Origin of the sequence: Rhizobium sp. ARZ01 (assembly GCF_014851675.1) — a bacterium.
Lineage (GTDB): Bacteria > Pseudomonadota > Alphaproteobacteria > Rhizobiales > Rhizobiaceae > Mycoplana.
In genome coordinates this window covers 2,746,567-2,802,289 of the sequence record NZ_JACVAE010000001.1, presented here as the reverse complement: position 1 = coordinate 2,802,289, position 55,723 = coordinate 2,746,567, and the positions used below count along the sequence as shown (strand labels likewise).

The window sequence follows — 55,723 nt, the reverse complement described above, 5'->3', positions numbered from 1 at the left end:
CACGCGTTCGCTGCCAGTATCGCAACCAGCTGTGTCTCAACATCTGAAGGCGCTGCGAGACGCCAATCTCGTCCGGGCCGAAGCGCGTGGGGCGAGCAACGTATACCACATCGATCCGAACGGGCTTGGAGAGATGCGGGCATGGCTCGACAGCATTTGGACAGATGCGCTTGGTTCGTTTCGAGAGGCAATCAACGAGAGTGTGGAGGCCAGAGAATGACCGCAATAGGCAGCATAAAGCCGCAACCCGTCATAAAATCGGTCACTGTTGAAGCGTCGGTTGAACGGGCATTCGACGTTTTTACGAGTGGGTTTGGAAGCTGGTGGCCGGCGACTCATTCGATTGGCGCGTCCGCACTGCGGGAAGCTGTCATTGAACCGAGGGCGGGCGGCCGCTGGTACGAGATCGGAGAAGACGGCAGCGAATGCGAGTGGGGAGAAGTCCTCGCGTGGGAGAGGCCCACAAGACTGGTGCTTGCATGGCGTATCGGCGCGGACTGGCGCTACGACCCGCATCTGCTGACGGAGGTCGAGATCACCTTCACGCAGGTGGGTACGACTGCAACGCGCGTCGAACTGGAGCATCGGCTGCTGGAAAACATGGGCGACAAGGAAGCGGCAGCCCGCGAAGCCTTCAACTCGCCAGGCGGGTGGCCCGGTCTGTTGGCAGCGTACGCGAGCATGGTGGGATAGCCTGTCGCTATTTGGTGATCAGTCTAGGTCGCCGCTGTTGCTATGGCGCAAAACGGGGACGATTTTCTGGTCTCACCGGAAAGCTTGCTCTCGGCAATTGTGTCAAGGCACTGATTTGATAAGCCAAATTCGTCGATGATAGCCACCTCCGCCGCTTCCTTCATTCCCGCATCCCTGTTTCGTGGCTACACTCTTTCCGTTCCGTCGCGGATACACTGCGAGGCGTTGCGGCGAGGCGGAACCGGCGCCTTGTGCGAGGGAAGGACGCGTGCCTTCGCACAAGGGGTCTGCAGAAAGGCCCCCCTCTGGAGACGGCGGAGATTTCTCCGAGTTTCGCTCCGGACGCGCCCGGGTGGCGCACATGACCGTCGAATTCGGCGGGAGCAGAGGGGCGAAGTTGCGGGCACAAACCGCCGAACGGGGCGCTGAAAGGTGCCACATACCTACATTCGATGAGGCAGCTTCCAGCGCCCCGTCCGAAACGTGAACGGTGCTGAACCACGGCGGCGTTGCCGCGCGTGGGCGTTGTCGTTTGGTGCCAGAGGCAATTCGGTTGACAAATGGCCAAACCCGACTACTGCAACGTTGCAGCGGATGTGATCTCTTCAAGTGTCCTCACGCAACCCTGATCGGAATTTCGAATGATCGATCCCAAGATCCTCGCCGCGCGTTTTCCCGGCGATTTCGTCTTCGGCGTGGCGACGGCCGCTTTCCAGATCGAGGGCGCCTCGAAGGCGGATGGCCGCAAGCCGTCGATCTGGGACGCCTTCTCCAACATGCCCGGCCGGGTTTTCGGCCGGCACAACGGGGATGTCGCCTGCGATCACTATAACCGCCTTGAGGAGGATCTCGACCTGATCAAGGCGCTCGGCGTCGAAGCCTATCGCTTCTCGATCGCATGGCCGCGCATCATCCCGGAAGGGACCGGGCCGGTCAACGAGAAGGGGCTCGATTTCTACGATCGCCTTGTCGATGGGCTGAAGGCGCGCGGCATCAAGGCGTTTGCCACGCTCTACCACTGGGACCTGCCGCTGGCGTTGATGGGTGACGGTGGCTGGACTTCACGGGCGACGGCCTATGCCTTCCAGCGCTACGCCCAAACCGTGATCGCTCGTCTCGGCGACCGGCTCGATGCGGTGGCGACCTTCAACGAACCCTGGTGCTCGGTCTGGCTCAGCCATCTCTATGGCGTCCATGCGCCGGGCGAGCGCAACATGGATGCTGCGCTTCATGCGCTGCACGTCACCAACCTCGCCCACGGGCTCGGTGTCGCGGCGGTGCGCGCCGAGCGGCCGAACCTGCCGGTCGGACTGGTGCTGAACGCCCACCAGACCTATGCCGCTTCGAATGGGCCGGAAGACGTGGCGGCGGAAAAGCGCGCGTTCGACTTTCACAACGGGGTCTTCTTCGGGCCGGTCTTTGCCGGCGCCTATCCGCGAGGCTTCATGAGCGCGCTCGGTCACCGTATGCCGGAAATCGAGCCGGGCGACATGGAGACGATCCACCTGCCGCTCGATTGGTGGGGGCTGAACTATTACACGCCGATGCGCGTGCAGGCTGATGAGGCGCCCGGTGCGGAGTACCCGGCGACACTACCAGCGCCCGCCGTCAATGGCACGAAGACGGACATCGGTTGGGAGGTCTGCGCTCCCGCGCTCGGCGATCTCGTGCGCCGGCTCAATGACGCTTATCGTCTACCCGACTGCTACATCACCGAGAACGGCGCCTGCTACAACATGGGCGTGGAGAATGGTGAGGTGAACGACCAGCCGCGGCTCGATTACATCGCCGAGCACCTGTCCGTTACCGCCGACCTGATCTCGGAGGGCTTTTCCGTGCGCGGCTATTTCGCCTGGAGCCTGATGGACAATTTCGAGTGGGCGGAGGGCTACAGGATGCGCTTCGGCATCGTGCATGTGGACTACGCCACCCAGGTCCGCACCATCAAGAAGAGCGGGTACTGGTACAGCGTGCTCGCCCGGCAGTTCCCGAAGGGTAATCACAGTGGGCGGTGAGCGTAAGGGGAGGGCAGGCCGGGGTCGCCGCGCTTTCGCCCGGCCGTTGGCGTCAGCTGCCGAGGTGCCGCTCGCCGCGCTTCTTCGCCAGATCCATTTGCTTCTGCCGCTGACGGAAGCGCAGGCGGTCGTCCTCGCTGCGGGTCTCGAAGCAATGGGGGCAGGATACGCCGGCTTCGAACGTGGCGGCCGTGACCTCCTCGGCTGTCAGCGGGTGGCGGCAGGCGCGGCAGAGCGAATGTTCGCCCTCTTCGAGGCCATGGGTGACCGAGACGCGTTCGTCGAAAACGAAGCAGGCGCCTTCCCACAGGCTCACTTCTGCCGGCACGTCCTCAAGATATTTCAGGATGCCGCCCTTGAGGTGGTAGACCTCGTCAAAGCCCTGCTCCTTCATGAAGGCGGTTGCCTTCTCGCAGCGAATGCCGCCGGTGCAGTACATGGCGATCTTCGGCTTGTTATGCAGGCCGGTGTGGTTGCGCACCCAGTCCGGGAACTCGCGGAAGGTCTTCGTGTTCGGATCGACCGCGCCCTTGAAGATGCCGATGGCCGTCTCGTAATCGTTGCGCGTGTCGATGAGGATCGTGCCGGGATCGGAGATCAGCGCATTCCAGTCCTTCGGTGCGACATAGGTGCCCACCACCTTGTTCGGGTCGATGTCCTCGACCCCCATGGTGACGATCTCCTTTTTCAGCCGCACCTTCATGCGCAGGAACGGCATTTCGGAGGCGCGGCTTTCCTTGTGCTCGAGCCCGGCGAACTCCGGCTGCGCACGCAAAAATGCGAGGACCGTGCGGATGCCGGCGTCCGGTCCGGCGATCGTGCCGTTGATGCCCTCATGGGCGAGCAACAGCGTTCCGCGCACGCCGTTCTCCTCGCACAGCGCCTGCAGCGGCGCGCGCAGATCGGCGAACCGCGGCACGGACACGAAGTGATAGAGGGCGGCCACGAGGAACGACGCCTCGTTCGACTGGGGGATTGTGGAAGAGATCGCTGTCATGGCGGCTGGAATACAGCTTTGTTGGCGACTGCGCAATCAGACGATCTGCCCAGGTTTTCCGCTCAGGCGGCGTGCCGCCACAGAAGCGTGATGCGTGCCGCGTCTTGCCTGACGTCGCGCGGGAACAGGCGTTTGGCCAATGGCAAAGCCTCGGCGCGCAGCCGGCGTTCTTCCGCGATCATCACGGCGATCAGATGCGCCAGATCTTGCGGCGGGCCAATTTCCTCCGGGTGCGCATCGGCGAAGCCCGTCAGAAGGGCGATGTCCTGCTTTTCGCCGAGAAGCGTCACCAACTGCCTTGCCTGCTTGCGCATGCTAAGCAGCGCGCCGGGCCAGGCTTCTACAAGGAAACGACAATGGACCCATCGATCCTGGGTCCGCTTGCGCAGCGAATGGAAACGATCGGCCTCGCCGGTCTCTTTCACCTGGCGAAGGGCAGTCACGGCCTTCTTTCCCGTCGTCCGCCACCCGTCGCCAAGTATTTCGGCGGCTCGGCTTTGCCCCACATCGAGCCGGAATCGCGCGACCGCCTCCAAGGCCTCGTCGCAAGTGGTGAGGGCGTCCGCGATCAACTCCTCCGTCGCCGCGGTGCTGGCAATGGCGTCGCGCCGCACGATCAGCCGCTGGTGAATTCGGTTCACCGCCATGTGCTCGTCGGTGGTCGAAGCGGCATCGGCAAGCCGTCGGGCGGTTTCCACGAGCGACGTCGCATCCCGGCTCTCCCTGAGATGGCGGCCGAGCGCACCGATCCGCTCGTTTTCCGTTTTCTGGAATGCCGGGTCTGCGGTTGCTACCAGCCGGTAGAGGCTCCTGATGCGCTTGAACTGTTTGCGGGCGGTATGGATGGCCTCGTGCGGGCCTTCGGGCTGTTCGTTCAGCACGGTCTTCGCCCGCACTAGGTAGCCGGATGTTATGCGCTGTACTTCCTTGTCGAGCGGCCTGTCCGCCTTGAGACTAAGACGCATTCAATGTCTCGACTGCTTCGACGGACAGGGCCATTACCTGGTTGGAGTAGCGGTCTTCGCCCGTCACCTCGCGTCCCACCCAGTCCGGGATTTCCGGCCGATCAGTCTCGCTGTCGAGTTCCACTTCGGCTACGACGAGACCGCTGTAACGTCCGCCGTACACGTCGATTTCCCACGTGAAGCCCTTGTGCTCCACTTCGTAGCGAACCTTCTCCAGAACCGTGCCGACAGCCTGCGTCAGCATGTCGTTCGCGACCTCGGGATCGATCTCGAACTCGTATTCGTCGCGGGAAAGTGCCGCCCGGCCGATCTTCACTGTGAGGCAGGCGCGGCCGTCGCCATAGGTGCGCACGCGCAACGACCGGTCGTCCATGGTGACGATGTAGCCTTGCTTGATGGAGACGCCTGGATCCGCGACCAGTCGCCATCGTTTGCCGGAAACCAGGAATTTTCTCTCGATCTCTTTGGCCATGCCACTCGCTTTCGCATTGTGGATAGTCGGGCAACAAAACTCTACACGATGGCGAGCCCATGGCAAGGAACGAAAGGACGCAGTTGCAGAGGCAGTGGCCGAGATAGGTCCTTTTCGCTCGACACGCGTTGCCGGAGAGAGTATTTCAGCGACGAATTCAATCGTTTTAAGGGATGGCGCCATGTCCGGCAAAACCGAAAAACTCCTGTCCGTGCTCAAGTTGCAACCGGTTGTTCCGGTCCTCGTCATCGACGATGCGGCAAGCGCGGTTCCACTGGCGCGCGCGCTTGTCGCAGGCGGCCTGAAGGCGATCGAAATCACGCTGCGCACTCCGGCTGCGCTCGAAGCGATCAGGCGTGTGGCAAACGAAGTTGAGGGCGCCGTCGCCGGTGCGGGCACCATTCTGAACGCCGCCCAGTTCGACCTGGCCGTCGAAGCGGGCTCGCAGTTCATCGTCAGCCCAGGCACCACGCAGGAACTGCTTGATGTTGCTGCCGATTCGCCGGTGCCGCTGCTTCCCGGTGCTGCGACGGCCAGCGAGGTCATGGAGCTGCGCGAGGAAGGCTATGGGGTGCTGAAGTTCTTCCCGGCCGAGCAGGCGGGCGGTGCGGCCTATCTGAAGGCACTCTCGTCACCTCTTGCCGGCACGCTGTTCTGCCCGACTGGCGGCATCTCGCTTGCTAATGCGAGAGACTATCTGTCGCTGCCGAACATTGTCTGCGTCGGCGGTTCCTGGGTCGCACCGAAGGAACTGGTTGTGAAGGGCGATTGGGCCGGGATCACCAAACTCGCCGCAGAGGCGGCAGCGCTGAATAGGTAAGCCGGCTAAGTAGTTCGCGCCCCGCCGCCGGATTTGCTGGCGGCGTTTGCATTCTACAAGTCGTGTTTGTATTCTCCGCTTCGCGTTCCTATGTCTCCATCCGGTTACAACATGGCCGGCTTCGACACGGCAAGGGAGAGAACGCGATGTTTGATGCGAAGAAGTTGCTGGACCAGTTTCTTGGCTCACAGATCCCGGGCGCGGGCGGTACGGTGCGTGACCGCGCAGGCCAGGTGGGACAGTTGGCGAAGGACAACCCACTCGCCGCCGGTGCCATTGCAGGAATTCTGCTCGGAACGAAGGGTGGCCGCGAAGTTGCGGGCACGGCACTGAAACTTGGCGGTCTTGCCGCAATTGCCGGTCTTGGCTACCAGGCCTACCAGAACTACAAGAATGGACAGTCGCCGCAAGCGGCCCACCCGGCGCCCGACAAACAGCCCGAACTTCTTCCCCCACCAGCCAATTCCGGTTTCGAGACGGAAGCCGTCAGTGCCGATTTTGCACTCACACTGGTGCGCGCCATGATCGCCGCCTCGCGCGCCGACGGCCACATCGATGATGCCGAGCGTGCGCACATCATGGACAAACTGAAGGTTTCCGGCATCGGCGGTGATGCGGCGGCATTCCTGGAGCAGGAGCTCGCCAATCCGATCGACCTCGACGGCATCGTCGCATCCGCAAAAACGGAGGAACAGCGCGTCGAGCTCTATACCGCCTCGCGGTTGACGATCGAGCCGAACAGCCGCGCCGAACGCGGCTATCTCGATCTGCTTGCCGGCCGTCTCGGACTGGATGACGCGCTGGTCGATCACATCGAGGCGACGGTATCCACGGCGAAGGCACCAGCCGGCCCCTGGGCGTGATCAGACCCATCACGAGTTTGCATTTGTGTCGCCGCAGGCTCTGGCCTATGGCTGGGACAAAAGCCGCTCGACAACCCAAGGGGACATGATGCGCGACCTGAAGAATTGGACGGCCCGTCCGGCGCCGCAACCCGTGACGCTGGAGGGACGCTTCGTCCGCATCGAGCCCTATGAGCGGTCCCGGCATTTGCAAGCCCTTTGGGATGCCTTCGGCGGAATGGAAATCAACCCGTTGCTGAAGTATTTCACGCAGGACGAATTTTCCGGCATCGAGGATTTCGATGCATGGTCCGAGGCAGCCATCAAGTCCGGCTGGGTTCGCGAAGTGATCTTCGACAAGGCGAACGGAAAGGCTGTGGGCATGGCACACTACATGCGGCCCGATGCAGCCAATGGTGTCGTCGAGATTGGCGGCATCGCGCATGGCCCGGCGATGTCGCGTTCGCCGATTTCAACCGAGGCGCAGTACCTGCTCGCCAAGCACGTCTTCGAAAATCTCGGCTACCGGCGCTACGAATGGAAGTGCCACAATGAGAATGAAGCAAGCAAGCGCACGGCGCAGCGTCTCGGCTTCACCTTCGAGGGCGTCTTCCGGCAGCACATGCTGTCGAAACGCGCGAACCGTGACACAGCCTGGTTCTCGATCATTGACAGTGAATGGCCGGTGATCGCGCAGGCCTTCGAGCGTTGGCTCTCGGCTGACAACTTCGATGCGGACGGTAGGCAGAAGCAGCGGCTCGAGGATATCCGTGTGGAATTGAAGGAGTTAGTATCGTAATGAGCAACAATCCGCAGACGAGCGGCCGGTCTGCCGCTATCGCTGCAGCCGTCATCATGCTCGTGACTGGACTAGCCTTTTTTGTCCTGCCGGATGTAATGATCTGGCTCGGAGAGATTTCGCCCTGGCTTGCCGGAGCTGCGGGTGCTGCGCTCGTGCTTGCCTTCTTCCTGCTGTTCTGGCTCAGGGCGCGCTATCAGCGCGGCAAGGAATAGGCCTTACGTTCCTCGTCACCCCGGACAGGTTCCGGGGCTAGCAGCGCCGCATCTGCGGCGCGAGAGTCTATAGCGCAGAGCGCGGCTGACTGCCGGATCAATGCTGGCAGACGGTTCAGAGCCAGAGCAATATGACCGCGCCGCTACTCTGCAATCATCCTTGCAAAGATGCGCCCAACAGCACCAGCCCGAGCACCAGCACCAGCAGCGCTCCAAGGATCTCGATGGCATTTCCGACGCGCAAGGCGGCGCTATTGCCCCCGGCAAGGCGCATGGCGGCACCCTTGGCCGTGACGGCAAGCGTCGCCAGAACCGAGACGGTTATCGCTGTGCCGATCGACATGGCGACGACCGACAGTATGCCGCCGAGATAAAGCCCGTTCAGGAGCGCGAACGAAAGCACGATCAACGCGCCGGAGCAGGGACGAAGACCCACGGCAATGATGGCTGACCAAGCCTCGCGTAGCGCGAACCGATCACCCTTCAGAAGCGCCGGATCAGGCGCATGGGCATGGCCGCAACTGGGGCAGACTTCCCCTGAGACATGCACATGGTCCAGCGCTGCGGGCCTGGCGTGGGCGTGGTGCGTGTGCGCATGACGGTGGCCGAGCCCGGCGGAGTCGGACTGGGCCATTGCAAAGACCTCGACCGGTGCCGGGCGGCGATTGATGCCCCAGAGTTTGCGGTAGAGCAGCCACGCACCGAAGGCGGCTATCAGGCCGTAGCTGGCGGTCTCCAGGGTCCTTGTCGCATCGGTCATCGAAATCGACGTTCCGCGCAGGAGAAGATAGGCCGCACCGACCAGCAGGATCGCTACGCCCCCCTGCATCAGGGATGAGAGGAAGGAGAGCAGCACCCCGCGCTTCAGCTCAATTTCGTTTGCCAACATGTAGGAGGAGATGACGGCCTTGCCATGACCGGGGCCTGCTGCATGAAAGACGCCGTATGCGAACGAAAGACCAACCAGCGTCGAGGCTGCCCAGGGATTGTCGCGCATGTTCTTCAGGGCGCCGGTCAGCATGCGGTAGAACGCCTGCTGCTCGCTGTTGATCCAGGCAAAGACACTGCCGAAAAAGCCCGTGGTCTTGAAGGCGGGCTCGGCCGTTCCGATTCCGAGCGGTGATTGGGCGTGTGCGACGGTCAGCCCTGCCAGAAGGAGGAGCGCGGCGGCGGCCGCAACGCGCTGGGCGGTGCGGCGCTTCAGCATGTGACCTCCAGCCGCGTGGCGAAGAGCTTGGTCATGTCGGTCCCGGCCGGGTCGTTCCAGAACGCCTCGGTCAGCGTGCCCTGGTTCTGGGCAAGGACCTCGTCGGGATCCGGGCGCACCACCTGGTGCTTGCAGGCCGCGAACTTGTCACCCACGAGGACCAGATCCCCATCGGTGGCAAAATCCATCGCCGCGTACATCGTCGGATCATAGACGCCGAAAGTCAGCTTGCCCTTCAGCGGCAGACTTTCGCCGGGCTTCACCTTGAAGAACATCAGGAGCTGGCCGTCCTGATAATCGACGTTGATCGCATCCGGTTTGGCGACCTTGATGGTCTTCCCGTCCCCGGTGATGGATGTGTAGTAGCTGTATTCCTCCAGCGACTCGAGCACCGTCTGGCCGACCTCGGCCAGTTCGTCGGCATCGAGCTTGAGATTGGAATTGTTGTCGAAATCGAGCACGACGCTGGACGAGAACATCTCGTCGAAGCGCCAGACGTTTCGCAATTCGACAATCGTGCCGTCATCGCCGGCGACCACTTCAAGGCGCGCCTCTGCAAAGATGTGCGGGTGCGCAAAGGCTGCAGCCGGCATAAGCCAGATGGTGCCTGCATACAGAAGGGAAGCGGTCTTCATGCGCGAGGTTTTCCTATCGTCTCTGGCTTTGCGGATTCGCAGACGAGTGTATGGAAATTAAGCCAGATTTGGGACGATGCCGAGGCGCGAATTGTCGCGTCTATCGGGCTCAGTTCCGAACCTCGGCGCCGTTGCCGTTCTTCTTGAACCAGTTGTGCAGGAAGTCGACAAAGGTGCGCACCTTCGCCGGCAGATAACGGCGGTGCGGATAGATCGCGTAGATGCCCCGGTCGGCCGGAAGATAGTCGTCGAGGATCGAAATGACCTTACCGGAATCGAGGCTGGCGCGGGCAATGAACTCCGGTACCTGCGCGATGCCGAGGCCGCTTGCGGCAGCCCTGATGGCGGATGCGGGGCTGTTGACCTCGATATGCCCGCTCACCGGAACGCTGAAATTGGTGCCTTTTCCATCGATAAAGCGCCAATTGCTGTGCGACTTGCCGTTCGTGTCGATAACGCAGGGCAGGCGCGACAACTCGGAGGGGTGAGCGATTGGTCCGGTTCGCTCGAGAAAATCCGGGGAAGCGCAGATCTTGAGATAGAAGTCTCCAAGCTTGCGGGCGATCAGGGTGGAGTCCTCGAGCCGTGTGATGCGGACCGCCACGTCGAAACCCTCCTCGACCAGGTCGACGAAACGGTCGTCGGAAACGATCTCCAGCGACAGTTCCGGATGCTCGCGGCCGAAATCGATGAGCGATTGACCGATCTCCGCATCGACGAAGGTCCGCGGTGCCGAGATCTTCAGCTTTCCCTTCAGGTCGGTGTTGTTCTCGCGAACCAGATCGGCGAGATTGTCGATCTCCTTCAGAATTTCCGAGGCAGTCCGGTAGTAGGTGTGGCCGGCTTCGGTCATGGAGAACTGTCGGGTCGTGCGGTTCAACAGCAACGCGCCGAGCTCGTCTTCCAGCTCACGCACGTATTTGGATAGGAGCGCCTTCGACTTGCCACCCTTGCGCGAGGCGGCCGAAAAGCCCTCGGCATCCACGACGTCGATATAGGCGCGAATGCGGGTCAGCGTGTCCATGTAGCCTGTCCTTCCTGCCAAACGGCGGCGAATCTGTTCCGAAACCGGGCACCGGGAATGTCGTGGGCAGCTGAATTTTTTTCAATAGCGGTATCGAAAAACTCTTGATTGCGACAGTGAATCTCCCTATTTCCGCCCTTGCCCAAAGTCGCACGTGCCTGTGGGTGTCCGCCGACCCTCGATTTGGTGAGGATCATCGGTAAGGTACCTGGAGCTAACCGATCCAGTCGCTATTCCGGCCAACCGGGAAATGCGAGGACATCTTGAAGCAACGACGGTGCGGGCCTTTCTGGTGTCTGCCGGCTTTCCATCAGCCGGGGTTACTGAAGAGGCACACCTTCATTGCCGGAAGTGCGGTTGGGTCATCCCCTCCAATCCATGGCAGACAAAGCCGAATCCGAGCCTCGGCGGGCTCAGGTTCATCGTTTCGCGTACGCGCGCATGCTTGGTTCCGGGGTCTCCACCGGCTGGTTCCATCGCATGTTCGCGTCGCCCTTTGTCCTCCGGTTTTTCCGGAGCAGCTTGATCACGGGGAATGGCAAGATGACCACTGCACGCATTATCGACTTCCTGAACACCCGACGACCGGAAGGCCCTTGCCTCGTGGTCGACCTCGACGTGGTGCGCGACAATTTCAAGGCTTTCCGCCACGCGTTGCCGGACAGTTCGATCTACTATGCGGTGAAGGCCAATCCGGCGCCGGAAATCCTGCGCCTGCTCGCCAGCATGGGCTCCTCCTTCGATTGCGCGTCCGTCGCCGAAATCGAAATGGCGCTCAATGCCGGCGCGACCCCGAGCCGCATCTCCTTCGGCAACACAATTAAGAAGGAGCGCGACATTGCCCGCGCCCACGCGCTGGGGGTCAACCTCTTTGCGGTCGACAGCCATGAGGAAGTCGAGAAGGTCTCCCGTGCCGCTCCGGGCGCGCGCGTGTTCTGCCGCGTTCTGACGGACGGCGAGGGCGCCGAATGGCCGCTGTCGCGCAAGTTCGGCTGCGTGCCGCAGATGGCGGTCGACGTGCTCGTCTACGCCCACCAGCTTGGGCTCGTCTCCTACGGCGTCTCGTTCCATGTCGGCTCGCAGATGACGAAGGTCGACGCCTGGGATTCGGCGCTCGCCGACGCCAAGCGCGTCTTCGTCCAGCTTGCCAAGCAGGGCATCGAGCTGAAGATGGTCAACATGGGCGGCGGCTTCCCGGCGAAGTACCTGAAGGACGTCCCGACGGCGGAAGCCTATGGCCAGGCGATCTTCGGCGCGCTGAAGAAGCACTTCGGCAACCACATTCCCGAGACGATCATCGAGCCGGGCCGCGGCATGGTCGGCAATGCCGGCGTGATCAAGGCGGAAGTCGTGCTCGTCTCGAAGAAGTCGGACAACGACGCGCACCGCTGGGTGTTCCTCGACATCGGCAAGTTCGGCGGTCTCGCCGAGACGATGGACGAGGCGATCCGCTACCCGATCCGCACCGCGCGCGATCAGGACGAGATGGAGCCCTGCGTGCTCGCTGGCCCGACCTGCGATTCGGCCGACGTGCTCTACGAGAAGAACATGTACCCGCTGCCGATCACCCTTTCGATCGGCGACGAGGTGCTGATCGAGGGCACGGGCGCCTACACGACGACCTACTCGGCTGTCGCCTTCAACGGCTTCGAGCCCCTCAAGGCCTACGTGATCTGAACCGATCCAGGTGGCTCCCGCGACAAGCGGGAGCGCCACTCACAACGAGATCCGATGACCGCTCGTGGCGGCAAGTGAAGTTCGGGAGGCCGGGATGGCCACTGTTCTTGGTTCCGTGCGCGCATTTTTTGCGCAATCCGCTTTTACCACCGACGAGGAAAACCCCGGCGACGTGGTTGCGCGCGAGCGTCTGCTCGATCGCGCCATGGGCGAGGGCCGCTTCCGCAAGTCCTCCGAAAAGCTGCGCCGCGGCCGCGTGCCGGCGGAAGGGCTGGCGCTCGTCGCCCGCGATCCGGATGGCCATGTGATCGGCACTGTTCGGCTGTGGAACGTCGAGGCAGGTGTGGACGCTTCGGGCAATGGCGTGCCGGCGCTGCTGCTCGGCCCGCTTGCCGTCGATCCGGACCACGAGGGCAAGGGCATCGGCGCGGCGCTGATGCGCGCGGCGATCACCGAGGCCGCCCGGCGCCACCATGGGGCGGTGCTTCTCGTCGGCGACGCGCCGTACTACGAGCGTTTCGGCTTCTTCGCGGACAAGGCGCAGCACCTCGTCATGCCCGGCCCGTTCGAGCGCCACCGTTTCCTGGCGATGGAACTGAAAGAAGGCTGGCTCGACGGCGCAGTCGGTGTGCTTGTCCCGGCCGGTCGCCGGCTGGGTCGCGGAGTGGTTCGTAAAGCGGCCTGACACTCCGCAAAACTTTCCTGCTATCCCGTCGCTAGCTCCGGTCGACGATGGGATCGGCCGGGGTGGCATACCCCGTCTTCCGGCAGTGGAAACGGTCCGAGTCACTCGCAGTTGAGCAAGCGCTGCGACCTGTAGCGGTCACCGTCGCTTTGGCGATGACACTCCCCGCTGTGGCGAGCGATGCGTTTCGCGCATGGCGAGCGCTGAACTTGTGATTTAATTGCAACGCTTCCCAGTCATTGCCGTGATCCGGACTGTAACCGGTAAAATATTGATCTGGCTCAACTCCTCTTCCCTTGGTGGGCGGATAGTCGGCGCGTGCAGCGGTCCGTCCCGCTGCGAACTACCGATGAAGGAGAGAAAAATGTCCAATACCCTGACCCGTTCCATGGGGCTCGTTGCGGTCGTGGTTGCCGCGACGATCGGGCAGGCAGCTGTTGCCGCCGACCTAGCGCCGCTGTCCGAACCTGCGCCGGAAGCAGTCGCGGCGGACCCGCTCGGCCCGTGGCAGATCCGCCTGCGCGCGCTGGGCGTGATCACGAACGATTCGGGTCATGTGAAGGGAATTTCCGGCTCCGCCCTGTCCTACAGCGACACGGTCGTTCCCGAGCTCGATATTTCCTATTACTTTACCGACAACATCGCAGCGGAACTGATCCTCGGCACCACGTATGCGAACATCGACGCCGCAGGCTCCATCGAGGAACTCGGCAAAGTGGGCAAGACCTGGCTGCTGCCGCCGACGCTGACGCTGCAGTATCACTTCACCGACTTCGGCGCCTTCAAGCCTTACGTCGGCGCGGGCGTCAACTACACGCTCTTCTACAATCAGTCCGGCAAGGGCAAGTTCTCCGACCTCGACGTCAAGAACGAATTCGGCGCCGCGCTGCAGGTCGGCTTCGACTACATGCTCGACGAGCATTGGGGCGTGAACCTCGACGTCAAGAAGCTGTTCCTGGAGCCGGAGTGGAAGGCCAACTTCGACGGCACGTCACTATCGGGCAAGGCGAAACTCGATCCCTGGCTGATCGGCACCGGTTTAACCTATCGATTCTGACAAGTGGATTTGTGCTCGGCATTGCGGAAAAGCGCGTGGCCGGGCTTAGCGATGGAGGGGGCGTCAGGATTGACGGCCCCTTTGACAGGCGGCGCGCGCCGGTGTACCGGAGGGATCGGGTGAGAGCCCCGGCCGTCCGCGAGCGCAAGCTTTGGTGAAGACTCTCGTTTCTCGATACGGTTTTCCAGCTTCGAAAGCATGCGAACCGGCGGCAATGCGGACCCCCCGATATGACGCATGCAGCAACTGGAGAAACCCATGCGTCCATCGACGCCGCTTCCTTCCCTTGATGGGCTAAAAGATCAAGCCAAGCGCCTGCGCGCGCGCTTTACCGCCGAAGATCAGCCGATTAGCCACTCCCGCGCACTCGAACTTGTGGCCGCCCAGTACGGGTATCGCGACTGGAACACGCTGCATGCGGCGATCGGCAACCGGCCGCCGTTCGACCCATGGCAGCTTGGCTCGCGCGTTCGCGGCCATTATCTCGGGCAGCCCTTCGATGCGAAGGTGCTGGGCGTGCAGGCGCTGGCCACGCAGCCGGGACATTACAGGCTGACACTGCAGTTCGGCGAGCCAGTCGATGTCGTGAGCTTCGTGAGCTTTTCGGCGTTCCGGCAGCGGGTCAACTGCACGGTCGACGAAACGGGGCGGACGGCTTCGAAGACCTCGGACGGTCGGCCGCATCTTGAATTGGAATGGTAGCGAGGCGTCCACGATCAAGCGTGCGTCTTCCGTGCCCGGACAAAATTCCGCCCGATCTCGGCCATCTGCTCTCGGTAAGCACTGTGGCCCGGTGAACCGATTCGCCGGGCCATCGCACATTTCGGGAGAGAGACATGAGAAGACCAACCCTTGTGGTGGCCGCCTGTGTGGTGGCGCTTGCCACGTTCGCCAGTTTGCCGGCCCTGGGGGGCGAGAATCCCATACTGGGCGCCGCCAAGAAGGCTGAAACGAGCCTTGGGGCAAGGGTCGGCTTAGCCGTTGTGGACACGGCGACGGGTAACACCTGGCTGCACAATGCAGACCAGCGCTTTCCGATGGCCAGCACGTTCAAGGCCCTGGCCTGCGCCGCCTTGCTTGACAGCGGGACCGACAAGCTGGAGCGGAAGGTCGTCATCGGCAAGGCCGATCTCGAATCGTATTCCCCCGTGACGAAATCCATGGTGGGCAGGAAAGCTTCGGCTTCGGATCTCTGCGAGATCACGCTCCGTACGAGCGACAACACCGCGGCCAACAAGGTGCTGGAGGTTCTGGGCGGACCTGCGGCGGTCACCGCCTTTCTCCGGTCCGTCGGGGATGACACGTCGCGGCTCGATCGGACGGAACCCAAGCTGAATGAGGGCAAGCCAGACGATCCGCGCGACACGACGACGCCAACGAAGATGGCCGAGACCATGCGCAAGCTTGTGCTTGGAGATGCTCTGGGCGAACCGGAACGCCGGCAGCTGACGGACTGGCTGGTTGGCAACGAGGTCGCAGGCCCCTTGCTTCGCGCAGGTATTCCGGGCGATTGGCGCATTGCCGACAGGACCGGGGCGGGCGGGCATGGAACGCGCGGGATCGTTGCGGTGATGTGGCCGCCAGAGCGGAAGCCGATCGTTGCCGCTATCTACCTGACGGAGACGGATGCATCGATGGATGCACGCAACGCTGCCATTGCCGAGATCGGCAAGGCGATTGCCGCCGAGTTCACGGATTAAACCGGGCTTGGGCCTATTTTATCATTTGAGGTTTAGCTGCCAGGAGACGCCGAAGCGGTCGTTCACCCAGGCAAATTCTTGGCTGAACCCGTAATTGCCGAGCGGCATCAGTTCCTTTCCGCCTTCACAGAGAGCGGCATGGATCGCGCGCAGTTGTGCTTCGGACTCGCACTCGACGAACAGCGAGAAGGCGGCGTGAAGGTGAAGTCGTGGTTGATCGGGCTATCAATGCACAGGATCGACTGCCGGCCGATGTGGAAGCGGGCGAGCATGACGCTCCCCTCGGGGCCGGCTTCGCCCGGTCCACAGCGGACAGTCTCGTCGATCGCGCAATCGGGAAAGATCGAGGCATAGAATGCCATCGCCTCTTCCGCCCGTCCCTGGAACATCAGGAATGGTTTGACCGACAGGCTCATGGCCACCTCGCCGCGTTGATCTCGCGGCGATGGTAGACCAAAGCATGTCGAATGTCCTGTCAGGTCAGGCGCTGATGTCCACGACGCCGCAATCGCCCGCTTCTGAAGCGAAGGCGAGCTGGCGGCCGTTCTTGCTCCAGGCCATGGACGAAATCGCGCCCTTGCCCGGCCGGCGCAGCAGCACTTCGCGGTTGTCGGCGAAGCGGGCGGCCATGACCATGCCGTCCGAATAGCCGATGGCAACGACGTCCTCGACCGGATGGCAGGCGACGGCTGTCACCATCACGTCGCCACGGGTACCGAGTTCCAGGGGCGCCTTGCCCATCGGGCCATCCTTCGACGCGAAGGGCCAGACGATTGCGGCCGGCGCGCCGGAGGAGGCAAGCCACTTGCCCTTGGCCGACCATGACAGCGACTTCACCTTGACCGGATAGCCGCTCATGCGCATATGGCGCGTGTCGCCACCGGGCTTGCTGTCGAGCTTCCAGCCATGCAGGGCGTTTTCCTGCATGCTGGTGACGACGAAGCGTCCGTCCGGCGAAAAGGTGACGCCGGTGTGTGCACCCTTCCATTCGAGGTCGACCGGCGCCCCCGCCGTTGCCACCCAATGCATCGACACGCCGTTGTAGCGAGCGACGGCGATGCGCAAGCCCTTCGGCGCGAAGGCGATGCCCTCGACCGTACGTTGCTCGGGGAACTCCTTGATCATGCCATCGGCAAGGCGCACGCGCGTCGTGCGCCCTTCGGCAAAGGCGACCGTGTTCTGCGGGCCGGCGGCAACGACGGAGATCCACTTGCGCGGTATTTCTGCCAGAACGGTGGCCGTACCGTCGGCGGCGATGCGGAAAATCTTTCCGTCCTCGCCGCCGGTGACGAGAGTATCGTTCGCCTCGTCGCGGACGCAGGCGAGCAGACCGTCATTGGCCTCGGTGACCTTGTGGCCATGGTCCAGCCGATGAATCGCGCCGATGGCACTGGCGAAGAACGGTACCTCGCCGAGGAAATAGGTCGCGACGACGTGGCCGTCGAGGTCGAGAGGGGCAACGGTTGGCATCAGTTCGCCTGCGCCTCGCAGGCCTTGAAGGTGCGCTCGATCTTCTCGCGGTCGAGGTCGCGGCCGATGAAGACGAGGCGGCTTTCGCGCTTCTCGCCGTCCTTCCAGGCGCGCTGGTGATCGCCCTCGACGATCATGTGCACGCCCTGCACGACGTAGCGCTCGTCGTCGCCGGCAAAGGCGATGATGCCCTTCAGGCGCAGGATGTTCGGCCCGTCCGTCTGGGTGATCTTCTGGATCCACGGGAAGAAACGGTCCGGGTTCATCTCGCCGCCGCGCAGCGAGATCGACTGCACCGTCACGTCGTGGATCGGCGAGGGGCCGTGGTCGTGGTCGTGGTGGTGATGGTCGTGATCGTGATGATGATGGTCATGATCGTGATGATGGTGGTGGTGATCATGCCCGTGGTCATGGCCGCAGTCGGGGCCGCAGACGTGGTCTTCATGATCGTGGTCGAGGAAGTGCGGATCGTTCTCCAGCGCGCGCTCCAGATTGAAGGCGCCCTGATCCAGGACCTTGGCCAGGTCGATGTCCGAGCGGGTGGTGCGGTAGATGCGGGCGCCCGGATTGATGGCGCGCACGGTCACCTCGATGCGCTCCAGCTCTTCCGGGGTGACTAGGTCGGTCTTGTTCAGAAGGACGACGTCGGCAAAGGCGATCTGGTCCTCGGCCTCGCGGCTGTCCTTCAGCCTGAGCGGCAGGTGCTTGGCGTCGACCAACGCCACTACTGCGTCAAGCTCGGTCTTGGAGCGCACGTCGTCATCCATGAAGAAGGTCTGGGCGACCGGCACGGGATCGGCAAGGCCGGTGGTTTCGACGATGATGGCGTCGAAACGGCCGGGGCGGCGCATCAGGCCCTCCACGACGCGGATCAGGTCGCCGCGCACGGTGCAGCAGATGCAGCCGTTGTTCATCTCGTAGATTTCTTCGTCCGACTCGACGATGAGGTCGTTGTCGATGCCGATTTCGCCGAACTCGTTGACGATGACGGCGTATTTCTTGCCGTGGTTCTCGGTGAGAATCCGGTTCAGAAGCGTGGTCTTGCCGGCGCCGAGATAGCCGGTGAGGACGGTGACGGGAACGGGCTTTTGCGTGGCGGTGTCGGTCATGGGAGCCTCAAGAACGGTCGGGGATGCCGCAGGCATCCGGTTGGCGTCTGATATAGGAGATGAAACGCAGCTGCGCAAATGTCGCCAGCGTTCAGCGCAGCGTATTCACGTCGAATGATTTTATGTCCTGAAGCAATTCGGCAAGGCCGGTTGTTGCGTGCGCCAGCAGTTGTTCCCCGCGTTCTGCGGTTGCGGCGGCAGCATTGCCGGCGGCGCCCTCTGGGTTAAGATCCGACATCTTCCAGCCGAAGGCGTGCGGGCCGTAGGCGCGCAGATGCCGAAAGTCGCGCGCGAAATCCGACTGGCTGGACGAAAAGCGTGCGGCCTTGTCATGCTTGACCGATTCCGGATGGATCGCAAGCATCACCGATGTCTCGATGTCCCCGCCATGAATATCGATTGCCTTGTCCTCCGGCGCGATCCAGCCGTCCGGCTGGCCGAAGCGGGTCCAACTGGTCGCCACGGCCAGCATGCCGTAGCGAATACGCGCTTCGGTCGCGACGATTGTCATCAGCGGCGAATTGCCCCCGTGGGCATTAAGCATCACGAATTTGCGGATGCCCTGCTGGGACAGGCCTGCGGCGATGCCGAGCCAGCGCTCGACCGCTTCGTCATAGGAAAGCGACTTGGTGCCCGCCACGTCGAGATGCTCCGGTGAGTAGCCAATCTGCTCGGTGGGCAGGAACGTCACGGACAGGTCTGTGGGGAGGGCTGCAATCAGTCGATCGACGATCGCGTCGGCGATTAGCCAGTCCGTCTCGAAGGGCAGATGCGGTCCGTGGAACTCATGGGCGCCGAGGGGGAGAACAGCAATCCAGTCGGCGCGCTCGGAGGGGTCGAGCGCGGGATCGTTGTCTTGCCAGCGCTTGTTGGGCCAGCGTCTTGTGGGGCGGACGCTCATCGGGCCTCTTCCTGACTTGTCGCCAATGGGGTGTCTCTGTCATACAAGGTGAGCGCGGCGAAACAAGATCGGCGAGGACGCATGGGCAAGAAAAAGAAGGAAGAGAAGAAAGAAAAGGCCAAGAAAAAGGAGCATGCTCCTATCCGGCCGACCGAAGTTTCCGGCGCGATAGTCCAAACCGCACGCTCGATCCGAACGGTTCTTTCTCGAAATCTTCTCTCCAGCGGCCTTTATGCCGGGCAGGATGGCGTGATGCTGGCGCTTGCCGACAATGGCGGGATGACCGCAGGCGCGCTCGCCGCCCGGCTGGGCGTCAAAGCCCCGACAATGACCCGTACCATTGGACGGTTGGAGGCTCAGGGCTTTGTTGAGCGCAAGCCCGACACCGTTGACGGGCGGCTCACAGTGGTCGAACTGACACAAGCCGGGCGGGCCACCCTCGATCTCATCACGCAGGCCTGCAATCTCAGTGAACACCAGGCGCTCGATGGCCTGAGCGACAAGGAAGTCCGTACCCTTCTGAAGCTCTTGCGCGCCGTGGACGGCAACCTGCGGGGCGTCGTGAGGGAGGCCGGCGAGAAGGCCGTTGCGGAGGAGATTTAAATAGTTTAAATAACGGTTTAAACGTCGCTATTGTCAATTTCGGGGAGGGGGCATGGCGCAGAAGGTCAAGCTGTCGACGATCGCGGAAACGCTCGGGGTTTCTACCGCAACTGTCTCCCTAGCCCTGCGCGACAGCCCGCTCGTTGCGCTTACAACCCGCGAGCGGATCAAGGAGCAGGCGCGCGCGCTCGGCTACATCTACAACCGCCGCGCAGCCAGCCTCCGCACGTCGCGATCGGGTATCATCGGCGTCGTCGTGCACGACATCATGAACCCGTTCTACGGCGAGATCCTGAAGGCGATCGAGAGCGAACTCGATCGCGACCGCCAGACGTTCATCCTCTCCAATCACTATGACTCGGTCGAGAAACAGCGCAATTTCATCGAGACACTGCTGCAGCTCGGTGGCGACGGCGTGATCATGTCTCCCGCGATTGGCACGCCGCCGGAGGACATTCTGCTTGCCGAGGATAACGGCATGCCTGCTATCCTGATCGCGCGATCGATCGACGGGTTGGATGTGCCGATCTTTCGCGGCGACGACGCCTACGGGATATCGCTTGCGACTAATCACCTGATCGGGCTTGGCCACCGCGTGATCGCCATGGTCGGCGGCACCGACCAGACCTCGACCGGGCGCGACCGCTACCAGGGCTACGTGAACGCGCTGCGCAAGGCCAATATCGAGGTCGATCCGGCATTGCGCATTCCAGGTCCCCGCTCCAAGCAGGGCGGTTTCGAGGCTGCCGTCCACTTCCTTTCGCTGCCGCAGAAGCCGACGGCGGCCGTCTGCTGGAACGACCTTGTCGCGATCGGCCTGATGAACGGCATCGCGCGCGCCGGGCTCGTACCGGGCCGCGACGTGTCGGTGACCGGTTATGACGATCTCGAGGAGGCCGCGATCGCCACGCCCTCGCTCACGACGGTCTGGAATGGCCAGTCGGAAGTTGGCCGGAGCGCGGCACGTGCTCTGCTCGATAAGCTCTCGGGCAGTCACGAGCCGGACGGGATCCATCTGATCAAGCCGGAAATGCGCATTCGCCAGTCGACCGCTCCGTTGAAGCACAATGGACACGACGCCGCCTGAGGGTGATGCAGGTCTACCGCAGGATGGAGGAACCCATGCCTGAAACGCCGAAGGTCCTTCTTGTCGGGAAGGTGCGTCAACGTGTTGCCGAGCGGCTTGGCGACGCGGTGGAACTGGTGCGCTGCACAGCGCCGCTTGCACCCGGGATGCTTGATCCGGTTATTGCTGCCGAGATCCGCGGTGTTGCCGTGTCCGGCAGTTTCGATGGTGTGGCGTTCAAATGCCTGCCCAATCTTGAAATCATTGCCAATTTCGGTGTTGGCTACGACGGCGTCGACATTGGCAGCGCGGCTGCGCGCGGCATTGTCGTTACCAATACGCCCGACGTGCTGAACGACGAGGTCGCCGATACGGCGATCGGGTTGCTGCTGAACACGTTGCGCCGTTTCCCGGAAGCCGAGACCTGGCTGCGTGAAGGGCGCTGGAAGCGAAGCGGGCCGTTTCCGCTTTCGCGCTTGACGCTGCGAGGCCGGTCGGTGGGGATCTACGGCCTGGGGCGGATCGGATTGGAAATCGCCAAGCGGCTCGAAGGTTTTGGGGTGTCGATCAGCTATCACACCCGCACGATGCGGCCGGAAGCTCCCTACGTCTATCATTCGACGTTGATCGGCATGGCCGAAGCCGTCGACACGTTGATCGCAATCGTTCCCAAGACGGCCGACACTTACAAGACGATCAATGCGGAGGTGCTCAGCGCACTCGGTCCGAACGGCGTGCTTGTCAATGTCGGACGGGGCTGGACCGTGGATGAGCAGGCGCTCGCCGAGGCGCTCGAGGCGGGCACGATCGCAGCTGCAGGGCTCGACGTGTTCCAGGACGAACCTCATGTGCCGGCAGCACTGCTTGCGGCACCCAACACCTGTCTGCTTCCGCACGTCGCCTCGGCCTCCGTCGCCACGCGCGATGCCATGGCCGATCTCGTGGCGGACAATCTGCTGGCATGGTTCTCGACCGGCAGGCCGCTGACGCCGGTGCCGGAAACACCAGCCTGAACGCGGCGCTTTGTTCCGAAGCGGGGTGGGGCGTGCTCTTGGGGAGTAAGCGTTAAGCTCTCGTAAATCTTGCGGGCGCAGGCTTCTTTACGAATCGCGCGATCTCGGAGAAGGCCCATGCGAAAAGTGATCATGCCGGCTGTCTGTGTCATTGCTCTTCTCGCCGGGATATGGTCGCTCGATGCAGGAACACCGCCGGACGTGGATCCGGTCGTTTCCGGTTCCATCCGGAAGCCCGCAGACCTTACGGGCGACAAGCTCTTCTCCGTATCGAATGTCGAGGCTCAGACTGCCTGTGCCGTGTCGCGCGGCGAGAAGCTGACCAACCGGAGCATGCGCTTTGCAGCCGCCAGGGGCTGCGAGCAGGTCTGGCCCGGATTGTCGAATGCGGCGACCTGGACCGAGACCGGCGACGGGACGGTCGTCCTTTCCAATGCCGCGGGCGATGCCATTCTGACGCTGGCCGAAGGCGACGGGCCGGCCTATGAGACCGTCGACCCATCGAATGCGATGATCACGCTGAACGGTGCGGACTGAGCCCGTTGGGATTAGCCGGCAGCTTGGCGCGCGGGCTTGACCAGCTTTGAATCCGCATAGGCGCGGACGGCATCGCCGAATGCCTCGAACAGCTTGTTGGAAGGTTCGTCCGAGCCGACCCAGTATTCCGGATGCCACTGGACCCCGACGGCAAAGTTCTTCGAGCCGATCACGGAGACGGCTTCGACCGTGCCGTCCTCTGCCAGCGCTTCGACGGCAAGACGCGGGGCAGCTGCCGAAATTGCCTGACGGTGCAGAGAGTTAACGCGAATCGTCCCGGCGCCGACAATCGCGGCCAGGCAGCTTCCCTCCTTGACGATCACGTCCTGGCGAATGCCGTAGGCCTCGTCGAGGATGGTGGTGTCCGGCTTGCGGTGATCCCAGTTGCCGGGAATGTCCTGGATTTCATTTGCCAGCGTACCACCGAGGGCGACGTTCAGTTCCTGCAGTCCGCGACAGATGGCAAGCAGCGGGATGCCGCGCTCCAGCGCGCGCTTGATCAGTGGTATCGCCGTCGCGTCACGGGCGAAGTCGAACGGCCCGTCGGCCGCGGTCGCTTCCTGCCTCCAATAGGAGGGGTGCACGTTGGTGCGTGAGCCGCTGACCAGGAGCCCGTCGACCCGGTCGAGAATTTCATCGAAGTCGTGTCCGCTTTCGAGCGCCGGAACCAGGAAGGGGATGACGCCTGCGCCCTTGACGGCGGCACGCACATATTGGTTCGGCGTGGCCTGCCACACATTGCCTTCGATTTCACGGATATCCGCGGGGATGGCGACGACAGGTTTCGGCATGCTGGAGCTCCGATCAAATTGGCCATGATCGATGCTGGCAGTGAACTCTCGATCCGGCCGTGTTCAAGTGTCAACGCAGAGCGCACATATTCCGCGCGCGGCGCTGTTATCCAAAGGCTTTGCCGTCAAATCGCAGTCCAGTCAATTCCCAAGCAGCGGCGAAGGAGAGAATTGTAGCGCCTGCGGCCGCTAAAGCACGTCGCGATCCCCCTTGCCGCGATTCAGAGCTTCGGCTTATCGCTTGCGTATGGTCCGACGCCGGTTGCCACATGCGGGAGATAGACTTCGGCTCCGCGTACCCTGATCCCGAGAAGGGGCGGCTTGTTTTGGCATGAAAATCAGCACTCGATTAACCATGATTTTCGATATCTCAATCTCTGCGATGAATTTGTTGCGATGCATTTTGTGCGCGCAGTTGATGATTGTGTCTGTGATTTTGCATCAGTCTGCTATGTGTAGTTGCGTTTGGACGCCCATTTCGAAGGTGGACTGCACGATTCGGTTGAACAGCTGTGCAAAGGGACGGGCATGGTAGTTTGCTCGCCTAAATGATCGGGCATTTTCGCGAAATCATTCATTAAAATTTCGTCTGTAACGCTCGCCTGTCAACGGGAGCACCGAGTCCATGAAGGATCGAGGTCAAAGCACGCTGCCGGCGGATGTGTATCTGTCGTTCGTCAGTTCGCTTTACGGAAATCGCCAGACCCTGTTCGTCGGCATGATTTCTCATGTCGTTACCTTCGCGTTCGTCTACGCGAAAACGGCTGACCCATTCTTCCTCGCATGCTGTGTTGCGGTCGTACTCGTCTGGTCGTCGCGTGCCTATGGCATGCGCCGCTTCGATCGCGTCGACCATTCCAAGCTCGACAGCGATAGGATCCGCTATTGGGAAAACTGGTACAATGCCGGTGCCGTCGGCACGACGCTCGTGCTGGGCATTGCTTGCGGCTACAGCCTCCTCATCAGTCGGGACAGCTTTGCGGAACTTGCCACCATTGCCGTGACGCTTGCCACCATGGTTTCGGTAGTGGGTCGAAACTGCGGCTCAAGCCGGGCCGTCGATTATATGTGCTTTTCGGCCTGCTTTCCGATGGTGGTCGGCTTTCTCGGCCTGCAGGATTTCTATCACGCCGTCCTTGCGGTGCTCATCCTGCCGTTCGTACTGACGACCCGGATAATGGCGAATGGCGTTCGCAGTTTCCTGGAGAAGGCAGCACTCGCCACCCGCGAGATATCGATTATTGCCGATCGCTTCGATGCGGCGCTCAACAACATGCCGCACGGTCTGTTCATGCTGGATGCCGACCAGCGCATTCTCGTCGCCAACCGACGCGCCTGCGAACTGCTGCAACTCGGCGATAAGGATCGCCTGAAGGATTGCCATCTCGACGTGGTTTTGCGCTATGGCGTTCGCAGCAGCTTCCTGAATGCCGAGCAGAGCAAGGCAATCCTGCAAAAACTGGACGAACTGCTCAAAGGTGAGCGTTCACGTGCACTCGTCCAGGTGGCGGACGACTTTTACCTGGAGTTTACTGCCAGCCGCCGTGAGAACGGCGGCGCGGTTTTGATTTTCGAGGACGTGACTGCGCGCATGCGCGCGGAAAACAAGATCCTTCACATGATCCGCTATAACAGCCTCACGGGTCTGCCGAACCGCACCTATTTCGCTGAGCTGGTGCAGGCGGTGCTGACCGAGCGCAAGCGGCCAGGTACAGTGGGCTTCATGGTGCTTGATGTCGATGAGTTCAAACATGTCAATGACATGAAGGGACACGTAACCGGCGACCGGCTACTTTGCCTAATTGCGGAGCGTTTGCGCAAGGCAGCTGGTGACAAGGCTATCACTGCTCATCTGATGGGCGACGAGTTCATCCTGTTTTTCCCGAACGACAACAATCGCAAGGATCTCGAGGAGCGCATGCGCCGGCTGCACCAGCACGTGCAGGGGACGTATGAGCTGGCCGGAACGACTTTCAACGTTTCTTTGAGCGCGGGTTGCGTGCTTTGCGAGAGCGATGAGTTCCGCATGGAGGACATGCAGATCAAGGCAGATCTCGCCCTGTTCGAGACGAAGTCGCGCGCGAAGGGCGGCTTCACCACGTTCGAAGAGGAGATGGATGCCCGCTATGTCGAGCGCCAGAAGCTCAAGACCGATCTGCGCGAGGCCATTGCCAAGAATGAACTGTCGGTCGCCTACCAGCCAATGTTCCTGCCCGACGGATCGCGCATCGAATGCTGCGAAGCGCTGGCGCGCTGGACGCATCCCGAGCGGGGGCCTGTTTCGCCCGTGATCTTCATCCAGATCGCCGAGGAGATGGGTATCGTCTCCGAGATTACCCGCCTGGTGATCGAACGCGCCTGCGCCGATTGCGCCGGTTGGCCGGAGCATATGGGCGTTTCCATCAACCTGTCGGTACAGGACCTGCGCAATTCCGAGATTGTCAGCGTCGTGACGGATGCGTTGATCGCGTCTGGTCTCAAGCCGTCTCGATTGCACCTCGAGGTGACCGAGAGCTGCCTGATGGAAGAGCCGGTCAAGGTGAAGGCCGTGTTGCAGGAACTGCGGGCGCGGGGGATCACCATCGCCATCGATGACTTCGGCACCGGCTATTCCAGCTTGAGCTACCTTGACGCGCTTCCGCTTGACGTCATCAAGATCGACCGATCCTTCGTACGTAACATTGCCGAGGACGCGCGCCGCTTCAAGCTGCTGCGCGGTACGGTCAATCTTTCGCGCGAGCTCGGGCTCCGGATTGTCATCGAAGGCGTGGAGACGCGCGAACAGCTGGCACTGATCAACAAGCATCAATGTGCCGATCTGGTGCAGGGCTATGTCTTTGCTGCCCCGATGTCTTCGTCCGCGGTTATGGATCTGACAGAAACTCTGGCCCGCAAGGAAGCAGAAGTGCGCGCCAAGCGCGGACGCCACGTCGCCTGATATACTTCAATTCCATCCAGTATTGTAGAATGCGCTAAAATATTGATTTCCTTATATATGCTAAAATTCTGTTAAGGTTAATACATGGTAATTTACACAAATTGATTGAAATGATTGAGTGTGCGCCTGCGGTTCAGCGACCGCAGGTCATTCAATCGGGGATTTGTGTTCCATGGCCAGCGTACAATCGGCTACCAATCGATTTTCAGACAAGCTCATGACGCTGCTCGACCGGGTGGAATACCGCCGGGTGGAGACCGGGGAGGACATGGAGGAGGTCGCGCGCATCCGCTACAAGGCTTACAAGGCCGGAAGCGTGATGCAGCTGGGAGACGATTCGCCCCTGTTGATCGACGAGGTCGATTTCGACAGTCATGCCTATGTGTTCGGCATCTATTACGATGAGCGGCTGATTTCGACCGTCCGCCTGCATCACGTCACGCCCGAACATCGCGTCAATTCATCCGGCAAAGTGTTTCCGGACGAAATCAATGCTTTCCTTGATGCCGGGATGTCGTTGATCGATCCCGTCCGCCTGGCCGCCGATCCGGAGGTCTGGAACGAGATGCCGGCAATTCCCTATCTCACGCTGCGCCTTGCCACGATGGCGACCGACTACTTCCAGGTCGATCGCTGCCTGCAGATGGTAAAGCCGGCGCATTCGGCCTTCTACAAGCGCGTTTTCGACGCCGACTTCGTTGCTTCGCCGAAGAGCAATCATGGCAAGTTCATCATCGACCTCATGCTGCTCGCCACCCGCGTCAAGGAGGTCCTGCCGTCGCTCTACGTGCGTTTCCCCTTTTTCAAGTCGGAGCCTTTCGAGCGCCGGATGCTGTTCGGGCGCGGCGAGGAAATGCAGTTCAGCCCGCTGACGGTGCGTCCAACCGCCCGGATCGCGCATTTCGGCGGCAGCAGCCGTATCCAGATCGGCGAGGCGGGTCTGCGGATCTGATTTCGCGCCAGAGTCGCAATCTGGTTGACAAATGTCAGGGTGCGACTCTGTCGCGCGTTGCGCTTTGACAAGCCTTTGTGTAAGCGATGGCGTGGAATAGGGGCCTTGCGGCCCGCTTTGGCGACGGGTGCGTCCCCCTTCGGATCGGGCGCATGCAAACAGGAGACGATAGCATGGCTGAACTTCATACCGGACCGGTCGAGATGGGTGCTCCGATGGACTATGCAGAGCACGAGAAGACCTACAGCTTCTTCCTCAATGCGGCCAAGTACGGAACGATGTTCTGCGTGACGCTGATGATCGCGATGGCCGCCGCCTTCTTCACCAGCGCCGGCTTCTTTTCCGGGCTCGTTCTCCTGATCGTCCTTAACGTCCTCGGCTTCATCGCTCTGCGCTGAACGCTCCTTAGCGGACTGCAGGATATAGCGCCCCCAATCGGGGGCGCACTTATATGGCGCTGCCAAACTGGGGGAGGATTGGCGTGTGAGTGGGACTGTGTTCGTCGCGCGGGAGAGTGACCCCGCCGAAAGCCGCGCCGCGGCATCAGTGGAAACCGTCAAGAAGATGAAGACCCTCGGCTTCGATGTGATCGTCGAAGCGGGCGCTGGGCTATCATCGCGCATTCGCGACCTAGACTACGAAGCCGCCGGTGCGGCAATCGGTGCACCTGCCGATGCGAAGGGCGCCGACGTCGTTCTCAAGGTCCGCCGGCCGACCGACAAGGAAATCAAGTCCTACCGGTCCGGCGCGCTCGTGATCGCTATCATGGACCCATACGGCAACGACAAGGCGCTTGCCGCCATGGCCAAGGCGGGTCTTACGACGTTTGCAATGGAGCTGATGCCGCGCATCACCCGCGCCCAGTCCATGGACGTCCTTTCCTCGCAGGCGAACCTTGCCGGCTACCAGGCCGTAATCGATGCCGCGGCCGAATATGACCGCGCTCTGCCGATGATGATGACAGCGGCTGGTACGGTCCCGGCCGCCAAGGTCTTCGTCATGGGGGCCGGCGTTGCCGGCCTGCAGGCGATTGCCACAGCCAAGCGCCTCGGAGCTGCCGTTTCCGCCACGGACGTTCGCCCTGCCGCCAAAGAGCAGGTAGCGTCGCTCGGCGGCAAATTCATCGCTGTCGAGGACGAGGAGTTCAAGGCAGCAGAAACGGCCGGCGGCTACGCCAAGGAAATGTCCAAGGAGTACCAGGCGAAGCAGGCTGCACTTGTTGCCGAGCACATCGCCAAGCAGGACATCATCATCACAACCGCTTTGATCCCCGGCCGGCCCGCGCCGAAGCTTGTCAGCCGCGAGATGCTGAAATCGATGCGACCGGGGTCGATCGCCGTTGACCTCGCGGTCGAGCGCGGCGGCAACATCGAGGGATCCGAGGCCGGCAAGGTTGTCGAAGTCGAAGGCGTCAAGGTTATCGGCTATCTCAACGTGCCCGGCCGTATCGCCGCCTCCGCCTCGCTGCTCTACGCGAAGAACCTCGTCACCTTCCTGGAGACGCTGGTGAACAAGGACGAAAAAACGCTCAACGTCAATCCGGAAGACGAACTGGTCAAGGCGACGATGCTGACCCGCGACGGCGCGGTCGTTCATCCGAACTTTGCCGTTAGCGAAAGCAAGGAGAACGCGTGATGGCCAACGACCTCCTGGATAAGGCACTCACCGATCTCGAGCGTGCGGTCGAAGCGGTGCGCACCGCGGCGGAATACGCCCCGGATGCCGCTGCCGCAGCCGCGCACGGCGTCTCCGGCGGGGCGATCGATCCGTTCGTGTTTCGCCTTGCGATCTTCGTGCTGTCGATCTTCGTCGGCTACTACGTCGTCTGGTCGGTGACGCCGGCGCTGCACACGCCGCTGATGGCCGTCACCAACGCGATCTCCTCGGTGATCGTCGTCGGCGCGCTGCTCGCCGTCGGCATCTCGCTCTCGGGCATCGCCACCGGCTTCGGCTTCATCGCGTTGATCCTCGCTTCCGTCAACATCTTCGGCGGCTTCCTCGTCACCCAGCGCATGCTGGCGATGTACAAGAAAAAAGAGAAGTGAGGTCGCGCTGATGTCTCCGAATATTGCAGCCTTCCTCTATCTCGTCTCGGGCGTACTCTTCATCATGGCGCTGCGTGGCCTGTCGCATCCGACGACGAGCCGTCGCGGCAACATGCTCGGCATGACCGGCATGGGCATCGCCATTGTGACGACGCTCATTTTGGCGGCACCCTCCTTCGGCGGGTTCATGCTGATCGTCGTTGGTCTCGCCATCGGTGGCGGCGTTGGCGCCTACATTGCCCGCTCTATCCCGATGACGTCCATGCCGCAGCTCGTCGCGGGTTTCCACTCGTTGGTCGGTCTCGCCGCCGTTTTGGTGGCTGCTGCCGCTCTCTACTCGCCGTCTGCCTTCGGCATCGGTGAGATCGGCTCGATCCACGGCCAGGCGCTGGTGGAAATGGCGCTCGGGGTAGCGATCGGTGCGATCACCTTCACCGGATCGATCATCGCCTTCCTGAAGCTCGACGGGCGCATGTCCGGCAAACCGATCCTGCTGCCGTCTCGTCACCTGATCAATGCCGCGCTGCTGGCGCTGATCGTCTTCTTCATCTTCGGGCTGGCGCTGACCGAGAGCCATTTCAACTTCTGGGCCATCGTGTTGCTGTCGTTGGCGCTGGGCGTTTTGATCATCATCCCGATCGGCGGCGCCGACATGCCGGTGGTGGTCTCGATGCTGAATTCCTACTCGGGCTGGGCGGCTGCCGGCATCGGTTTCACGCTCGGCAACCTCGCGCTGATCATCACCGGTGCACTGGTCGGCTCCTCGGGTGCGATCCTGTCCTACATCATGTGCAAGGGCATGAACCGCTCGTTCATCTCTGTGATCCTCGGTGGCTTCGGCGGCGAGACGGCGGCGGCGGTTGACGACGGCATCCAACGCACGGTCAAGCAGGGGTCTGCGGACGACGCGGCGTTCCTGATGGCAAACGCCTCCAAGGTGATCATCGTGCCGGGCTATGGCATGGCGGTGGCGCAGGCACAGCACGCGCTTCGCGAGCTTGCCGACAAGCTGAAGGAGAACGGCGTCGAGGTGAAGTACGCGATCCATCCGGTCGCGGGCCGCATGCCGGGCCATATGAACGTGTTGCTTGCCGAAGCCAATGTGCCCTACGACGAGGTGTTCGAGCTGGAGGACATCAACTCCGAGTTCGCCCAGGCCGACGTCGCCTACGTTATCGGCGCGAACGACGTGACAAACCCGTCGGCGCGCGACGACAAGTCCTCGCCGATCTACGGCATGCCGATTCTCGACGTCGACAAGGCCAAGACCTGCCTGTTCGTCAAGCGCTCGCTCGGCTCGGGCTACGCCGGCATCGACAATACGCTGTTCTACAAGGACGGCACGATGATGCTGCTCGGCGACGCCAAGAAGATGACCGAGGAAATCGTGAAAGCGATGAACCACTGAGCCATCGAAAATCGGTGAGACAGGCGAAAGGCCCGCAAGATGATTGCGGGCCTTTTTTTGCCTGCTGACAGTGAGGCCAACTCACTCACTTCGTCACCCCGGACGCGATCCGGGGTCCAGCAGCGCCGCGTCTGCGGCGCAAGAGCCTTTTGCGCTCAAGGACTTGAGCGCTCTGGATGCCGGATCAAGTCCGGCATGACGGAACTGACTGAGCGCGACCAAAACTGCGAAGCCCGCGATGCAGCGGGCTTCGGTAGTCGATAACTGGAAATGAGGTGCGGCTACGCAGACTTGCCGCGCGTGCGTGCCACGCCGTCCTTGGCGGGCTGGTACTTGGGGTCGAGCTGAAGTGCATGCGAGTAGGATTTCGCGGCCTTTGCCATGTCGCCCTTGCGCTCGTAGATCAGCGCCTGGTTCGCCCAGGATTCGGCGATCTTGCCGTCAAGCGAGATAGCTGTATTGAAATCGGCAAACGCGTTGTCGTCGTCGCCCTGTGCGGCATAGGAGAGACCTCGCCCGTTATAGGGCTCGGGGGAGCTCGGCGAGAGCGAGATCGCCTTGGAGAAGTCTTCGATCGCCGGTCCCTGCTGGCCGCGCTTCTGGTAGATCAGGCCGCGATTGTGGTAGGCGCGCGGGTCGGTGGTATCGAGCTGGATCGCCTTGTTGAAATCGTTGAACGCATCGTCCATCCGGCCAGCCTGGCGGTAGAGATTGCCACGGCCGATATAGGCGACGTCGTAGTTCTGGTTGATCTGCAGCGCCATATTGTAGTCGGCGGCAGCCTCGGCCTGATTGCCCATGTTACGCTGAACGAGCGCGCGGTTCGCATAGGCCTGGTAGAAGCGAGGGTTCAGCTGGATCGCCTTGTTGAAGTCATCAAGCGCGTCGCGGAACTGGCCGGCGCGGCCGTAGGCGGAGCCGCGGACGTTGTAGCCTTCCGGGTCCTGCGGGTTGGCAGCAATCACGCTCGACAGCGAGGAGATGTTCTCCGAGGAGCCCTGAGCGCGTTCGACGCGCATCACGTCTGTGGTGCTGTTGCTCTGGCAGGCGGTCAACAAACCGGCCGCAGCGATGGTGACAAGTGCGACGGCAACGGGCCTGCGAAGGTTCACGGCATCAGCCAAGCGTTTCAGGGTGACAGTGGAATGCCCCGTATAAGCTGCCATCAAGATCTTGTCCCTCGGTAAAGCGGCATTCTGCCGATCATGCATCCCGTCGCGCCGGCGTGCCCTGCCACCGCAGCGGTTCTTCATCGGACAACGGTTCGGAGGCAAACCTGATGCGCCGGCTGCCCAGCGGCGCTATCGGCACCCACCCTGCGGCGGATTGGAGCGATGCGCGACCCCCGGGGCAGTGCCCCAACGCGCATCAAAAAAGGCGGTGGCGATACTATCGCCCCCGCCAGACCTTGCATCGGAAAACGTCGAAAAAACGACGGATCAACGGCCCGTACGGCCGCCGCTGATCAAACCTTCGCGCTGTGCACGCTTGCGAGCCAGCTTGCGGACGCGGCGAACGGCTTCAGCCTTTTCGCGGGCGCGCTTCTGGGACGGCTTTTCGTAGTAGTCGCGCATCTTCATTTCGCGGAAGATACCTTCGCGCTGCATCTTCTTCTTGAGCGCGCGGAGCGCCTGATCGACGTTGTTATCGCGGACTAGTACCTGCACGAGTATCCCGTTCCTTTGGTTTGTGTTGGACGCCTCGGGGATCCAGGTCGACGAGGCAATACAAATATGGTTTCGCAGCCCAAAGGGCACGCGAGTGGGAGGTCGGATACCAGAACATTGCGCGGAAGTCCAGATGCCCCGCGCGAAACCATGGGAAAAATCACCAAACGACGGCCCGGATGCGTGCTGCGACACTCGGCGCCGTGCCGATGTCGCATGCGGCACAAGCCGCGGCGGAATGCGTCGCAAAGAAACCGTTGTAACTTTGCCAGATTTGCTTTCTATCGGCGACACGGAAATCGACCCGGACATACGGAGTAGAGGCGGATGCGCAAATATTCGGTCTTCGCCGTCGCACGCGAGGCGCTGCGCGGCCACAAAGGATGGGAGCCGCAATGGGCTTCACCCGAGCCGCGCAAGGAATACGATGTCATCATCATCGGCGCGGGCGGCCACGGTCTCGGCACTGCCTACTACCTCGCCAAGGAGCACGGCATCACCAATATCGCCGTGCTTGAGAAGGGATGGCTCGGCGGCGGCAACACTGGGCGCAACACCACGATCATCCGCTCGAACTACCTCTATGACGAAAGCGCTGCTCTTTATAATCATGCGCTGAAACTGTGGGACGGCCTGTCGCAGGACTTGAACTACAACGTCATGTACTCGCCGCGCGGCGTGATGATGCTGGCCCACAATATCCACGATGCGCAAGGCTTCCAGCGCACTCTCAGCGCCAACCGCCTGAACGGTGTGGACAACGAATGGCTGACGCCGGAGCAGGCCAAGGAATACTGCCCGCCGCTCGATATTTCCCGTTCCGCCCGTTACCCGGTGGTCGGGGCGACGCTGCAGCGCAAGGGCGGCACCGCCCGCCACGATGCCGTCGCCTGGGGCTACGCGCGCGGCGCTTCCGACCGCGGCGTCCACATCATCCAGAACTGCGAAGTGACCGGCATCCGCCGCAATCCGGACGGTTCCGTCGCCGGCGTCGAGACGTCGCGCGGGCCTATCAACGCCAAGAAGGTCGGCGTCGTCGCCGCCGGACATACTTCCGTCGTCATGCAGATGGCTGATATTCGCATGCCGCTCCTCAGCTTCCCGCTGCAGGCGATGGTCTCCGAACCGGTCAAGCCGATCTTCCCGTGCGTCGTCATGTCGAACACAGTGCATGCCTATATCTCGCAGTCCGACAAGGGCGAGCTCGTCATCGGTGCCGGCACCGACCAGTATCAGTCCTATTCGCAGACCGGCGGCCTGCACATCATCAACCATACGCTGGATGCGATCTGCGAACTGTTCCCGATGTTCACCCGCATGAAGATGATGCGTTCCTGGGGCGGCATCGTGGACGTGACGCCGGACCGCTCGCCGATCCTTGCCAAGACGCCGGTGAAGGGGCTTTACGTCAATTGCGGCTGGGGTACTGGCGGCTTCAAGGCAACGCCAGGCTCCGCGCATGTCTTCGCCCACACGATCGCCCGCGACGAGCCGCACGCCATCAACGCGCCGTTCACGATGGAACGGTTCCGCACCGGCCGACTGATCGACGAGGCGGCTGCTGCTGCCGTGGCTCACTAAATCGGAAGACGACAAGATGCTGCTGATCCATTGCCCCTACTGCGAGGAAGAGCGTCCGGAACTGGAGTTCCGCGGCGCCGGTGACGCCCATATCGAGCGTCCGACCAACATTGCCGAGATCTCCGACGAGGAGTTCGAAGCCTTCTTTTTCCTGCGCGACAACGTCAAAGGCCTCGTCTTCGAGCGTTGGCGCCACATGCATGGCTGCGGCCGCTTCTTCAACGCCGCCCGCGATACCGTGAGCGACAAGTTCGTTACGACCTACAAGGCAGGCCAGCCGAAGCCGGACCTGTCGCCGGCGCCGGCCGCGACGGAAAAGACCGTCGAAACCTATGAAGCTACGGAAGGACTGGCAGGATGAGCGGGGCAAATCGTATCGCAGGCGCTGGCCGGCTCACTCCCGCGCGCAAGGCCCGCTTCACGTTCGACGGCAAGAGCTATGAGGCGCTGGACGGCGATACCGTCGCCTCGGCGCTGCTTGCCAACGGCGTGCACCTCGTCGGCCGTTCGTTCAAGTACCACCGCCCGCGCGGCATTCTTTCGGCAGGTGCGGAAGAGCCGAATGCGCTGATCGATGTTGAGCGCGACGCTGCCCGCAAGCAGCCAAACGTCCGCGCCACCGTGCAGGAGGTATTCGACGGGGCGAAGATATCGTCGCAAAACCGCTGGCCGTCGCTGGCTTTTGACGTCGGCGGGATCAACAACCTGTTTTCGCCGTTCTTCGCCGCCGGCTTCTACTACAAGACGTTCATGTGGCCGAAGGCTGCGTGGGAAAAGTTCTACGAGCCGCGTATCCGCGCTGCCGCCGGCCTCGGCGTCTCGCCGACGGAAGCCGATGCGGACCACTACGCCAACCGTTTCGCTCATTGCGACGTGCTCGTCGTCGGTGCCGGCATCGCCGGTCTTTCGGCGGCGCTTGCGGCGGCCGAGAGCGGTGCACGCGTGATCCTCTGCGACGAGCAGCCGGAGGTGGGCGGGGCCCTGCATTACCACAAATCCGTCAAGGTGGATGGCGAGGACGGGTTTGCCTGGGCGCAGGCAACGGCCGCTCGTCTCGCGGCCATGGACAATGTCACGGTGCTGACCCGCACGACGGCATTCGGCTACTATGCGCAGAACTTCGTGGCATTGGCCGAGCGGGTGACGGATCACCTGTCACGTCCGGACCGGAAGCTGCCGCGCGAGCGGATGTGGCAGGTCCGCGCCAAGCGCGTCATCCTGGCGACGGGTGCGATCGAGCGCCACATGGTGTTCGCCAACAACGACCGCCCGGGCATCATGCTCGCGTCGGCCGCCCGGACCTATCTGAACCATTTCGGCGTCACCGTCGGCAAGAAGATCGGCGTCTATACCGCGAACGATTCGGCCTATGAGGCTGCTTTCGACCTGAAGCGTGCCGGCGTGCAGATTGCCGCCATCGTCGACAGCCGGGCAAAGCCGGGCGATGCCGTCCTCAACGAGGCGCGCAGCCTCGGCATCGAGGTTTTGGCGGGCCATGCGGTCATAGACACCAAGGGTCATCGCCGGGTCTCTTCCATGAACGTTGCCCGCAATGGCGGTAGCGGCAAGCGCACCATAGCGATCGACGCACTGATCATGTCGGCCGGCTGGACGCCGTCGGTCCACCTTTTCTCGCAGTCGCGCGGCAAGGTCGCCTACAATGCAGAACGCGGGCAGTTCCTGCCGGGCACCTATGCGCAGGACTGCCTTTCCGTCGGCGCCTGCAACGGTACAAACGGACTGCAGGCGACGGTGGAAGAATCGCTTGCGGCTGGCGAACTGATGGCGCGCGCCACCGGCAACGAGGCCAGCGCCAAGATCGAGGTCCGTGCGGAGAACGCGTTTGAATGGACCGGCGGCATGGCCGGTGCGGCCGAGGGGGCAGGGGCCGACACGACGGTCAAGGCGTTCATCGATTTCCAGAACGACGTCTGCGCCAAGGACATCCGGCTCGCCGTGCGCGAGGGGATGCACTCGATCGAACACATCAAGCGCTTCACCACCAACGGCATGGCGACCGACCAGGGCAAGCTGTCGAACCTGCACGGTCTTGCGATTGCATCGGAGACGCTTGGGCGCGAGATCCCGAAGGTCGGCCTCACCACCTTCCGGGCGCCCTACACGCCGGTGACATTCGGCACGATCATCAACCATGCGCGCGGCGAGTTGTTCGATCCGACCCGCAAGACGCCGATCCATGCGTGGGAAGAGGCGCACGGGGCGATCTTCGAGGATGTCGGGCAGTGGAAGCGGGCCTGGTACTATCCCCGCGCCGGCGAGACGATGCACGAGGCGGTCAACCGCGAGTGCAAGACGGTGCGCGAGGTGGCGGGCCTGTTCGATGCCTCGACGCTCGGCAAGATCGAGGTTGTCGGCCCGGATGCGGCTGAGTTCCTGAACCTGATGTACACCAACGCCTGGGACACGCTGAAGCCCGGCCGCTGCCGCTACGGCATCATGCTGCGCGAGGATGGCTTCGTCTATGACGACGGCGTCGTCGGCCGCCTTGCCGAGGACCGGTTCCACGTCACCACCACGACCGGTGGCGCGCCGCGGGTGATGAACCACATGGAGGACTACCTCCAGACGGAATTCCCGCACCTGAAGGTGTGGCTGACCTCGACGACGGAGCAGTGGGCGGTGATCGCCGTCCAGGGACCGAAGGCGCGCGAGATCATCGCGCCGCTGGTGGAAGGCATCGACATCTCGAACGAGGCCTTCCCGCACATGAGCGTGCGAGAGGGCAAGATCTGCGGTGTGCCGACCCGGCTGTTCCGCATGTCGTTCACCGGCGAAACAGGCTTCGAAGTCAACGTCCCCGCCGACTACGGGCAGGCCGTCTGGGAGGCGATCTGGGCGCGGGCAGAGGCGCTCAGCGCCTGTGCCTATGGCACCGAGACGATGCACGTCCTGCGCGCCGAGAAGGGCTACATCATCGTCGGTCAGGATACCGACGGCACCGTGACGCCCTTTGATGCGGGCGTTGGCTGGGCGGTGTCGAAGAAAAAGCCCGATTTCGTCGGCATCCGCGGCCTGAAGCGGCCCGACCTCGTGGCCGAGGGCCGCAAGCAGCTGGTCGGCCTGAAGACCAAGGATCCGAAGGTCGTGCTGGAAGAGGGCGCGCACATCGTCGCCGACCCGAACCAGCCGATCCCGATGAAGATGCTCGGCCACGTCACTTCGTCCTACTGGTCGGAAAATTGCGGCCACTCGATTGCGCTGGCGCTCGTCGCCGGCGGCCAGGCCCGGATGGGGCAGACGCTCTACGTGCCCATGGCCGATCGCACGATCGCTGTCGAAGTGACGGACATGGTGTTCGTCGACAAGGAAGGAGCACGCCTCAATGGCTGATCAAGCACTGCGAAAAGCGCCCCTCGGTGGCTTTCACGGCGGCTCCGCCGCTGCTCATGTCACCGCAGCCGGCCCGGCGACGCGTCTTTCATTGCGCGCCCGGCCCGATGCCATCAACAAGCTCTCCCGTGCGCTCGGCGTTGACCTGCCGACGGAGCCGAAGACGTCCGCCTCCAAGGACGGACGTCACGCGCTCTGGCTCGGCCCGGACGAATGGTTGCTGATCGATGAAAACGGTGCGGACCTGGCTGCTGCTGCGGCCAAGTCGGGCGTGCTGCATTCGGCTGTAGACATCTCCCATCGCAACACAGCGATCCTCGTCGCCGGACCGAAGGCTGCGCAGGCGATCTCCGGTGCCAGCCCGCACGATCTTTCGCCGTCCGTTTTCCCGGTCGGTGCCTGCGCGCGCACGGTGCTCGCTAAGATCGAGGTAGTGATCTTCCGGACCGGCGAAGAGGAATATCGGGTCGAATGCTGGCGGTCGTTCGCCCCCTATGCATCCGCCATGCTGGCGGAAGGGGCGGAAGACGCCGGGCTTTGAGCCCCGCCTCCACGCGGCTGATTTCAATTAAGGCCGGCCGGGCTACGCATCTTCCGGCCGGTCCTTCGGATCGAACTGGATGATGGTGATCCAGTTCGCCGTCAGCGCCGGCTTGCGCTCGTTCTCGATGTCCACGGTCACGTCGTAGGTAACCATCAGCATGCCGGCACCGCGGAAGCGGGCTTCGGCCATGGTGAAGCGTCCTCGGACGCGCGCGCCACTCTTCACCGGTGCCATGAAACGCACCTTGTCGAAGCCGTAGTTTATGCCCATCGTCTGTTCGATGACCCGCGGCAAGCAGTCGTAGTTCATTGCCGACAGCAAGGAAAGCGACAGGAAGCCGTGCGCGATCGTGCCGCCGAACGGCGTTTCCGCCGCGGCTCGAACCGGATCGGTATGGATGAACTGATGATCCTCGGTCGCCTCGGCAAATCGGTCGATCATCGTCTGGTCGACCGTGAGCCACTTCGAAACGCCGATCTCCTTGCCGACAAGCTCCTTGACGTCGGTGAGGTGGATTTCGGGTGGCATCGGCAGTCCTTTCGTTCGGCGCGTGGCGAAGCGTTCCAGCGATGTTTAGCGCATGGGGCGCTAAATCGTAACCGGCTTGCGTAACGATTTTCGCAGGAGTGCTCCTCGCTCGTCTTCGCCGCCGGTCAGTTATCCGAGAAGGAAGTCCACGCTGCGCGGCGCTATTTCCGTCACCGGTGCGCCAGTCACAGCCAGGATACTGCGCCATATCCTGCCATCGCTGACGGGCAGGGATAGCGGTCGCTGCTCGTGGCTTCGATTGAAGCACACGGCAAGCCGCGCAATTTCCCGGCTTTCGGCGTCGGGGCTCGTGAGGACCATTGCCAACGATGATGCCAGTGGATCTTCCCAGTCGCGGACCTGCATCGGCACGCCGTCCAACCGCAACCACTCGACATCGCCCTTGCCAGTATAAAAGGCCGGATCGGAAAAGATGGAAAACCGCTTGCGGATGGCCGCCAGCGCTGCGACACGGGCGATCAGATCCTCATCGAGCGCGGCCCAGTCGAGCCAGGTCAGCGCATTGTCCTGGCAATAGGCGTTGTTGTTGCCCAGCTGACTGCGTCCGCCTTCGTCGCCGGCGGTCAGAAGCAACGTTCCCTTCGAGGCGAAGAGGCTGGAAAGCAGCGCCATTGCATCACGGTTGCGGGCGCTGTTCACCACCGAATCTTTCGTCGCACCTTCTAAGCCATTGTTCCACGAGTGGTTTTCATTGTGGCCGTCGCGGTTCTCTTCGCCGTTGGTCTCGTTGTGCTTATCGGCATAGGAGACCAGGTCCAGGAGCGTGAAACCGTCATGGGCAGCAATGAAATTGACGCTGCGCGTTTGCGCCGCCCCATCGCGCTGGAAAATGTCGGCGGAGCCTGAAAGCACGGTCGCGAAGGCGCCGAGCCTGCCGGCATCGCCGCGCCAGAAAAGCCTGTTGTCATCGCGGAAACGGTCGTTCCACTCGAGGAAGGGGGCCGGGAAATTACCGAGCTGGTAGCCGCCGGGGCCGATATCCCAGGGCTCGGCAATCAGGACGCGGTCGCCGAGGACGGGATCAGCCTGCATTTCCGAAAAGAGCGTGGCCTTCGGATTAAAACCGCCTTCCTCGCGCCCGAGCACCGTGGCGAGATCGAAGCGAAAGCCGTCCACGCCGGCATTGCGGACGAAGTGGCGCATGCTGTCGAGGATGAGGCGGCGGACGACGGGATGCTCGCAGGCGATCGTATTGCCGCATCCCGTGTCGTTGACGAGGTCGCCGGGGCGGCCCGGGACGTGGCGATAGTAGGTGAGGTTGTCGAGGCCGCGCATCGAAAGCGTCGTGCCGAAGCGATCGCTTTCGCCGGAGTGGTTGAAGACGAGGTCCAAAATCACGCCGATGCCCTCAGCGTGAAGAGCGGCGACGGTCGATGCGAGCTCTGTCATGCCGCCGGGGGCAAAGCGGGGGTCGAGCGCCATCAGCGCGATCGGATTGTAGCCCCAGCTGTTGTGCAGGCCGATCTGGGGAAGATGGCGCTCGTCGATCCAGGCGACGATCGGCATCAGTTCGACCGCGTCGACGCCAATGCGCCTGAGATGAGCAATCACGGAAGGATGGGCGAGCGCGCCAATGGTGCCGCGCATTCTTTCCGGAACGTCGGGGTGCAGCATGGTGAAGCCGCGCACGGCGATCTCGTAAATCACGCCGCCGGGGCGGAATAGCGGGACTGCCGGTGCAACCGGCGCATCGACCGTGACGATCGCCTTCGGCACATGATCGGCGGTTTCTTCGCCGTAGCGGATCAGGCGGTCGTCATGGACAAATCGCCGGTCCAGCTCTTTTGCGTAGGGGTCAACAAGGAGCTTGGAAGGATCGAACCAGAGCCCGTAGTCGGGGGAATGGATTCCCTCGGCCCGAAAGCCATAGCGCGTGCCGGGTCCGGCACCTTCGACGAAAATCCGGTGCACGTTGCCTTCGTGCCGCATCGGCAGCCGCCGCATCTCTACCTTGCCCTCGTCATCGAAGAGGCAAAGATCGACACGCGCGGCATCGCGGGAGTGGACGGCGAAAGCGACGCCACCGTCCACGACGGTCGCACCGAGCGCCTCCACCGTCTTCGACACAGAGGCGGCGTGAGGCGCCATGGTCATGTTAGGTAATCACGCTCGGCGCATCGCGACCGGTGCGGGCCTTGATGCCGGCAATCTCGTCGGCAATCGCGATGAGATCGGCCAGCGCCTCCTGGGTTTCTATGTCGTGACGGGCTGCATCCGGCTCGAAGCGCTCGATGTAGACGCGCAACGTCGCGCCCGAGGTGCCGGTGCCGGAGAGCCGGAAGACGATCCGCGAGCCGCCGACAAAGAGGATGCGGATGCCCTGGTGTTTGCTGACCGACTTGTCGATCGGGTCGTGATAGGCGAAGTCATCAGCCATTTCGACCACGAGGCCGTCGAACGCCTTGCTGGGAAGATCGGCGAGCCGGTTGCGCAAGTCTTCGATCAGGCCGTTCGCGGCCTCCGTGTCCACTTCCTCATAGTCGTGGCGGGAATAATAATTGCGGCCGTAGGTCGCCCAATGTTTCTGGACGATGTCGAGCACGCTTTCCTTGCGCACGGCCAGGATGTTGAGCCAGAGCAGCACGGCCCAGAGCCCATCCTTCTCACGGACATGGTTGGAGCCGGTGCCGGCGCTTTCCTCGCCGCAGATCGTCACCTTGTCTGCGTCCAGCAGGTTGCCGAAGAACTTCCAGCCCGTCGGTGTTTCATACATGCCGATGCCGAGCTTTTCGGCCACGCGATCGGCGGCACCGCTCGTCGGCATTGAGCGGGCAATGCCGGAAAGGCCCTTGCTGTAGCCGGGCGCGAGATGCGCGTTGGCAGCGAGAAGCGCGAGGCTATCGGAAGGAGTGACGAAAATGCCGCGGCCGATGATCAGGTTGCGGTCACCGTCACCGTCCGATGCGGCGCCGAAATCGGGCGCGTCGTCGGCCATCATCGCCTCATAGAGGGCGCGGGCGTGGACGAGATTGGGATCCGGGTGGTGGCCGCCGAAATCGGGCAGCGGCATGAAATTCAGCACTGAACCCTTGGGGGCGCCGAGGCGGTTTTCCAGGATTTCCTTGGCGTAGGGGCCGGTGACGGCGCTCATCGCATCGAACACCAAGCGGAAGCCGCCTGCGAACATGCGGCGGATTGCGGCAAAGTCGAACAGCTGTTCCATCAGTTCGGCATAGTCTGTGACCGGATCGATGACGGTCACGGTCATGCCTTCGACCGTATGCGTTCCTTCGAGGTCAAGATTGATATCGGCCGCATCCGAGGTCTTGTAGCTGTCGATCAACTTCGACCGGGCGTAGATCGCGTCGGTGATCTTCTCCGGCGCCGGCCCGCCGTTGCCGATGTTGTATTTGATGCCGAAGTCTTCGGTGGGGCCGCCCGGGTTGTGGCTGGCCGACAGGACGATACCGCCGAAGGCCTTGTTCTTGCGGATCAGGTTGGAGGCGGCAGGCGTCGAAAGGATGCCGCCGCGGCCGACCAGAACCTGCCCGAAGCCGTTCGCTGCGGCCATCTTGATGGCGATCTGGATCACCTCACGATTGTAGTAGCGCCCGTCGCCACCGATCACCAGCGTTTGGCCGGCGAAGTCCTCCAGCGAATCAAAGATCGACTGGATGAAGTTCTCCGCATAGTTCTTCTGCTGAAAGACGGGCACCTTCTTGCGCAGGCCGGACGTGCCGGGTTTCTGATCGTCGTATGGCTTTGTTTTTACGGTCGTAATCATGGCTTAGACTCTCGCAAGGAGGCTGGAATAAAGGCTGGCATAACGTTCGGCGCTCCTTTCCCAGGAGACGTCAGACTTCATGCCCTGATTTTGCAATCGTGCCCAGACCTTTGGGTCCTTAAATGCGGTGAAAGCGCGGCGAAGCACATGGCGCAGCGCTTCGGCAGTGACCGGCGCAAACTGGAAACCAGTCGCGACGCGGGCGGAAAGGGCCGCCTCGTTGGCATCGATCACCGTGTCGGCAAGGCCTCCGGTTCGGGCTACGATCGGCACGCAACCATAGCGCAGGCCGTAGAGCTGGGTGAGGCCACACGGTTCGAATCGCGAGGGGATGAGGATGGCATCGGCCCCGGCCTGCATCAGGTGGGACAGCGGCTCGTTGTAACCGATGACGACGCCGACCCGCCCGCGATGGCGCGAGGCGGCAGCAAGCAGGGCCCCCTCCAGTCCCTGATCGCCGGCTCCCAACACCGCCAACGTGCCGCCTTCCGCGACGACCCAATCGGCGGCTTCGGCAATGAGGTCGATCCCTTTTTGCCAGGTCAGACGGGAGACGACGCAGAACAGCGGGCCGCCGCCATCCGTCAGTCCGAAGCGATCGAGTAGCGCCTCGCGGTTCTTCGAGCGCGCGCGCAGCGCGCCGGCGGCGTAGTTGGCCACAATGTGCGGATCTGTCGCCGGATCCCAGACGGCCGTGTCGATGCCGTTGACGATGCCCATCAACTCACTCGAGCGGGCGTTGATGAGGCCGTCGAGCCCCATACCGAATTCGGGCGTCCTGATCTCCTGCGCGTAGGTTGGGCTGACGGTCGTCACCTCCCAGGCGGTGCGCAGGCCGCCTTTCAGGAAGCTGACGTCGCCATAATATTCGAGCCCTTCGACGCTGAAGGCTTCCGGCGGCAGACCGAGATCAGGGAAGATCTCCGGGCCGAATTGTCCCTGGAAGGCGAGGTTGTGCACCGTGACGATGCTGGGGATGTGCTCCAGGCCGGTGTAGCGCATGTAGACCGGGGTCATTGCCGCCTGCCAGTCATGCGCATGGACGACATCGGGCGTCCAGTCCGGCAAGATGCCGCGCGCGATTTCCGCGCCGGCGTACGAAAGGGCAGCGAAGCGCTTCCAGTTGTCGGGATAGTCCTTGCCGGTTGCATCGACGTAGGGACCGCCGCTGCGGTCGAAATAGGTCGGTGCGTCGAGGACGAAAATGTCGAGCCCGGCATGTTTTGCCGCAAGGATCCGCATGTCGTCGCCGAAGACGCTCTTCAGCGTGGCGATCTTGCGTGGCTTTGCGAGCTGCTGCATGACCGCCGGATAGCCGGGCAGCAGGGTCCGCATCCGCACGCCATTGCCGTCGAGTGCGATCGGCAGAGCGCCGGTTACGTCGGCAAGCCCGCCTGTCTTGATGAGCGGGAACACTTCGGAGGTCACCGAAAGTACATTCATGAATTAAAGTCCTAGAGTTCCAGCCGGTCGATCATCGGCTGCGTAATCAGGCACACGCCGCTGTCGGAGCGGCGGAAGCGTCGGCCGTCCAGTTCCGGGTCTTCGCCGACGATCAACCCCTCCGGAATCACCACGCCCCGATCGATGACGACATTGGTCAGTTGCGCATGCCGGCCGATCGTCACATCGGGCAGGACGACAGCGCCTTCGAGGCGAGAATAGGAGTTGGCGCGCACGCCGGTAAAAAGCATGCTGCGGTGCAGCGACGAGCCGGAGATAATGCAGTTGCCTGACACGAGCGAGGAGATCGCCGAACCGCGGCGGTCCTCGTCGTCGTGGACGAATTTCGCCGGCGGCGTGATCTCGGCATAGGTCCAGATGGGCCAGGTCACGTCGTAGATGTCGAGTTCCGGCGTCACGTCGGTCAGGTCGATGTTGGCCTGCCAGTAGGCGTCGACCGTGCCGACGTCGCGCCAATAGGCCTCGCGCTCGAAATCGGAGCGCACGCACGAGGCCGTAAAGCGGTGGGCCACAGCTTTGCCGTTTTCGACGATGTAGGGGATGATGTCCTTGCCGAAGTCGCGGGTGGAGTTCGGATCGGCCGCATCGCGGCGCAGGATATCCATCAGGAACTTCGTGTGGAATACGTAGATACCCATCGAGGCGAGCGCCATCTCCGGATTTCCGGGAATACCGGGCGGATCGGCCGGTTTCTCGACGAAGGCAATGATCTCGTCTTTTTCGTCCACCTGCATGACGCCGAAGCCGGTCGCTTCCATTCGGGGGACCTCGAGGCAGCCGATCGTCACCTCGGCGCCCGAATCCACGTGCTGCTGCAGCATCAGCTCGTAGTCCATCTTGTAGATGTGGTCGCCTGCCAGGATGACCATGTAATCGACGCCGTAATCCTCGATGATGTCGATGTTCTGGTAGACCGCGTCGGCGGTGCCTTCATACCACTGCGTTTCGGAAACGCGCTGGCTGGCGGGCAGGATATCGAAGCTCTCGTTGCGCTCGGGGCGGAAGAAGTTCCAGCCGCGCTGCAGGTGGCGGATCAGCGAGTGGGCCTTGTACTGGGTGGCGACGCCGATGCGCCGGATGCCGGAATTCAAGGCATTGGAAAGGGCGAAATCGATGATGCGCGCCTTGCCGCCGAAATAGACCGCAGGCTTGGCGCGGCGGTCGGTCAGCTCCTTCAGGCGGCTGCCGCGCCCACCGGCAAGCACATAGGCCATCGCGTCGCGCGCGAGGGGTTGGTTCCGCTTCTGCTCCATCGAATCCTCCCGACAGTCATTTCATGCGTCCTGTTCCAGCATCAGCGTCGCCAGTGGCGGCAGCGTCACCGAAGCTGAAATGTTCCCCTTGTTATCCCGGGTCGCCTGAACGGCGCCTCCATTTCCCTTGCCCGACCCACCGTAGATCTCGGCGTCGGTATTGAGAATCTCCTTCCATCGACCTTCAACCGGTAGCGGAACGCGATAGTCTTCCCGATAGGCCGGCGTGAAGTTGGTGATGACCGCAATCAGCTTTTCGCCCGGCGCCTTACGCAGCCAGGCGAATACGGAATGGTCGCGGTCGTCGGCGAGCAGCCATTCGAAGCCTTCGCCTTCGCAGTCGCGCCCGTGCAGCGCCGCCTTCCGCCGGTAGGTGCCGTTGAGATCGCGAACCAGCCGGCGCATGCCCTCGTGCAGCGGGTATTCGAGGAGGTTCCAGTCGAGCGCGCGGTCCTCGTCCCATTCCCGCCACTGGGCAAACTCCTGGCCCATGAACAGCAGTTTCTTGCCGGGATAGCCCCACATAAAGGCGTAATAGGCTCTCAAGGTCGCGAACTTCTGCCAATCGTCGCCCGCCATCTTGGCGATCAGCGAGCCCTTGCCGTGCACGACCTCGTCATGGGAGAGCGGCAGCACGAAGTTCTCGGAAAAGGCATAGAGCAGCCCGAACGTCATGTCGTTGTGGTGGAACTTCCGGTGCACAGGCTCGCGCTTGAGATACTGCAGCGTGTCGTGCATGAAGCCCATGTTCCACTTGAAGCCGAAACCCAAGCCGCCCTCGTGTACGGGATGGGAGACTTTCGGCCAGGATGTCGATTCCTCGGCGATCGTCATCACGCCCGGCTGGGTAGCATAGAGGTGGGCGTTCATTTCCTGCAGGAAGCGTACGGCCTCGAGATTCTCGTTGCCGCCATATTCGTTCGGCACCCACTCGCCGTGCTTGCGCGAATAGTCGAGGTAGAGCATCGAGGCGACGGCGTCGACGCGCAGCCCGTCGATATGAAATTTCTCCGCCCAATACAGCGCGTTGTTGATGAGAAAGGCGAGAACCTCGAGGCGGCCGAAATTGTAGATCGCCGTGTTCCAGTCGGGGTGGAAACCCTTGCGCGGGTCGGCGTGCTCGTAGAGGGCGGTGCCGTCGAACCAGCGCAGGCCGTGCTCGTCGGTCGGAAAATGCGCCGGGACCCAGTCGAGGATGACACTGATACCGACCTTGTGCGCACCGTTGACGAAACGGGCAAAACCTTCCGGTTCGCCGAAACGGGCGGTGGGCGCATAAAGGCCGGTCGTCTGGTAGCCCCAGGATGGGTCGTAGGGAAATTCGGAGATCGGCAGGAATTCGATATGGGTGAAGCCCATGTCGACACAATAGGGGATCAGCCGGTCGGCAAGCTCGTCCCACGTCAGCATCTCGCCGTTGTCGCGCCGTTGCCATGAACCGGCATGCACTTCGTAGATGGAGATCGGCTGGCGGCGCGGATCGGCCTTCGACCAGAAGGCGCGGTGGGCGTCGTCCTCCCACACCTGTTCGATCTCGCCTGTTGTCATCGAGGCGGTCCGCGGCCGCAGTTCCGATCGGCGTGCGAATGGATCGGCTTTCAGCGGCAGCAATTCGCCGTTCTTGCCGACGATCTCGTATTTGTAGGCCTGGCCGGCAGTCACGCCAGGAAGGAAGATCTCCCAGATGCCGGTGTCGCGTCGGGCGCGCATGACGTGGCGGCGGCCGTCCCATTCGTTGAAGTCACCGACGACGGAAACGCGCTCGGCATTGGGCGCCCAGACGGCGAAGTGGAAGCCGTCGACACCTTCGAGCGTCAGCGGATGGGCGCCCATGCGGTCGAAGAGCCGCAGATGCGAGCCTTCGCGGATATAGTAGTCGTCCATCGGTCCCAGTACCGGTCCGAACGAGTAGGGGTCGACAACAACCCACTCGCCACCGGAATTGCGAGCGCGATAGCGGATCGGCTGCAGCTTGCGGACGGAGATCGGTCCTGCAAAGAAGCCAGCCGGATCCAGACAGGAAAGCTCACCGATAGCCTTGCCAGCGATTGTCTCGGCTGTGACGGATTCGGCGTAGGGAATGAAGCAGCGGGCAGCGAACTTGTCGTCAAGCTGCTGGACGCCCAGGACCGAGAAGGGATCCGCATGGCGGCTTGCAAGAATGGACTCGATATCGGCCTTCGCCAGACCCGTCGATTGCTTCTCCAGCGGGTCCTTTTTCGCCATCAAACGCCCCAGATCTCGGTCGCGTATTGACGGATCGTCCGGTCGGAGGAGAACCATCCCATGCGTGCCGTGTTGCGGATGGCCTTGGCGTTCCAGCTTGCTCTGTCGTTCCAGAGACAGTCCACGTCGCGTTGCGCCTTTGCATAGGCATCGAAATCGGCCGCGACCATGAACCAGTCGTGATTGTAGAGCCCGTCGATGAGGCCGGCGAAGCGGTTGCGATCGTCGGGGGAGAAGACGCCGGACGAAATGGCCAGCAGCGCCTGGGAGAGCTCGGGCGAATTCTCGATGATGGCGCGAGGATTGTGGCCCTCGGCGCGCACGCGGGCCACTTCGCCGGCCGTCATGCCGAAGATGATGATGTTGTCCGCGCCGACATGATCGCGCATCTCGACATTGGCGCCGTCGAGCGTGCCGATGGTCAGCGCGCCGTTCAGGGCGAACTTCATGTTGCCGGTGCCGGACGCCTCCATCCCGGCGGTCGAAATCTGCTCCGACAGGTCGGCGGCCGGAACCATTATCTCGGCCAGCGAGACGTTGTAGTTCGGCACAAAGACCACCTTGAGAAGGCCGCGCACGGCCGGGTCGTTGTTGATCACCCGCGCCACGTCGTTGGCGAGCTTGATGATCAACTTGGCGTTGTGATAGCTCGGCGCCGCCTTGCCGGCGAAGAGCTTTACGCGCGGAACCCAGTCCAGCTCGGGGCGCGAGCGGATCTGGTCGTAAAGCGCCACCGCCTCGATGATGTTGAGAAGCTGGCGCTTGTACTCGTGGATGCGCTTGATCTGGATGTCGAACATCGCGTCCGGATCGAGCCGCACGCCGAGGCGGGCCTGCACGAGACGGGCGAGCTTGACCTTGTTCTCCCGCTTGATCGCGGCAAAGCGCTCCTGGAACGCCGCGTCACCCGCGAAGACGTCGAGCGCCTTCAGCCGTTCGGCATCATCCTCAAAGGAGGTGCCGATCGACTCGCGGATCAAGTTGAAAAGGCCGGGATTACACTGCATCAGCCAGCGGCGTGGCGTGATCCCGTTGGTCTTGTTGTTGATGCGGCTCGGATAGAGGTGGTGAAGATCGGCAAAGACCGTTTCCTTCATCAGTTCGGTGTGCAGCGCGGAGACGCCATTGACCGAATGCGAGCCGACGAAGGCGAGATTGCCCATGCGCACCCGCCGCTCCCCGCCTTCCTCGATCAGCGAGATGTTGCGGATCTTCTGGTCGTCATAGCCGCGGTCCTTGCGGGCTTCGAGCAGGATCTTGGCGTTGATCGCATAGACGATCTGCATGTGACGGGGCAAAAGCCGCTCGAACAGCGGTACCGGCCAGCTTTCCAGCGCTTCGGGCAGGAGCGTGTGGTTCGTATAGGCGAACGTCTTGCGGGCGATATCCCAGGCGGTGTCGAATTCCAGCCCGTGCACGTCAGTCAGCAGGCGCACCAGTTCGGCGACGGAGACAGCCGGATGGGTATCGTTCAACTGGATCGCGACCGCATCGGGCAGCGACGTGAAATCCGGATATTGCTGTAGATGGCGGCGCAGGATGTCCTGCAGCGAAGCGGAGGAGAAGAAGAATTCCTGCCGCAGACGCAGTTCCTGGCCGGCCGGCGTGGCATCGGCCGGATAGAGCACGCGGGTGAGGCTTTCGGCCTTGTTGCTTTCCCGAAGTGCGCCGATATGGTCGCCGGCGTTGAAGGCATCGAGCAGGATCGGATCGATCGGATAGGCGGACCAAAGGCGCAGGGTGTTGACCCGCCTGGCGCGCCAGCCGACGGCAGGCGTGTCGTAGGCGGTGGCGATCACGCGCTCGGCGGGCTTCCAGACGAAGCGCTGCCTGCCTTCGCCGAGGTCGAGCGTTTCCACCGCACCGCCGAAACCGATCTCGTAGGAGCTTTCGCGCCGCTCGAATTCCCAGGGGTTGCCGTGTGCCAGCCAGGTTTCCGGAAGTTCCACCTGCCATCCGTCGGCAAGCTGCTGGCGAAAGAGGCCATGGACGTAGCGGATACCGTAGCCATAGGCAGGCACATCGGTCGTGGCCATGGATTCAATAAAGCAGGCCGCAAGCCGGCCGAGACCGCCATTGCCAAGTGCCGCATCCGGTTCCAGTTCGGCGATCACGTCGATATCGACGCCGAGCGAGGCGAGCGCTTCGCGCATCTCGTCCATCAGGCCGATATTGGTCATGGCGTCGCGCATCAGCCGGCCGATCAGGAACTCCAGCGACATATAGTAGACGCGCTTTGACCCGGTGGCATAGGTGCGCCGGGTCGAATCCATCCACTTGTCGGTGATGCGGTCGCGCGCAACGAGGATCGCGGCGGTCAGCCAGTCATGCGGCTTGGCCACCTTCGGATCCTTGCCGATACGGTATTTCAGGCGTTCCAGAAGTTCGGTGGCAAGCTGCGACGGCTCGGTGGAGCGAAGCGCGGGGGCGGGGATATCGCTGGATGAGACCCTGTTCATCATGGGCGGTAACGATCCCCCTCATTGCATTCGACAGCCGTCGGACCCGGCCTCTGCCACAATTTTGCATCTATCCGAAGCGCTTGCAATACGGGCTTTCGGGAAAGGAGCCATGCGGTGGGTGCAGGGCGAAGAGCAGAAAATAGCCAAACCCGCCGCGCGAGGCACGACGGGTTTGTTGACGTCCGGCGAAGTCTTCGACTGCTACTGCGTCAGGCGGGCCATTCCCTCGGCGGCCTTTTCGCCAATCTCGATGAAGGCTTTCTGCAGTCCTTCGCTATCGGTCGGCGCGAAATGTTTTCCATTCCCTTTCGAGCAATTTTCAAGCAATATTCGGCCGTTCTCCGGAGCCATGAATGCAATTGTGAAGATATATATCTTGTCTATATTCTTCGCATCCTCGCAGATTTGCGCGGTTTTGACGTCGTCATAGCTGTTGTTGTTGTTGCCGTCAGTCATGAACACTATGTATTTTGTTGGTGCGGCATGGCCTCTGTCGATGTGCGCTTTGTCCTCGAGCGGATCCTTCAATTTGTCATAGGCTTTTTGCATCGCGGCGGTTGAGCTGGTTCCGTCTCCGGCTACAAGCCCGTCTACCTGTGTCTCGGCGTCATTTACGCCCCAGGACAGGTTGTATGCCTTACCCATTTTATTGTTGTAAGATACCGTGCCAACGCGGACGAATTTATCGTAGTTTTCCAGCGTCCTGAAATAATTGAACATGCCGCGCGCTGACACCTTTAAGTATTCTATCTTCTGGAAGTAGCATGGTATCTGATTGGTCGCGATTCGCTGGCCATTGTCATTATATTTGTCACAACTCAGCGTGTCCTTTTCGTCCTCATCCTTCAGCTGGTCGGTTGGTGCCTTCATCGATCCGGACTTGTCCAGCACCAGATACATTGAAATCGAGCCCAGCTCTCTTGCGCTCTCTGCCTTTGTGCTCGCTTTTAGCGTCGCCTTGTCCTTGACGAGGAGGCGTGTAAGCGGGTTCAGGGCCATGGTGGTGCTGGTCGAGATGTTCACCACGAACGTCTTGCCCGTTCCACTCTTAACGGGGGGCGGGATTTCTATGGTGGTAGCCGATGCAAGCGCGAGTTTCTGTTCCTGCTTCTGTTCCTCGGTCGCGGCTTCCTCGCCCAAGAGGCTGCCGTCGTTTAGCTGCGTCTGCAGGAATTCCAGAGCCAACAACTTGGCTGCTTTAATCTTGTCGTCTTCACTGACGTTCGTGTCACGATTGTCCGCCAATGCCGAAGCGGCCGCCAATGCGGCTGAATCGACTGCATCCTGCAGCCGTGTCTTCACCATCATCATTTTCGTAACATCGATCGAGATGCCGCCGGCGCCCAGGAGCACCGGCAGCAAGATCGCTGTCATGAAGCCAAAGTTACCACGACGGTCCCTTGCCAGGCGGGAAAGGATACCCTGCTTTTCCGTTGCCAGTTTCATCTGTCGCCACCCCATCATCATAATGTTGGGCTGACGGTAGCGTGGAAAAATTATTTTCCCGTTTCGGTAGTCCTTACAATTTGATCGAAAGCGTATCGATGCTGGAATTGCAGGCTTTTGTACGCGCGCCTCCCTGTATGGAAACGGGACACCGCCATGAAATGCGGCGCAACTGCCGGATGCCGTCTTTGTTGTCTTCGGATGTTGGCAACCGATTCGGATCGACATGCGCAGCGCCCCTCGTGATGGCTCGGGCCACCATCGAGGGGCGAGATCAGGTTGTTAGCTCCTGGGCCCAATGACCTAGCGCTTCGGCGCGACCAGCGAGAAGTGTGCGCCCTGAGGGTCGACACCGTTGATGATCCAGCTCCCGCCGGGAACCTCCATCGGCCCCATGACGACCTTGCCGCCGCCGGCATTGACACGCTCGATGGCGGCATCGATCGCCTCGACGTTGAAGTAGTAGCCCCAATAGGGCGGTGCCGGCAGGTCCTTCGGCTTCGTCATCATGCCGCCTGTCGTCTGGCCGTTGATCTTAAAGAGCTGGTAGGTGCCCATTTCGCCCATGTCGAGCGCCTGGTCCTTTTCCCAGCCGAAGAGCGACGCATAGAAGGTCCAGGCAGTGTTCAGGTCGCCGGCCATTAGTTCGTGCCAGCCCACCTGGCCCGGCGCCTGCCGATCCACGTCCGATCCCTCTTCGCCGGTCGAGCTGAACAGGCAGAATACCGCACCGGTCGGATCGCCGACCACGGCAAATCGGCCGACGCCCGGAATGTCGTCCGGCTGGCGATGCACCTTGCCGCCCTTCGCAGCAACCTCCTTCGCGGTCGCATTGACGTTATCGGCGTAGATGTAGCCGATCCAGCCTGGCGGCATTCCCTCGGCCTCTTGTGGCATCGTCATGAGGCCGGCGACCATCCGATCACCGGCAGAGAAGATCGTGTACGTCATGTCCGGCATGCCGGCATCCTTGGCGGCCCAGCCGACGACGGACTTGTAGAAGCGCTCGGCCGCCGCGGTGTCCGAAGTCATCAGCTCATACCAGACGAATTTTCCTTGGTTGGACATGGCTTCCTCCAGGTTGGATCAAATCGTAAGGGACAGGGTGTAGGTAGAACGGCACCGGCTGTAGTCAACCATGGGCAGACGACAGCCGGATCAGGCACTCATTCGATTAGCTGCAGTGCGCCTTGGGACCATCTTCGTATTCGTCATGCCGCTTGACGAAACTCAGGGTGCCGGTTTCGTTGCGCCCCTTCGGTGCGCGGTCTAGGACCATCAGGGTGCTCAGGATCTCCTCGCCGCCGCGGGCGTACTCGGAATAGGTATGATAGACGTTGCCGTCCTCATCGCGGCTGAAAGCGCTCATGCCGGGCAGTTCGTCATGGGCGTCTTCCGATGCGGTTTCACGGTAGTTGTAATTGACCTTGCCGCGCGCAAGCGCCTCCTTGGTAAAGGAGACGTGGTAGTCGAAGTTGAAGTCGCTGCCGTAGGACGAGTACCACGGGAACTTCCAGCCCATCCGCTTCTTGTAGACCTCGATCTTGTCCAGCGGCGCGCGGGAAACGCAGATAAAGGTGACGTCGTGATGGTTCAGGTGCGGCAGCATGCCGTCGATATGATCGGCCACGAAGGAGCAGCCGGGGCAGCCTGCTTCCCAGTCCGGGCCGAACATGAAGTGGTAGATCATCAACTGGCTGCGACCGTCGAACAGATCGGCCAACGACTTCTTTCCGGTGGGCGTGTCAAAGGTATAGCTCTTGTCGACCTTGACCCAGGGCAGCGTCAGTCGTTCGGCGCGCACCTTGTCGCGCAGTTTGGTCTCTTCCTTCTCGAGGGACAGAAGGGCCGTACGTGCCTTCAGCCACTCCTCCTGGGAGACGACTTCGTGGTTTGGTCTCATGCTCGTAACTCCTCTATCACGGGTCTATCACGGGGCATTCCGACTGAATTGGTTGATATCAACGTTCTTCGCCCGTGTCAAAAGTGGACCCCTCTGCCTGAAGACGAAGTACAAGGCATTGTTCCGACGTTCCGGCGAAAAAAATCCGGTCACGGGACATCGGCACACAACGGGAAACTGTAGCTGATATGGCTCGCGAGATGTGGGCCAGTACGCGTACGCTCGCTCATATTGACAATATCATGTCATCATGACAATATATTGTCATTATGAGTAGCAAATCGAATATGCTGACGACACTCGCTTTGACGGTCTTTCGCGCCAACGGCGCGCTGATCGCTGCTGGCGATCTGCTGACCGCTCCCTTCGGTCTGTCCAGCGCGCGCTGGCAGGTAATGGGTGCTGTGGCGCTCGCCGGCCTGCCACTTACCGTCCCGCAGATCGCGCGCAATATGGGGCTGACGCGCCAGGCGGTTCAGCGGTTGATCGACGAACTTGCGCGGCAGGGCATGATCGCGGTCGAAGACAATCCGCATCACAAGCGCTCGAGGCTGGTACGCCTGACAGTGCCAGGCGAGAATGCCTATGCGGCGATCATTGATCGCTGGAATGGCCTTGCCTCAGAACTGGCGACCGACATGGATGCCGCACAGATGGAGGCGGCAATCGGTAGTCTTTCACAGCTAATCGCAGAACTGGGCGCCAATCGTCCATCCGCCAGATCTGCATAAGGACATCAGCGATGAAAAAGCTCCACCCGATTGCAGGTGCCTTGGCACTTGCGACGATCCTCTCCTTTTGGCTGTCGACAGTGCTGGCCGAAAGCTTGGGAACCTTGGAAATTGTCCAATCTGTTAAACGCACAATTCCATGGGGATTGCTGGTGCTGATCCCGGCACTTGCGCTGACAGGCTTCAGCGGCTTTCGCCTCGGGGCGAAATGGAAGCATCCGGCCGTGGTCGCCAAGCGCAGGCGCATGCCGATCATTGCGCTCAACGGGATGCTTGTGCTTGTCCCCTGTGCGCTGTTTTTGCGACAGTTGGCCGTCAGCGCCGACTTCGGCTCAACTTTCTACGCCGTGCAGGTGCTGGAGCTTTGCGCCGGCGCGCTGAACATAGTCCTTCTGACCCTGAATTTTCGTGACGGGTTGCGGCTCAGGCGCAGATCTGCTGCTTAAACGGATCGCGCAGGTCGCGCTTGCATATATGGTTATTTCGACCCAGGCGCAGCCCGGCACCCGCGGCGGCGACTCAAACGGCACGGAAATGATTGACGGTGCGGTTGAAATGCCGGATCAATCAACCGGGAAGGCGACTTCAGGCACGAGGGCCGTATTCCTCTTGACCGCTGATGCAATCCAATTCGGCCAACAACATTTTCTCAGGTAACCATGAATTTTGAATGCATATGCTCGTCGAATTGCGCGGGCAGCCTACAGCCGTCCGCCGAGGCCAAGGCATGAAGTGGCTCCCTTGGAGGAAGAAGAAAGGCATCATCGCTCTTTCGCTCAATCCCCCGACTCCGAGGCCCGGCCGGCATGGCATCGCCATCGTGGCCTGTGTCAAGAACGAGGAAGCGTATATTGCCGAATGGCTGCGCTTCCACCGGGCGGTCGGCATCCGCCATTTCATCCTCTACGATCACGGGTCGACGGACGAAACGGTGGCTGAAATCCGCCGCACCCTGCCCCCTGAAGCCTTCACCCTTCTGCCATGGGCCGGTGGGGTGGTCGCCTCGAAGCTGAACCGGCTAATCGACTGGCAGGTCGTAGCCTTCGCCCACGCCATACAGAGTTACGGCGGCAAATATCGGTACATGGCCTTCATCGACGCCGATGAATTCCTGCTGCCGCGACAAGGGTCGACCATCGAGGAAGCGCTCGCCGCGACCGGCGGCTTTCCGAATGTCTCCTTGCCGTGGCACATGTTCGGCACCAGCGGGCACACGACGAAGCCGGATGCGCCGGTTGCCATGAGCTACACGATGCGTAGCGCCGATCCGATGAGCCGGCTGAAGCATGCGAGCAACTTCAAATGCATTGTCGATCCGTGCGAAGTGACTCAGGCCAGTGTTCACAGCTTCCAGACGCGATCATACGGCAACGTAAGCTGCAATGACGCCGGCAGGCGGGCGGCGGGCAAGGATCGCGAACAGCCGGGCTTCTACTCCAACAGCTTTCTGCAGCTGAACCACTACTACAGCAAGTCGGAAGAGGAATTTGCGGCAAAGCTGGCGCGCGGGGCGATCTATACGCTGACCCACCAAGTGATCACCGAGCGGATGACCACCACGATCCGAAACATCCAGCTGTCCCAGGTCGAGGACCGCGCGATGGTGGATTTCGTCGGTCGCCACGGGATCATGCTTGAGAGAGGCGCGGGCTGAAGGTCTCCTGCGCTGCGGGCGGCTTCAATGGCTCCGTCATGCCGGACCTGATCGGCATCCAGTGCTCAAGTCCTTGAGCACAAAAGACTCTTACCGCAGACGCGGTGCTGCTGGACCCCCGGATCAAGTCCGGGGTGACGGAAAAAAATGGCAATTCATGAAGATTGGCGGTTCTTCAGCGGCCTGAGGGCAGCTGAGTTCTCATCAGCTGCCCCCCAAAGCGGTCTGAAATCGCAGCGACGCCTATTCCGGCAGGATGCGCACCGCGCCGAGATCGGCGGATGAGGCAAAGGCGGCGTAAGCCTTTAGCGCGGTGGTGACGTTGCGCTTGCGCGGCTGCGCCGGCTTCCAGCCGAGCTTGTCCTGTTCGGTGCGGCGGGCAGCGAGTTCGGCTTCCGACACAGCAAGATTGATCGTGCGGTTCGGGATGTCGATCTCGATGATATCGCCCTGGCGCACCAAGCCGATCGCGCCACCCTGGGCGGCTTCCGGTGAAGCGTGGCCGATCGACAGCCCCGAGGTGCCGCCGGAG

Annotated in this window: 53 protein-coding genes (2 of these 53 running past the window's edge); 29 read left to right on the top strand and 24 right to left on the bottom strand. The window is 62.0% G+C overall.

Annotated elements, in window-relative coordinates; genetic code table 11:
- The 3 genes from IB238_RS13275 to IB238_RS13265 form a co-directional block, all read left to right on the top strand.
- On the top strand, positions 1-220 hold the 3' portion of the coding sequence (locus IB238_RS13275) for a metalloregulator ArsR/SmtB family transcription factor (RefSeq protein WP_192246922.1). It extends 98 nt beyond the left edge of the window; the window shows 220 of its 318 coding nt (coding positions 99-318); its start codon lies off the left edge, out of view; it ends in the stop codon at positions 218-220.
- Entirely contained in the window at positions 217-693 is a 477-nt protein-coding gene (locus IB238_RS13270) for an SRPBCC family protein (protein WP_192246920.1), read from the top strand. The genes IB238_RS13275 and IB238_RS13270 overlap by 4 nt, the downstream gene beginning before the upstream one ends.
- 641 nt (positions 694-1,334) lie before the next feature.
- On the top strand, positions 1,335-2,708 hold the full coding sequence (locus IB238_RS13265; protein ID WP_192246918.1) for a GH1 family beta-glucosidase: 1,374 nt from the start codon (positions 1,335-1,337) through the stop codon (positions 2,706-2,708).
- 52 nt (positions 2,709-2,760) lie between these two features.
- On the opposite strand, the gene IB238_RS13260 is transcribed toward IB238_RS13265, so the two are convergent.
- The 3 genes from IB238_RS13260 to IB238_RS13250 all read right to left on the bottom strand — a co-directional run bounded on the left by IB238_RS13260 (position 2,761) and on the right by IB238_RS13250 (position 5,142).
- Positions 2,761-3,705: a rhodanese-related sulfurtransferase gene (locus IB238_RS13260; RefSeq protein ID WP_192246916.1), complete on the bottom strand. Its 945-nt coding sequence runs from the start codon at positions 3,703-3,705 to the stop codon at positions 2,761-2,763.
- Positions 3,706-3,767: 62 nt separating this feature from the next.
- Positions 3,768-4,670: a CHAD domain-containing protein gene (locus IB238_RS13255; RefSeq protein ID WP_192246914.1), complete on the bottom strand. Its 903-nt coding sequence runs from the start codon at positions 4,668-4,670 to the stop codon at positions 3,768-3,770.
- Positions 4,660-5,142: a CYTH domain-containing protein gene (locus tag IB238_RS13250; RefSeq protein ID WP_192246912.1), complete on the bottom strand. Its 483-nt coding sequence runs from the start codon at positions 5,140-5,142 to the stop codon at positions 4,660-4,662. Before IB238_RS13250 ends, IB238_RS13255 begins: the two co-directional genes overlap by 11 nt.
- 181 nt (positions 5,143-5,323) lie before the next feature.
- Between IB238_RS13250 and IB238_RS13245 the strand changes: the two genes are divergently transcribed.
- The 4 genes from IB238_RS13245 (at position 5,324) to IB238_RS13230 (ending at position 7,818) form a co-directional block, all read left to right on the top strand.
- Entirely contained in the window at positions 5,324-5,962 is a 639-nt protein-coding gene (locus IB238_RS13245) for a 2-dehydro-3-deoxy-phosphogluconate aldolase (RefSeq protein WP_192246910.1), read from the top strand.
- A 146-nt stretch (positions 5,963-6,108) separates the two neighbouring features.
- Complete coding sequence (locus tag IB238_RS13240; protein WP_192246908.1) at positions 6,109-6,825, top strand: tellurite resistance TerB family protein; 717 nt, start codon at positions 6,109-6,111, stop codon at positions 6,823-6,825.
- 88 nt (positions 6,826-6,913) lie between these two features.
- On the top strand, positions 6,914-7,603 hold the full coding sequence (locus IB238_RS13235; protein WP_192246906.1) for a GNAT family protein: 690 nt from the start codon (positions 6,914-6,916) through the stop codon (positions 7,601-7,603).
- A complete protein-coding gene (locus IB238_RS13230; protein WP_192246904.1) occupies positions 7,603-7,818 on the top strand; it encodes a hypothetical protein in 216 nt (71 codons plus the stop codon). The genes IB238_RS13235 and IB238_RS13230 overlap by 1 nt, the downstream gene beginning before the upstream one ends.
- A 154-nt stretch (positions 7,819-7,972) precedes the next feature.
- Here the strand turns inward: IB238_RS13230 and IB238_RS13225 are convergent, their stop codons facing one another.
- The 3 genes from IB238_RS13225 to IB238_RS13215 form a co-directional block, all read right to left on the bottom strand.
- Positions 7,973-9,025, bottom strand: a complete 1,053-nt coding sequence (locus IB238_RS13225; RefSeq protein ID WP_192246902.1) for a nickel/cobalt transporter — start codon at positions 9,023-9,025, stop codon at positions 7,973-7,975.
- Entirely contained in the window at positions 9,019-9,660 is a 642-nt protein-coding gene (locus IB238_RS13220; protein ID WP_192246900.1) for a DUF1007 family protein, read from the bottom strand. The genes IB238_RS13225 and IB238_RS13220 overlap by 7 nt, the downstream gene beginning before the upstream one ends.
- Before the next feature lie 109 nt (positions 9,661-9,769).
- Positions 9,770-10,684: a LysR family transcriptional regulator gene (locus tag IB238_RS13215; protein WP_192246898.1), complete on the bottom strand. Its 915-nt coding sequence runs from the start codon at positions 10,682-10,684 to the stop codon at positions 9,770-9,772.
- A 543-nt stretch (positions 10,685-11,227) separates the two neighbouring features.
- Here IB238_RS13215 and odc2 point away from each other — a divergent pair.
- The 5 genes from odc2 to bla all read left to right on the top strand — a co-directional run bounded on the left by odc2 (position 11,228) and on the right by bla (position 15,803).
- A complete protein-coding gene (odc2, locus tag IB238_RS13210) occupies positions 11,228-12,361 on the top strand; it encodes an ornithine/lysine decarboxylase (protein ID WP_192246896.1) in 1,134 nt (377 codons plus the stop codon).
- A 94-nt stretch (positions 12,362-12,455) separates the two neighbouring features.
- Positions 12,456-13,046 (top strand): N-acetyltransferase, encoded by a 591-nt coding sequence (locus tag IB238_RS13205; protein WP_192246894.1) that lies wholly within the window; start codon positions 12,456-12,458, stop codon positions 13,044-13,046.
- 364 nt (positions 13,047-13,410) lie between these two features.
- Positions 13,411-14,103 carry an OmpW family protein gene (locus IB238_RS13200; RefSeq protein WP_192246892.1) on the top strand — a complete coding sequence of 231 codons (693 nt, stop codon included), beginning with the start codon at positions 13,411-13,413 and terminating at the stop codon, positions 14,101-14,103.
- Between the two features lie 258 nt (positions 14,104-14,361).
- Positions 14,362-14,805, top strand: a complete 444-nt coding sequence (locus tag IB238_RS13195; protein WP_192247786.1) for a glyoxalase superfamily protein — start codon at positions 14,362-14,364, stop codon at positions 14,803-14,805.
- Positions 14,806-14,939: 134 nt separating this feature from the next.
- Complete coding sequence (gene bla, locus IB238_RS13190) at positions 14,940-15,803, top strand: class A beta-lactamase (protein WP_192246890.1); 864 nt, start codon at positions 14,940-14,942, stop codon at positions 15,801-15,803.
- A gap of 107 nt (positions 15,804-15,910) precedes the next feature.
- On the opposite strand, the gene IB238_RS13185 is transcribed toward bla, so the two are convergent.
- From IB238_RS13185 to IB238_RS13170, 4 genes are all read right to left on the bottom strand, one after another.
- Entirely contained in the window at positions 15,911-16,219 is a 309-nt protein-coding gene (locus tag IB238_RS13185) for a VOC family protein (RefSeq protein ID WP_348648233.1), read from the bottom strand.
- Between the two features lie 64 nt (positions 16,220-16,283).
- Positions 16,284-17,273, bottom strand: coding sequence for a WD40 repeat domain-containing protein (locus IB238_RS13180; protein ID WP_192246888.1), 990 nt, complete (start codon positions 17,271-17,273; stop codon positions 16,284-16,286).
- Positions 17,273-18,382 (bottom strand): GTP-binding protein, encoded by a 1,110-nt coding sequence (locus IB238_RS13175; protein ID WP_192246886.1) that lies wholly within the window; start codon positions 18,380-18,382, stop codon positions 17,273-17,275. The genes IB238_RS13180 and IB238_RS13175 overlap by 1 nt, the downstream gene beginning before the upstream one ends.
- 91 nt (positions 18,383-18,473) lie before the next feature.
- On the bottom strand, positions 18,474-19,283 hold the full coding sequence (locus IB238_RS13170) for a creatininase family protein (RefSeq protein ID WP_192246884.1): 810 nt from the start codon (positions 19,281-19,283) through the stop codon (positions 18,474-18,476).
- Positions 19,284-19,364: 81 nt separating this feature from the next.
- Here IB238_RS13170 and IB238_RS13165 point away from each other — a divergent pair, with 81 nt between their 5' ends.
- The 4 genes from IB238_RS13165 to IB238_RS13150 all read left to right on the top strand — a co-directional run bounded on the left by IB238_RS13165 (position 19,365) and on the right by IB238_RS13150 (position 22,502).
- Complete coding sequence (locus IB238_RS13165) at positions 19,365-19,886, top strand: MarR family transcriptional regulator (protein WP_192246882.1); 522 nt, start codon at positions 19,365-19,367, stop codon at positions 19,884-19,886.
- A 52-nt stretch (positions 19,887-19,938) separates the two neighbouring features.
- Complete coding sequence (locus IB238_RS13160) at positions 19,939-20,973, top strand: LacI family DNA-binding transcriptional regulator (protein ID WP_192246880.1); 1,035 nt, start codon at positions 19,939-19,941, stop codon at positions 20,971-20,973.
- 35 nt (positions 20,974-21,008) lie between these two features.
- Positions 21,009-21,965: a 2-hydroxyacid dehydrogenase gene (locus IB238_RS13155; RefSeq protein WP_192246878.1), complete on the top strand. Its 957-nt coding sequence runs from the start codon at positions 21,009-21,011 to the stop codon at positions 21,963-21,965.
- Positions 21,966-22,082: 117 nt separating this feature from the next.
- A complete protein-coding gene (locus IB238_RS13150; RefSeq protein WP_192246876.1) occupies positions 22,083-22,502 on the top strand; it encodes an AprI/Inh family metalloprotease inhibitor in 420 nt (139 codons plus the stop codon).
- An 11-nt stretch (positions 22,503-22,513) separates the two neighbouring features.
- Here the strand turns inward: IB238_RS13150 and IB238_RS13145 are convergent, their stop codons facing one another.
- A complete protein-coding gene (locus tag IB238_RS13145) occupies positions 22,514-23,293 on the bottom strand; it encodes a gamma-glutamyl-gamma-aminobutyrate hydrolase family protein (RefSeq protein WP_192246874.1) in 780 nt (259 codons plus the stop codon).
- A gap of 625 nt (positions 23,294-23,918) precedes the next feature.
- Here IB238_RS13145 and IB238_RS13140 point away from each other — a divergent pair.
- From IB238_RS13140 to IB238_RS13115, 6 genes are all read left to right on the top strand, one after another.
- Positions 23,919-26,231 carry an EAL domain-containing protein gene (locus tag IB238_RS13140; RefSeq protein ID WP_192246872.1) on the top strand — a complete coding sequence of 771 codons (2,313 nt, stop codon included), beginning with the start codon at positions 23,919-23,921 and terminating at the stop codon, positions 26,229-26,231.
- A 172-nt stretch (positions 26,232-26,403) separates the two neighbouring features.
- Positions 26,404-27,183, top strand: a complete 780-nt coding sequence (locus IB238_RS13135; protein WP_192246870.1) for a hypothetical protein — start codon at positions 26,404-26,406, stop codon at positions 27,181-27,183.
- A gap of 173 nt (positions 27,184-27,356) precedes the next feature.
- The gene (locus tag IB238_RS13130; protein ID WP_192246868.1) at positions 27,357-27,581 is read left to right on the top strand and encodes an aa3-type cytochrome c oxidase subunit IV; all 225 of its coding nucleotides are present in this window, start codon (positions 27,357-27,359) and stop codon (positions 27,579-27,581) included.
- 85 nt (positions 27,582-27,666) lie between these two features.
- Positions 27,667-28,818, top strand: coding sequence for a Re/Si-specific NAD(P)(+) transhydrogenase subunit alpha (locus tag IB238_RS13125; protein ID WP_192246866.1), 1,152 nt, complete (start codon positions 27,667-27,669; stop codon positions 28,816-28,818).
- Positions 28,818-29,228, top strand: a complete 411-nt coding sequence (locus tag IB238_RS13120) for a proton-translocating transhydrogenase family protein (RefSeq protein ID WP_192246864.1) — start codon at positions 28,818-28,820, stop codon at positions 29,226-29,228. Before IB238_RS13125 ends, IB238_RS13120 begins: the two co-directional genes overlap by 1 nt.
- 10 nt (positions 29,229-29,238) lie before the next feature.
- Complete coding sequence (locus IB238_RS13115) at positions 29,239-30,636, top strand: NAD(P)(+) transhydrogenase (Re/Si-specific) subunit beta (RefSeq protein WP_192246862.1); 1,398 nt, start codon at positions 29,239-29,241, stop codon at positions 30,634-30,636.
- Positions 30,637-30,917: 281 nt separating this feature from the next.
- Here the strand turns inward: IB238_RS13115 and IB238_RS13110 are convergent, their stop codons facing one another.
- Positions 30,918-31,802: a tetratricopeptide repeat protein gene (locus tag IB238_RS13110; protein ID WP_192246860.1), complete on the bottom strand. Its 885-nt coding sequence runs from the start codon at positions 31,800-31,802 to the stop codon at positions 30,918-30,920.
- A 273-nt stretch (positions 31,803-32,075) separates the two neighbouring features.
- Positions 32,076-32,303, bottom strand: coding sequence for a 30S ribosomal protein S21 (rpsU, locus tag IB238_RS13105; RefSeq protein ID WP_192246858.1), 228 nt, complete (start codon positions 32,301-32,303; stop codon positions 32,076-32,078).
- Positions 32,304-32,630: 327 nt separating this feature from the next.
- Here rpsU and IB238_RS13100 point away from each other — a divergent pair, with 327 nt between their 5' ends.
- From IB238_RS13100 to IB238_RS13085, 4 genes are read left to right on the top strand one after another with little or no spacing between them, the layout of a single operon-like run.
- Positions 32,631-33,884: a sarcosine oxidase subunit beta family protein gene (locus tag IB238_RS13100; RefSeq protein WP_192246856.1), complete on the top strand. Its 1,254-nt coding sequence runs from the start codon at positions 32,631-32,633 to the stop codon at positions 33,882-33,884.
- A gap of 16 nt (positions 33,885-33,900) precedes the next feature.
- Positions 33,901-34,245, top strand: a complete 345-nt coding sequence (locus tag IB238_RS13095; protein WP_192246854.1) for a sarcosine oxidase subunit delta — start codon at positions 33,901-33,903, stop codon at positions 34,243-34,245.
- Complete coding sequence (locus IB238_RS13090; protein WP_192246852.1) at positions 34,242-37,235, top strand: sarcosine oxidase subunit alpha; 2,994 nt, start codon at positions 34,242-34,244, stop codon at positions 37,233-37,235. The genes IB238_RS13095 and IB238_RS13090 overlap by 4 nt, the downstream gene beginning before the upstream one ends.
- Positions 37,228-37,776 (top strand): sarcosine oxidase subunit gamma, encoded by a 549-nt coding sequence (locus IB238_RS13085; RefSeq protein ID WP_192246850.1) that lies wholly within the window; start codon positions 37,228-37,230, stop codon positions 37,774-37,776. Before IB238_RS13090 ends, IB238_RS13085 begins: the two co-directional genes overlap by 8 nt.
- Positions 37,777-37,818: 42 nt before the next feature.
- On the opposite strand, the gene IB238_RS13080 is transcribed toward IB238_RS13085, so the two are convergent.
- From IB238_RS13080 to IB238_RS13035, 10 genes are all read right to left on the bottom strand, one after another.
- Positions 37,819-38,307, bottom strand: coding sequence for a MaoC family dehydratase (locus IB238_RS13080; protein WP_192246848.1), 489 nt, complete (start codon positions 38,305-38,307; stop codon positions 37,819-37,821).
- Between the two features lie 129 nt (positions 38,308-38,436).
- Positions 38,437-40,422 (bottom strand): glycogen debranching protein GlgX, encoded by a 1,986-nt coding sequence (gene glgX / locus IB238_RS13075; RefSeq protein WP_246723543.1) that lies wholly within the window; start codon positions 40,420-40,422, stop codon positions 38,437-38,439.
- A 1-nt stretch (position 40,423) separates the two neighbouring features.
- Positions 40,424-42,052, bottom strand: coding sequence for an alpha-D-glucose phosphate-specific phosphoglucomutase (locus IB238_RS13070; RefSeq protein ID WP_192246846.1), 1,629 nt, complete (start codon positions 42,050-42,052; stop codon positions 40,424-40,426).
- Between the two features lie 3 nt (positions 42,053-42,055).
- Complete coding sequence (gene glgA / locus IB238_RS13065; RefSeq protein ID WP_192246844.1) at positions 42,056-43,495, bottom strand: glycogen synthase GlgA; 1,440 nt, start codon at positions 43,493-43,495, stop codon at positions 42,056-42,058.
- A gap of 11 nt (positions 43,496-43,506) precedes the next feature.
- Positions 43,507-44,769 carry a glucose-1-phosphate adenylyltransferase gene (gene glgC / locus IB238_RS13060; protein ID WP_192246842.1) on the bottom strand — a complete coding sequence of 421 codons (1,263 nt, stop codon included), beginning with the start codon at positions 44,767-44,769 and terminating at the stop codon, positions 43,507-43,509.
- A gap of 21 nt (positions 44,770-44,790) precedes the next feature.
- Positions 44,791-46,995, bottom strand: coding sequence for a 1,4-alpha-glucan branching protein GlgB (gene glgB / locus IB238_RS13055; protein WP_192246840.1), 2,205 nt, complete (start codon positions 46,993-46,995; stop codon positions 44,791-44,793).
- Positions 46,995-49,457 (bottom strand): glycogen/starch/alpha-glucan phosphorylase, encoded by a 2,463-nt coding sequence (locus IB238_RS13050; protein WP_192246838.1) that lies wholly within the window; start codon positions 49,455-49,457, stop codon positions 46,995-46,997. Before IB238_RS13050 ends, glgB begins: the two co-directional genes overlap by 1 nt.
- Before the next feature lie 201 nt (positions 49,458-49,658).
- Entirely contained in the window at positions 49,659-50,903 is a 1,245-nt protein-coding gene (locus IB238_RS13045; RefSeq protein WP_192246836.1) for a pilus assembly protein, read from the bottom strand.
- 303 nt (positions 50,904-51,206) lie between these two features.
- On the bottom strand, positions 51,207-51,971 hold the full coding sequence (locus IB238_RS13040) for a VOC family protein (protein ID WP_192246835.1): 765 nt from the start codon (positions 51,969-51,971) through the stop codon (positions 51,207-51,209).
- Positions 51,972-52,077: 106 nt separating this feature from the next.
- Positions 52,078-52,806: a thioredoxin family protein gene (locus IB238_RS13035; RefSeq protein WP_192246833.1), complete on the bottom strand. Its 729-nt coding sequence runs from the start codon at positions 52,804-52,806 to the stop codon at positions 52,078-52,080.
- 287 nt (positions 52,807-53,093) lie between these two features.
- Between IB238_RS13035 and IB238_RS13030 the strand changes: the two genes are divergently transcribed.
- The 3 genes from IB238_RS13030 to IB238_RS13020 all read left to right on the top strand — a co-directional run bounded on the left by IB238_RS13030 (position 53,094) and on the right by IB238_RS13020 (position 55,191).
- Positions 53,094-53,537 (top strand): MarR family transcriptional regulator, encoded by a 444-nt coding sequence (locus tag IB238_RS13030; RefSeq protein WP_246723542.1) that lies wholly within the window; start codon positions 53,094-53,096, stop codon positions 53,535-53,537.
- Positions 53,538-53,578: 41 nt separating this feature from the next.
- Positions 53,579-53,983 (top strand): hypothetical protein, encoded by a 405-nt coding sequence (locus tag IB238_RS13025; RefSeq protein WP_348648232.1) that lies wholly within the window; start codon positions 53,579-53,581, stop codon positions 53,981-53,983.
- Between the two features lie 281 nt (positions 53,984-54,264).
- The gene (locus IB238_RS13020; protein ID WP_192246827.1) at positions 54,265-55,191 is read left to right on the top strand and encodes a glycosyltransferase family 92 protein; all 927 of its coding nucleotides are present in this window, start codon (positions 54,265-54,267) and stop codon (positions 55,189-55,191) included.
- Between the two features lie 243 nt (positions 55,192-55,434).
- Here IB238_RS13020 and ilvD read toward each other — a convergent pair whose 3' ends face one another.
- A protein-coding gene (gene ilvD, locus IB238_RS13015; RefSeq protein ID WP_192246826.1) for a dihydroxy-acid dehydratase crosses the window boundary here: on the bottom strand, positions 55,435-55,723 show its end. The gene runs 1,547 nt beyond the window's last position; 289 of the gene's 1,836 nt are visible here — the last part of the coding sequence; the start codon falls outside the window, past its right edge; it ends in the stop codon at positions 55,435-55,437.

What these genes read in the sequence shown, in the direction of transcription:
- IB238_RS13270 (WP_192246920.1), top strand. Translation starts at nt 217, where the DNA reads ATGACCGCAATAGGCAGCATAAAGCCGCAACCCGTCATAAAATCGGTC.
- IB238_RS13265 (WP_192246918.1), top strand. Translation starts at nt 1,335, where the DNA reads ATGATCGATCCCAAGATCCTCGCCGCGCGTTTTCCCGGCGATTTCGTC.
- IB238_RS13260 (WP_192246916.1), bottom strand. Translation starts at nt 3,705, where the DNA reads ATGACAGCGATCTCTTCCACAATCCCCCAGTCGAACGAGGCGTCGTTC.
- IB238_RS13255 (WP_192246914.1), bottom strand. Translation starts at nt 4,670, where the DNA reads ATGCGTCTTAGTCTCAAGGCGGACAGGCCGCTCGACAAGGAAGTACAG.
- IB238_RS13250 (WP_192246912.1), bottom strand. Translation starts at nt 5,142, where the DNA reads ATGGCCAAAGAGATCGAGAGAAAATTCCTGGTTTCCGGCAAACGATGG.
- IB238_RS13245 (WP_192246910.1), top strand. Translation starts at nt 5,324, where the DNA reads ATGTCCGGCAAAACCGAAAAACTCCTGTCCGTGCTCAAGTTGCAACCG.
- IB238_RS13240 (WP_192246908.1), top strand. Translation starts at nt 6,109, where the DNA reads ATGTTTGATGCGAAGAAGTTGCTGGACCAGTTTCTTGGCTCACAGATC.
- IB238_RS13235 (WP_192246906.1), top strand. Translation starts at nt 6,914, where the DNA reads ATGCGCGACCTGAAGAATTGGACGGCCCGTCCGGCGCCGCAACCCGTG.
- IB238_RS13230 (WP_192246904.1), top strand. Translation starts at nt 7,603, where the DNA reads ATGAGCAACAATCCGCAGACGAGCGGCCGGTCTGCCGCTATCGCTGCA.
- IB238_RS13225 (WP_192246902.1), bottom strand. Translation starts at nt 9,025, where the DNA reads ATGCTGAAGCGCCGCACCGCCCAGCGCGTTGCGGCCGCCGCCGCGCTC.
- IB238_RS13220 (WP_192246900.1), bottom strand. Translation starts at nt 9,660, where the DNA reads ATGAAGACCGCTTCCCTTCTGTATGCAGGCACCATCTGGCTTATGCCG.
- IB238_RS13215 (WP_192246898.1), bottom strand. Translation starts at nt 10,684, where the DNA reads ATGGACACGCTGACCCGCATTCGCGCCTATATCGACGTCGTGGATGCC.
- odc2 (WP_192246896.1), top strand. Translation starts at nt 11,228, where the DNA reads ATGACCACTGCACGCATTATCGACTTCCTGAACACCCGACGACCGGAA.
- IB238_RS13205 (WP_192246894.1), top strand. Translation starts at nt 12,456, where the DNA reads ATGGCCACTGTTCTTGGTTCCGTGCGCGCATTTTTTGCGCAATCCGCT.
- IB238_RS13200 (WP_192246892.1), top strand. Translation starts at nt 13,411, where the DNA reads ATGTCCAATACCCTGACCCGTTCCATGGGGCTCGTTGCGGTCGTGGTT.
- IB238_RS13195 (WP_192247786.1), top strand. Translation starts at nt 14,362, where the DNA reads ATGCGTCCATCGACGCCGCTTCCTTCCCTTGATGGGCTAAAAGATCAA.
- bla (WP_192246890.1), top strand. Translation starts at nt 14,940, where the DNA reads ATGAGAAGACCAACCCTTGTGGTGGCCGCCTGTGTGGTGGCGCTTGCC.
- IB238_RS13185 (WP_348648233.1), bottom strand. Translation starts at nt 16,219, where the DNA reads ATGAGCCTGTCGGTCAAACCATTCCTGATGTTCCAGGGACGGGCGGAA.
- IB238_RS13180 (WP_192246888.1), bottom strand. Translation starts at nt 17,273, where the DNA reads ATGCCAACCGTTGCCCCTCTCGACCTCGACGGCCACGTCGTCGCGACC.
- IB238_RS13175 (WP_192246886.1), bottom strand. Translation starts at nt 18,382, where the DNA reads ATGACCGACACCGCCACGCAAAAGCCCGTTCCCGTCACCGTCCTCACC.
- IB238_RS13170 (WP_192246884.1), bottom strand. Translation starts at nt 19,283, where the DNA reads ATGAGCGTCCGCCCCACAAGACGCTGGCCCAACAAGCGCTGGCAAGAC.
- IB238_RS13165 (WP_192246882.1), top strand. Translation starts at nt 19,365, where the DNA reads ATGGGCAAGAAAAAGAAGGAAGAGAAGAAAGAAAAGGCCAAGAAAAAG.
- IB238_RS13160 (WP_192246880.1), top strand. Translation starts at nt 19,939, where the DNA reads ATGGCGCAGAAGGTCAAGCTGTCGACGATCGCGGAAACGCTCGGGGTT.
- IB238_RS13155 (WP_192246878.1), top strand. Translation starts at nt 21,009, where the DNA reads ATGCCTGAAACGCCGAAGGTCCTTCTTGTCGGGAAGGTGCGTCAACGT.
- IB238_RS13150 (WP_192246876.1), top strand. Translation starts at nt 22,083, where the DNA reads ATGCGAAAAGTGATCATGCCGGCTGTCTGTGTCATTGCTCTTCTCGCC.
- IB238_RS13145 (WP_192246874.1), bottom strand. Translation starts at nt 23,293, where the DNA reads ATGCCGAAACCTGTCGTCGCCATCCCCGCGGATATCCGTGAAATCGAA.
- IB238_RS13140 (WP_192246872.1), top strand. Translation starts at nt 23,919, where the DNA reads ATGAAGGATCGAGGTCAAAGCACGCTGCCGGCGGATGTGTATCTGTCG.
- IB238_RS13135 (WP_192246870.1), top strand. Translation starts at nt 26,404, where the DNA reads ATGGCCAGCGTACAATCGGCTACCAATCGATTTTCAGACAAGCTCATG.
- IB238_RS13130 (WP_192246868.1), top strand. Translation starts at nt 27,357, where the DNA reads ATGGCTGAACTTCATACCGGACCGGTCGAGATGGGTGCTCCGATGGAC.
- IB238_RS13120 (WP_192246864.1), top strand. Translation starts at nt 28,818, where the DNA reads ATGGCCAACGACCTCCTGGATAAGGCACTCACCGATCTCGAGCGTGCG.
- IB238_RS13115 (WP_192246862.1), top strand. Translation starts at nt 29,239, where the DNA reads ATGTCTCCGAATATTGCAGCCTTCCTCTATCTCGTCTCGGGCGTACTC.
- IB238_RS13110 (WP_192246860.1), bottom strand. Translation starts at nt 31,802, where the DNA reads ATGGCAGCTTATACGGGGCATTCCACTGTCACCCTGAAACGCTTGGCT.
- IB238_RS13100 (WP_192246856.1), top strand. Translation starts at nt 32,631, where the DNA reads ATGCGCAAATATTCGGTCTTCGCCGTCGCACGCGAGGCGCTGCGCGGC.
- IB238_RS13095 (WP_192246854.1), top strand. Translation starts at nt 33,901, where the DNA reads ATGCTGCTGATCCATTGCCCCTACTGCGAGGAAGAGCGTCCGGAACTG.
- IB238_RS13090 (WP_192246852.1), top strand. Translation starts at nt 34,242, where the DNA reads ATGAGCGGGGCAAATCGTATCGCAGGCGCTGGCCGGCTCACTCCCGCG.
- IB238_RS13085 (WP_192246850.1), top strand. Translation starts at nt 37,228, where the DNA reads ATGGCTGATCAAGCACTGCGAAAAGCGCCCCTCGGTGGCTTTCACGGC.
- IB238_RS13080 (WP_192246848.1), bottom strand. Translation starts at nt 38,307, where the DNA reads ATGCCACCCGAAATCCACCTCACCGACGTCAAGGAGCTTGTCGGCAAG.
- glgX (WP_246723543.1), bottom strand. Translation starts at nt 40,422, where the DNA reads ATGACCATGGCGCCTCACGCCGCCTCTGTGTCGAAGACGGTGGAGGCG.
- IB238_RS13070 (WP_192246846.1), bottom strand. Translation starts at nt 42,052, where the DNA reads ATGATTACGACCGTAAAAACAAAGCCATACGACGATCAGAAACCCGGC.
- glgA (WP_192246844.1), bottom strand. Translation starts at nt 43,495, where the DNA reads ATGAATGTACTTTCGGTGACCTCCGAAGTGTTCCCGCTCATCAAGACA.
- glgC (WP_192246842.1), bottom strand. Translation starts at nt 44,769, where the DNA reads ATGGAGCAGAAGCGGAACCAACCCCTCGCGCGCGACGCGATGGCCTAT.
- glgB (WP_192246840.1), bottom strand. Translation starts at nt 46,995, where the DNA reads ATGGCGAAAAAGGACCCGCTGGAGAAGCAATCGACGGGTCTGGCGAAG.
- IB238_RS13050 (WP_192246838.1), bottom strand. Translation starts at nt 49,457, where the DNA reads ATGATGAACAGGGTCTCATCCAGCGATATCCCCGCCCCCGCGCTTCGC.
- IB238_RS13045 (WP_192246836.1), bottom strand. Translation starts at nt 50,903, where the DNA reads ATGAAACTGGCAACGGAAAAGCAGGGTATCCTTTCCCGCCTGGCAAGG.
- IB238_RS13040 (WP_192246835.1), bottom strand. Translation starts at nt 51,971, where the DNA reads ATGTCCAACCAAGGAAAATTCGTCTGGTATGAGCTGATGACTTCGGAC.
- IB238_RS13035 (WP_192246833.1), bottom strand. Translation starts at nt 52,806, where the DNA reads ATGAGACCAAACCACGAAGTCGTCTCCCAGGAGGAGTGGCTGAAGGCA.
- IB238_RS13030 (WP_246723542.1), top strand. Translation starts at nt 53,094, where the DNA reads ATGCTGACGACACTCGCTTTGACGGTCTTTCGCGCCAACGGCGCGCTG.
- IB238_RS13020 (WP_192246827.1), top strand. Translation starts at nt 54,265, where the DNA reads ATGAAGTGGCTCCCTTGGAGGAAGAAGAAAGGCATCATCGCTCTTTCG.